Genomic DNA, 57,671 nt, shown 5'->3' with positions numbered 1-57,671 from the left:
CTTCTTCGAGGTTTCTGCAAAACTCCCGGATATCAGCGGCCTTCGATATTTTGACGGTGCCATTGGCCAGCTCCGCATCCATTTGGAGCCGAAAAGTGCTGCCTGGCAGTTACAACGCTATCTGCAGCAGCTCCTTCAGCAACGGTACCTGATCTGATGTCTTCATATGTCAGTGGCGGATTAAGCGGTCTGCATTACTGCGAACCGAGAACAGACGTGCGCCGTGAATATCGCTTGATCTCTCATATTCGAGTCGCTTCTCATCGACTGAGGGAATCTCGATTGATTCGTCAATACCGTGAGCAGGTGACATTGGTAAACGAGAGGGAGAGTTGGGCGTCTAATCTTGAAGATTCAGATATCAACGAAACTCTGGGTCGATTCCGGGCAAGCGCTCGGAACGACCGTCTGTTCCGTGAAGACAGAGAGCTTCTGTATCAGGCGCTGGCTGTTCTGCGAGAGTTGTGCACGCGCGAACTCGGACAACGTCCATACGATGTCCAACTACTCTGTGTGTTGGCCATGGTGGATTGCCAATTGGTTCAGCTGGCGCCGGGAGAGGGCAAGACACTAGGGCTGGGCCTCGTGGCTATTTTGTTCGCCTGGTGTGGCAAGCCTTGTCATGTAGTGACCGCAAACGAATATCTGGCAAAACGGGACGTTACAGAGCTGGAGCCTTTGTTCAAGCGATGTCAGTTGACTAGCCGTTACCTTGACTCCGAGACTCAGCAATCACAGACCGAAGAATACACCGCCAATATTGTTTATGGCACCTCTAATCAATTCCTTGCCGATTATCTGAAGGATACCCTTGCTGCTGGTGAAAGGACTGTTAACCGTCTTAGCCTGACGGTTGGTTACCTGCAAGGGAAGGCATCGACGACCCTTAAAATGCGAGGGCTGCACTCGGTCATCATTGATGAGGCCGACAGCATCCTGATCGACGATGCTTCCACACCGCTTATCATCTCTGGCCCGCAGCCAGACCCTGAATTGCAGCGTGGGATTACTGCCGCGAAAGAAATCGCTGATCATCTGGAATCCGGTCGTCACTATTGGATCGACCCCGTTCACCGCGAAGTCAAGTATACCTCCGAGGGTGAGCAACGCCTGGAATCACTTATCGATTTGTTACCTCCTCTTTGGCAGCATCCAGATCGCCGGCGCGAGATCCTCCAGCAAGCGATCCAGGCTCGTGACGTATTTTTGCGAGACCACCACTACATTATCGATGATGACAAGGTGGTGATCGTCGATGAGGGCACAGGACGGCTTATGCCTGGCCGCTCGTGGAGCAATGGGTTGCACCAGGCCGTGGAAGCACGAGCGGGCGTGCCCTTAACGGATCCGAATAAAATTCTGGCGAGAATGAGTTTCCAGAATTATTTCAAGCTATACCACCGAATGGCAGGAGCCAGCGGCACACTGCAGAACATCGAAACCGAAATCTATTTCAACTATCGAGTTCACACTCTCAGGATCCCTCCGAGACTGGAGCCCAAGCGGGTTGTTCGTCCTTATCGAGCGTTTCAGACCAATGAGGCCAAATGGCAGGCCGTCGTACAGGAAATTCTCCAGTTCCACGAGCGCCAGATACCGGTTCTCGTGGGTACCCGGAACATTGAAGACAGCGAACGGCTTGACCTTGCTCTTCGGGATTGCGGCGTCGCCTGCGAGATCCTTAATGCTAAGAATCATAAAAAAGAGGCGGAAGTGATAGCGAGAGCAGGGCGGCGCTCTTCTATAACCGTAGCGACGAACATGGCCGGCCGGGGCACGGACATCAAGGTCGATAAGGACGTACTGGACAATGGGGGACTGGTTGTCCTGATGCTTGAACCTCATGAGTCCACCCGTATTGACTGGCAACTGTTCGGACGGACTGGCCGGCAGGGAAATCCGGGCGAAGTTTTACCTCTCGCTGCTGCGGATGACGAGCTGCTCGCAAGGCACCTGCCGCGTTGGCTCAAACCTCTGAACTCGGCCATAAAACATGGCTTGCTTGCTAATGGGTTGATGACTTTTCTGATTCTTCAGGCGCAGAAGCGCGCAGAAAAACGTGCTTTTCAGCATCGGCAGCGTCTTAATGCGTTTGATCGAAAAACTCGGGAAATGATGAGTTTTATTCGGACAAATGCCTGATCAATAAATAATAGATAGGCTCGACCAGGTTTTCACGTATGAATATAGCAGTATTGTCCAGCAATAAAGGATGGAAAGATTTTTTGATGGATCTGATCGATCTTCCGAGTCACGACATAGACAGCCTGGAGTTCGATATTAACGATCAAACACCTATCACTAAGAACTACGACCTGATCCTCCTTGACGTTGAATCAGAAGAGCAGGATTTGAGTTCTTTATTGATTTTCAAGATTCGAATGAGTGTGGGCTGGAGCCCATACCTGATTGCCGTCTCAACGGACAAAAGCATTGGCCGAAATAGGCTCTTGCGTGCGGTCAGCAGTGGGGCAGACGACTTTCTTGATGATGTTTATGATATGAACGCACTTCTTACGAAAGTGTCGGCGGTGACAAGGCGTCGTTATTTTGAAATTACTCAATCGCGTAGTAGCGTCAATTATTCGATCAAGGTCCGCGAAAAGGTTGTTCTCGTCAATGGCGATCCAGTTAAGCTCAATGATAAAGAATTTGAGCTGTTCCTGTTCTTTTATGGAAACACCGATTCAGTCTTTTCTAGAGAAAGTATCTACAACTATTTATGGGGTGATGGTAAGACCAGACCTACCCGGACGCTGGACACGCATATTTCACGGATTCGTAAGCGATTAAAGCTCGATGGATCTTATGGCTTACGCCTTAAGCCAATCTACGGTGTGGGATATATCCTCGAGAGTGAGGTTCAATAACAAAAAGTCGGTAATGCGGTCATGGCAATTCGTTTTGTGTGCGAGGATGCGGTGTTTTGTGGTTGGCGGGTGGTGGTGTTTATCAGGGGAAAAAAGTTTCAAAAGAACTTCAGTGCCCGATGCCACTTCGAGGGGGTAGACCCTGATCTGTGGCGGCGCTACCAGCGCCTTAGGGCGCACTATTATCATGCAAAGTGGGGCGCGCGCGCTGCGGCTCTCAATTACATCGATTTTTTACGTTGTAACAGTCAGCAGACAAAACCGTATAGAGGTGTAGGATTCCAGGGGATTACGCTCGGTATTGGTCAATATCAGAAGAACAGGCGCTGGTACTGTTATTTTGTGGTTAATGACTCTCGCAATCCGAGAAGAATACCCATTACTGCAAAGCGAGGTTTGACTGAATCGTGGATTACAGCCGTCGAACTCTGGGGTAGACGCTTCGACATAAGGCCGAAAGATGTCCAGGAAAAAAAGAATCAGGTACCCTCTCGCAGGCAATTCAAGTTGCTTTGGAAGCGCATGAATGAGGAAGGTAAATCGATACCTGTTGAAGCTCTCTATCATGTCTTTCGCGAGAATCAGCGTGAAAATACGCATCATGCAAGGGTGACCCAATCGAACTAGTGTGGGCGGGACAAGAACGTTGGTTACCGTCTCATTCTATGCAGCTCTGCCAACTTCTGATGTAAAAGGTGGTTAATGTCTTCGAGCTCGGATATCTTCCGATCTCTTGTCTCTTTCTCCCAGGTAATCCGATCAGTAAGTCGATCGATTTCAGATGCCACCTCGGCCACTTCATCATACCGGTTGTCGGCGACTTTGGTCTGGTAATGCCCAAGATTCGCCTCTTCTAAAACATGTCGAATTTTATTAAGGCGGCGGACAAGATAATACCCGGCAGCGATGGAAAAGGCAGCCGCAGCAAGAACCTCCAAAGCGGCAATGAAAAGGCTCTGGCCTTTAATGGTCGCGATTTCCTGCTTTTGGTTCCGTAGGTCAAGTCCGACCTCAACGGAGCCGTAAGACTGGTCCGCTTTTATAATATCTGCTTTCGCCATATAGATATCAGGTAGAGCCGCGGCTTCATTTCCCGGCTGAAATGCTTGCATAAGGGCGTCAGGGTCGCCTGCCTCTGCCAGGAGGTGCCCATTGTAGTCAATTATTCTAGCGAACGCTGTCTCCGGTGTCTGGGCAGCCTGGTCAACAAATGACCTGAGAGAAGCCAGGTCCAGTGAAAGAACATCATCAGCGGTGGTTGCAGCGAAAATTTGTGCAATGGAATGGGCTCTTCGGTCTATTTCCTCGGCGCTAGATCGGTCGATAAAGTGGAAGACCGAATACAACAAAACAAGAAGCATAAAAACTTCAATTAACCCGATGCCCAATACGGCTTGCTCTCTGATCGAGAGTTTCATTGATCCGCCTCAATGTGTATGAAGTCAAGACCGAGGCCGCGTACATCATCCCAGTCAGCGTGTTCCGCGGAGGTAAGTGGCTGTAAATTTACCCCCTCAAGGATTTCCCGTCCCGATCCGGAGTCAGCTAAATTGACCAGTGCGCGTTGAAGCAGGTTGGCGGATTCCTGAGCCAACTGAGGGTTAACTGCAATAGCATGGGGGGTGAAACCTTCGGAACGCCAGAGTACTCTGACGCCTCGAAGACCTTCTTTTTGTGCTGAATCCAGGGTTCGTTCGATGCCACCGCCCGCAAGAGCAAATCCTTTTTGAACATTCAGGTAAACTGACTCATGTGAAGAGACAAATTTAGGAGTGTATGAGATTCCGAGCTTTTCGAGCTCAGCCCTCACGAGGATGGTTGCGGCGAATGCCGCTGGAGCTGGAAAGACTATTGTTGAACCCTCAAGGCCTGCTAAAGTTTTGATTTCGCTTGCCTGACGGACTACAACGATTCCGTGAATACGTTTGACAGCTTCTCGTGCAATCGCCTGATAGCCCGGATTATCACTGAATTCCACATAATGGTATGGATTCATATAGGCGATATCGTATTCCCCGTTTATGACGCGCTTTTCAAAAGTCGGAATATCGGGGGCCGTCGCAAACCTGACTGGCTTCCCTAGATGTTCCGTAAGGTAGTTCATGAGGGGAGTCCACTGCTCAGCCAGTTTGCTAGAGGATTCCTGAGGAACAACGCCGAAGGTCAAGACATTTTTGCCGTCAGCTGATCCTGCTTGGGTCGACGTTAGAAAGAGGATTAAAAGCCAGAATATCAAGTATGCCTGCAATTTCATCTTATTTGGCGTCCAACCCCGGTTACAGCGACATGAGAGCACTCTAAAATCCACTGTTAGTTTATCAGGTTCGCCGCTAATAAGAAGGCACAGGACAAGGCTATTGGACAAGCGAGTCAAAGGATTAGAAGGTTCGGTGAACGGGCGGTGAGTAGTGTGTTCAGTCGATTGCTACTGCTTTTCAAGTCGTATTGCATTGAGCTGCCAGACCATGAAACGGTGGTAGTTCTCATCGTCAAGCTCTGGTCTATCGGACAAGGGCAGGATAATCCAGAACGGACCACGCTCACGAATGGACATGAGGTTGGAGTTGATGCGAGTCGCGATGATCGCATCGAGACCCAGCACTTCTTCAAGGTTTCCGCTCACTTGATAGTCGTTCAGGGCGCGAAACGTTATTTGTGTTTCACCGGAGAGTCCAAAATTCTCAATGATGCGCTTTAAGGTCGGACCGGAAAAGGCGACTTCACCATCAAAATACGGGCTTCGGGTGATGACGGTGGTTTGCGGGAATGCTTCAAGCTCTTCGCGGTCCAGGATCAGCTTTTGGTCACCGCTGCTAATTTCCAGTGCGGGTGCCCCGATTGCGATGGCTGAGACAGATGACATAATCACAGTCATAAAAATGAGCAATGTTTTCATGATGCAGACTTTCCCGGAATTGGAGTGCGGAGCAAATTGGGGGCAATAATACCCCTCTGCGTCGGACCAAGACAAATTGCAGTTCATGGCCTGAAGATCCAGAACACCTGGTGCAGAGGGGATGGTTTAAGGGGCACAACTAGATTAAAAATAGTTCTGGACCTGCTACTGAGTCTTGTCTTGGGCGGAGGGAGGTCTTGGCGGTGGTCTGCTTCGCCCTAGCTCCTCCCAAAGGAGACATATTGCGTAAAAATAATCCAGTTGGGTTTTGGGTCTGTAGTTGGTTTCAGAAAAAAATCGTTTTACATGCTTGTTGCCAATTTGTGCACCCGGGCACCCGCAAAATTTTATAAAACGATAAACTTTTTTGACTTTCTCCTTGCGGTGAATCTTTCCACCCTTCTTCGCATATCGTTGGAGTCGGAAATGAAGCGATTCTGAACTGTTAGGTTTCTTTGCCATTATTTTTACCGAGATAAGAGTTGGTGACGTCAAGTCGGCTATGGCCAAGCTCTTCTCCAATAATTTTGCGCACTTGCTTGTCGAGTTGGCCTTTCAATTTTCCTCCAAATATCGGTGCCGGGATTCCGGTTAAACTTTGATATCGGAGACAGGCATAGACGGCTCTCAGATCTCTTATTGTCAATATTTCATACGGCTTAAGGGTCGCGCGTGTTTTTTCTATTTCGCCTATGCGAAAGGTTTTCCAAGTCATATCTTCTGGAATAATAGAGAAATGGCTTCCCTGGACAGCCGAGCCCATTTCCAGGACTCTCAACTGTTCCCTGGCATTTGTTATTGGCACATCCCGTGGCCGCCCGCCTTTGGTTCCGGAAATAACCGATATTTGATGTTTCGACAATGCAGAATCCAAAGCTTCCTGATAATTCATCAAACTGGCCTCCTTGGCCCGAAGACCAAAATACCTGGCGGCTTCTGCCACCACTCTCCCTCTCGCTAATCCCCTTCTATCCAGCGCAATCATGGCTTGCCTGAACTCCTGCTCGTCCATTCCGCCGGGTGGGACCACCCTTACATTGTCCCGACGAGGTATTCCACACTCCCGAGTTGCGCTAACAGTGTCCCAGGCACCGACATGAAAGGCTGTCATCACCGTATTCACTGCGGATACCAGGTTCTGGGCATACGCCGGCGTTGCGTCTGTCAGGCTTTTCCCGAAGGAGATGACAGTTTCCCGGTCTATGTCCTCGATTTTTAAAACGCTTTTCCTGTCCACGAGGAATTCAATAAATACAATCCACCGATCAATCAGTGTTCCGTACGATGAATACGAAAGGGTTTTCTGCCGAACTAAAGCTTTTAATTTGTCTCTCGCTATCGCGATCAACTTTTCTCTGCTCATAAAAATCCTCCAATAATGAATTAGAAAGTGATGCTGGCTCCCCGCTGAAACCTGATGGTCAGTGTTGGATGGTATGCGTTACCGATCACACGGCCGGCACCTGCCAGTTTCGATGTCAATTGTCAGGACGTTTCCGCGTTTGGCTGGGGTCATGCAACGCCGTCGTGGCTCTGGGCCGCGAAAGCACCCACGCCCTGCGACCTTGGATCGCAGGCACTTTACTGGCTGAAAGTGGGGCCCTTTGAGGTTGGATATGCGGGTTCCGTAGGTTTCCGTACGAAAAATCTCACGGATTTATCCGATATCTTATTGAAACCACGAAATTTTGTCTTTAAACCAAAATAACGTCTCTGATGGATTTCTTGAATAAGCGGTTTGTGGGTTTCGCCGGGGCAGTACCTTCGGTCGAAAGGGTGACAAGCCCGTTGTTTTGATGATGGCTTCGGAGCCGTGACTCCAAAGTTAAGTGGTAGGGCCTTGAACAAGGCTGGAAATGTTGCGATTGCTGTCTTGCCGAAGCGTGCCCAGCTAGCGTTTTAAGGCATCCGGTTTACGGTGCCGTTACTATATACGCTAGATTTGTTCCTCGGTCTTGTCAAGAGACTGATTTTAATGAATTTTGTGCGTCGGAAACGACATCGTAGCGACGTCTCTGTGCGCACTGGGAGCGTACAAGAACCACGCTAAAAGACAATTTTCCTTGTGGGCGCACAGCGGCGTCGCATTCGACACTCTGGTGAGTAATCAGTGTGAGCTGTAATGGGCGCGGGTTTATTTCTGGCGTGATTTACTGATTTTTCCCTTCACCCACGCTTCAAGCCTGTCAGATTGCCAGTAGCCGAGCAGGCCGATAGTCAGGAGTGAAAGGAAAAATGATGAAAAACCGATGAATCCTGAAATGAGATCCATAATCGTCCTCCGGTTTTTGCGTTTAGCTAATGAGAAATTAACCCGCATGCTATCGAGCTATGGTGAATTTGGAGGTTTCCGCATCTGTGTAAATATGGTGGAAACAAACACAGAAGGAAGCCCAACCATGAAAATTGAAATTCTCTTGAGAGTCATCAGAGCCACTTCTTCGTCAAAGGTTATCAAGATGGTGTCGGTCGGCGCTATAGCAACTGTCTCGCTGGTTATTCTTTCGTCGGCGTTCGCGGGTTTTGACACTGACACAGATTCATTGACTGCGTTTAGTGTTGTCTATCCGATAGTATCCGATTATTTTCGACGGAAAATATTCTTATCGGTAGTTTTAGCCGCGTTATTCTGCAATGTGATGCCGATGCTTGATGAATATTGGAGCCAAATTTTATCGGATATAGAAAACGGAATTGATGAGGAGTGATTCTCAGTTTTCTGCGCCAGGAATCCGATTTAAGACCAAGAAAACGCCAAGAGTCATCATCCCCAGCCCAGAGAGCCTCTTAATGCTCAAAGTAAATTTCTGTACGCCCATTAAACCAAAATGATCAATAAGGCTCATTGCGATGAGCTGTCCCAGCAATACAAAAGCAACCGCATTGGATATGCCAAAACGAGGTGCAACCCAAGTGATTGTCAATATATAAAATAGGACAAAGAAGCCTCCGAGATAAAAGTAAAAAGGAACATTTTCAACAAATATCCTATTAGGGAATCCTTCCGTGATGATCAAATAGGATGTTGCCAAAACTAATGCAACTGTAAAAAGAATGGTTGCGGCAAGGGCAGGACTCTGAAGTTTTATACCGAGTCCACCGTTAAGCGTTGCCATCACGGGTATTCCTATCCCCGCGACCAGCATGAGCAGGGCATAGGCGAATGAACTGTTCATTTTCTATCCTCGGGAGAGTTTCAAATTTCTTCTGCACTAACTTGGGCGGCCAAGATTTCATTAAGGCAGTGGCGAATTTGCGCAGGCATGGTTACAGAGCAATTTTGGTCACGGTCCACGAAAACGTGCACCACTTGACCATGGGCTGCGGCTTCTTCTTCCGATTCTCTGAAAATACCTAACTCATAAGTAACGGAACTGTTTCCAAGCTTCGAGACCCTGAGACCGACTGAAATTGAATCGGGATATGCAACGGGGCGTCGGAATTGGCAGGATGAGCTAACGACATAGCCCACTATTTTGGCCGAGTGAATATCGAGGCCACCCCGCTCTATTAGGTATCGATTAATCGTTGAGTCGAAATAGGAGTAATAGGTAACGTTGTTCACGTGTCCGTATACATCGTTGTCCATCCAGCGGGTGTAGACGGGGTAGAAAACCGAGAAATCCTGTCGATTCACCTTGGCCCTCCAGGAGTATGATTTTGGGCGCCTCGATTCCTGACATTGGGGCGCCCTGGTTTATTTGGGATTTATTTCATTCCGCCCAGGCACAGGTATTTAAGCTCCATGTATTCGTCCAGACCGTAGTGGGAGCCTTCCCGGCCAAGGCCGCTTTCCTTTACCCCGCCAAATGGAGCCACTTCTGTAGAGATAATGCCTTCGTTGACGCCAATCATTCCTGATTCCAGTTCTTCCGCCACGCGCCATACCCGATGGATATCGCGGCTGTAAAAATAGGCTGATAAGCCGAACTCGGAATCGTTTGCCATGGAGATTGCCTCGTCGTCGGTTTCAAACTTGAACAACGGCGCAACCGGCCCGAAGGTCTCCTCTCGGGCGATCAGCATTTCCTGAGTAGCGTGAGTGAGAATTGTTGGTTCAAAGAAGGTTCCGCCTAGGGAATGAGCTCGGCCACCCAAGGCAACCTTAGCCCCCTTCGATGTAGCGTCTTCAATGTGTCGCTTCACCTTCGCGAGCGCCGCATCGTTGATGAGGGGGCCCTGCTGGGTTTCGCCTTTGAGGCCGGGACCAACCACCATTTTGCTGACTGCAGTTTTCAGCTTTTCGGTAAAGGCGTCGTACACGCCTGCCTGAACGTAAACTCGGTTTGCGCAGACGCAGGTCTGTCCTGTGTTGCGGTATTTCGAGGCCATAAGGCCTGCAACAGCCGCATCCAAATCGGCATCATCGAAAACAATGAAGGGGGCATTGCCACCAAGTTCCAAGCTGACCTTTTTGACGGTGTCGCTCGCTTGTCGCATCAGGAGCTTTCCGACCGGCGTAGATCCGGTAAACGAAACCTTGCGCACAATAGGATTACCTGTCAGCTCGCTACCGACAGAGACTGCATTAGGTTTGGAACATGTGATGATGTTGATCAGACCGGCCGGTACACCGGCTTCTTCCGCCAGTGCGGTGATGGCCAGTGCGGAGAGAGGTGTATCCTCGGCGGGCTTCACCACTACAGGGCAGCCCGCAGCGAGAGCTGGCGCAACTTTACGAGTAATCATCGCTATCGGAAAGTTCCACGGAGTGATAGCCGCGACTACACCAACCGGTTGTTTGATGACAACAATGCGTTTGTCCTTTCCATGCCCTGGTATGACATCGCCGTAGGCCCGTTTCGCTTCCTCGGCGAACCATTCGATAAAGCTTGCACCGTAACCAACTTCGCCTCGGGATTCCGCCAGAGGCTTTCCTTGCTCAGCGGTCATCAGACGAGCAAGATCCTCTTGGTTGGCCATGAGTAGATTGAACCATTTGCGCAGTATGTTGGCTCGTTCTTTGGCCGGGGTGGAACGCCATGCCGGCCAGGCGGCTTCTGCCGCCTCAATCGCTACACGAGTGTCGGTATCATCCATGTCCGGCACCGTTGCCAACTGATCACCGTTGGCCGGATTGGTCACGGCAAAAGTCTTCCCCGATTTAGCCATTATCCATTGGCCATTGATATATGCCTGTTCGCGCAGAAGTTCGCGATTCTTTAATTCAAGAGACATGAGTAACCTCAATCAATTAAAAATTTGACCGAATCAGAAAGCGGCCTTGTAGATTGCCAAGGCATCAGTTTCAGACACTTCCCTGGGGTTGTTCACAAGCAGCCGAGTTTGCTTCATGGCATCTGAAGCCAAGGTGGCCAGATCTGACTCCCCAATCCCGACCTCACGCAGAGTTTGCTCTAGCCCCAGATCAGCACTTAGAGCCTCAAGACGGTCGATGAACTGATTAACCCTCTGATCGACAGGTGCAGTTGCCATATCCGGAAAGACATCGGTCGCCAGAATTGCATAGGCTTTGTCACAAGTCTCCGCGTTAAAACGCATGACGTGAGGCAGCACCAGTGCGTTGGAAAGGCCATGGGGTACATGGAAAATTCCGCCGATCGGGTAGGCCAGAGCATGCACTGCAGCTACGGGCGAGTTGGCAAAAGCTTGGCCGGCAAGCATCGCTCCGAGCAGCATGTCAGAGCGAGCCTTGACATTGCTGCCATCCTTCACGGCTGTCTCGATATTGGCTCCGAGCAAGCGGAGGGCTTCGCGAGCGAGCGCCTTGGAAACTGGATTGTTGTTTGCTGAAGCTGACGTATAGCTTTCGATTGCATGAACCATGGCATCGATTCCGGTAGCCGCGGTCACGTGAGCCGGAAGCCCGAGTGTCAACTCGGCATCCAGAAGAGCGATGTCAGGAAGCAGCTGAGGCGCAACAACGCCTTTTTTCTCAGTTTCACCAACAGTAATTATTGAGATCGGGGTGACCTCTGAGCCTGTTCCTGCTGTGGTTGGAATTTGAATCAGTGGTAAACGTTGGCCTTTAGCCTGTCCAACACCATACACGTCGTCAAGCTTTTCTCCGCCGCCAATAAGAAGCGCAATTAGTTTGGCAACATCCATGGATGAGCCGCCACCAAATCCAATAACACCATCTACCCCTGCTTCCAGCGCGTCAGCTAGCGCTGCCTCTACGACCGATACAGGCGGGTCGGCAACCACTCCATCGAATAGCTCATATCGCACGCCTGCCTCGTTGAGGGACGTTGTAGCCACGTCGAGCAGTCCCGCTTTGATCAGCCCGGGATCTGTAACTAGCAGTACCTTTTTGCCCATGTGCTCTTTGACGATTTGCCCGAGGCGCTTGATCGCGCCGGGTTCGCAAATAACGCTTTTGGTTGTGTTAAACGTAAATGCAGTCATTTGTTCCTCCTAAGTCAGCGACGCAATCGGTTCGACGCTTCCACGTTCGATCTGAAAGGCTTTGTCGACTAGATCTGCGGAATGTGATTGATCCGATTCAGACAGCAACACGGTTAGGCCTTCATCTTTGAGAGTGCTCAAGACACTGGCGAGTCGTCTGGACAGTGCCGGTGCGACGCCCTCGAATGGTTCGTCCAGTAGCAGCAAGTTGGTTCCAGTCATCATTGCTCGGGCCAGGGCAACGAGCTTTTGCTGACCGCCGGATAACTGGAGCGCTCGTCGATCGGAGAAGGACTCTACCTCTGGCATCATTTCGTAGATCCAGGCAAGTCTGGCTTCTGCGTTAACGAGTTGGCAGGCCCATGCTGGCGCCATGATGTTTTCTTCGACCGTCAGATCAGGTACGAGACGTCGATCTTCTGGCATATAGCCAATGGACATGCCTGCGCGCTCATAAGAACCCTGATTGGTCATGTCCTCGCCATTGATCAGTACCTGGCCCGCTTTCGGCTTGATGAGGCCCATAATGGATCGGAGTGAGGTCGTCTTTCCGGCGCCGTTGCGCCCAATCAGCCCGACCATAGAACCCTTACTGACGGAAAAGTTGACGTCACGGAGAATAGTGGTACCGGCAATCTCCGTAGTGACATTTTTAAGTTCTAACATGGGCAGACTCCTTGCTGGTGCTGGCCTCGTTTTCGCTAAGATCGAGGTGATGCCCAACCACCAATTCCTGGACTTTGGCGTCAGACAAAACGGTTTGGGTCGGACCATCCGCGAGAACCCGGCCGTCGTAAAACGCGAGAACTCGGTCGGCGTAACGCAGAACGACTTCCATATCGTGCTCGACGAACATTGTTGCAGCATCACTTTTCCGGACAGCCGCCATGACGGTATCCATCAGTAAGAATTTATCCTCGATGGCAACGCCTGAGGTTGGCTCATCCAGCAGCATCAACCCTGGCTCAGCGAGCATTGCCATGGCAATGTCCAACAGTTTGCGAACTCCTTGGGGCAGAGTAGAGACAACCTCCTCCGCGTACTGCTCGATTTCATATTCGCGGAGTACAGCACGGGCCTTTTCGACTTTTTCCCTGGATCTGAGAGGCTTAAGAAAGCTCAATTTGCGGTCGACGGAGAAACCGAACGCAATCAGCATATTCTCCAAAACCGTCAGTTCCTGGAATAGTTGAGGCACCTGAAAGGAGCGACCAACGCCCGCCAACGAGACGTCCCTGGGTGACTTCCCGATGATGGATTTACCGCGCACGAGAATGTCGCCACCGGACGGCTGGATATAGCCCGTCACCATATTGATGAAGGTGGTTTTGCCAGCCCCGTTGGAGCCGATAACTCCAACTACCTCGCCTGTATTCAGTTCAACATTGATGTCGGTGGCAGCAGTGACTGCGCCAAACGTTCGCTCCAGATTGACCGTTTTCAACAAAGCGCTCATGACGTTTTCCTCGCTTTCTTGTTTTGGAATCGTTCAACCAGAGACCACAGACCGGATGGCATGAACAGGATGATTGCCAGCAGGGCAAAGCCCAGAATCATTTGCCAGGTGTAAGGCGACACGGCGAACGCATAAGTGCGCAGGGCCTCAAACAGAACGGCTGCAACGATCGGGGCTGCAACATGAGCGGTCCCACCCATCAGCGCTATAAATACAAACTCGCCTGAAGTGGTCCAATACGCCATCTCTGGATCTACGTGACCGCTTACCAGAGCGGTAATAGTGCCGCCAATAGCAGCCAGGGCCGCCGCGATTATGTACTTTACATACACCACACGGAACACAGAGCCGCCCAGATACTCCAACCGAATTTCGTTTTCTCGAACGGCCTCACCGGCGTAACCCGATAGAGATTTCAGGTACCGCCATGCGACAGCTCCAAGAACGATTACGAGGATTACTGCGACAATCAGAACCAGGTCTGATGAAGCTTCAGCACCCGGAGTCCAACCCAATAGGCTGGGATTGGCAACGTTAAAACCATCAGTAGACCCAAGGAACTGATTGCGCACCAGCAAGCCATACAGAATCATCGAGAACGCCATCGAAAACATTGCGAAGAATATCTCTCGATAGCGACACAGTAGCAGGCCGATGATGGCTGCTATGGCAACGCTGACGGCAACAGACGCAAGCATGATGACCAGAATGTCAGTGACTCCCACGAACTGGGTCAGCATGCCGGCAACGTATGCGCCTACGCAGTAGTACAGGCCTTGGCCAAAGGAAACCAGGCCAGCGCGCATGAGAAGCACCAGGCCGAGTACTACGAGGCCTTTGCCCATCGCGATGGTAAAAAGGTAGGACATCCACTGCGGTAGCAGGAGGCCGCCTGCAATGACTACCAACCCGAGTACGAATAAAAGCGCTAGGGATCTTGTTTTCATCAGATTTTCCTCGCGTTGGCAACGGCAAACAGGCCTTGTGGGCGAAATGCCAACACGAGCCCCATGACCGCGTAGATAACGAACAGCTCAACCTCTGGATACAGATGCACGGCCGCAGCTCGCGCCATGCCAACGATCAGGGCACCGACCAGAGCACCGGTAATGCTTCCAAGGCCTCCAATCACGACCACAGCGAACGCAAGTACAATGACCTCTATGCCCATGCCTGGCACTACGGAGAGCCCAGGGGCAGTCAGAGCTCCAGCGAGTGATCCGATACCAGCTCCAATCAGAAAGGTAATGGTGAAGATTCGGGCAACGTTGATGCCGAGTGCGCTGGCGATTTCACGATCGTGAATGACTACTCGAAGCAGTTTTCCGTTGCGGGTACGGTTCAGGCCATACCAGAGTGCGAGACCGATCAGTATACTCACGCCGATAAGCATGAAATCGTAATTGGCGAAGGATAATCCGGCGAACTTGGTTCGGCCCAGCAGGGTGTAGGGTTGGTAAGCAAAGTAGGGTTCAACCCCCCAGATTAGCTTGATGGCATCTTCCATGATGAGCAGGACGCCATAGGTGACCAGGATCATGACGACCTCGTCCCTGCCGTACATGAATCGCAGAAGGCCTCGTTCAACCAAGAGCCCCACGGAAATGCCGGCGACAAGGGCGGCGGCGATCAGTGCGACGAAGCTGAACCAGGGAACAGAGCCGGTAGAAAAATACCAGCCAACCATGGCAGCACCCGAGTACGCACCGAGGGCGTAAAAGCTGCCATGGGACATATTGAGTATGCGCATGACCCCGTAAATCAGGGTTAGACCGGCAGAAATGATGAACAGCCATGAGGCGTAGACCGAGCCATCCACCAGTATTGCAAGAAGTTGTTTCATTGTAAGACTCCCGATGCTTTGCACAGACCTCGCCTGCCGTCCGGGCCATCTACCGGTCGGGGAGGTGCGAAAGATCGTTGGAAAGTCTCATCGGGACCGGACGGTCCCGATGAGCATGTTGCTAGGTCAGTGGGCTCAGTTGCACTCGGCACCTGGCATGCCGGCTTTGATCCACTCTACAGTCTCTGCGCCTTCCGGCGGGTTGACGCAATCTGCAGGGTAGCGGGTAATGTCGGTAAAGGTGATTTCACCGTCTACTCGTTTTAGGCGACCGTAGACCATCTCTGTTGCAGCCTGATGGCCCTTACCACGGCTCATCTCAACCCGGCCGCCTGGGCCGTCAAATTCGAGACCTTCAAAGGCAGTGATCACCTCTTCGGTAGAGGCACCAACTCCAGCCTTATCTTGAGCCAGCTTGAGGCCAATCAGCGCATGGGCCATGTGGTAGGCAGGGAAAGTCGGCGGTGTGCCGAAACGCTCAGTGAACTCGGTTTGGAACCAAGTGTTAAGTTCGCTCTCTGGTGCGAAGGGGCCGAAGGGACCGCGGGCACCAATGATCGCACCGTCTGGCAGATGATCGCCCAGACTGTTCAGAGCAGTTTCACCTGCGGTGAAGATAACCTGATTGTCTGCCAGCAGACCACGAGCGGCCGCCTGGAGGACGAATGCGTCAGTGTCTCCACCCCAAAAAGAGGTGTGGATCACATCTGCGGAGTTAACCTGAAGAGCAGAAATTTCGGCGCCGTACTGACCGGCAAACAGTTTGGGGAACTGTTCTGTCGTGATCTCAAGATCGCCGCCACGCAGAACCTTTAGAGTCTCGGTGAAATCGCGCCAGCTGTCGTGACCCCAGGAGTAGTTCTGGTTGATGCCTGCGACAGATTCCAGGTCGGGAACGTTTTCGTGCACGTAGCGAGCCGCCCCGATGTTGTCCATGCTGGCGGTAGAGTGGGTGCGGAAAACATACTCGTAGTCAGCTTCCTCGAAAACTCGGGGCGTGCCGCAGTCGAACAATACGGTCAGCATCTTGAGTTCTTCAGCGACCGCTGGGATGGCGAGACAGTCGCCGGAAGAGATGTAGCCTACGACTGCATCGACGCCATCGCGTTCAACGAGGTTTCGAAACTCTGAGGTTTGTTTCGTTGCACCGCCAGCCTCGTCAACATAGACAGGTGTAATCATTCGACCATCAATTCCCTTACCCTCAATAGGTGCGGGCAGGGTGCCGTCGTTGATGGCATCGATTACCAGGTCAGCAGCGTTCTTGGCGGGAATTCCGAAAGGCCCGGAAGCGGCGCCTGAGAGAAAGGTTACAAGGCCCAGTTTGTATTCTTCATTAGCGTAAACGTTGAGGCTCATGGCACCTGTAGTCATGGCACAGGCGACCGTCGCTGCGGTAAGCAGGGGACGTTTCATATCAGATCTCCAGACTGTTGTTCTTGTGTCGTTTGGTTGGACAACCAGTATTGTTTTTTTCCGGTGTCCTGCCCGACGTTTTTCAAGCCGGCCTGTGTATGTCTGCACGCCCTATGCCAGAATTTCTACCTTCTTAAGATGCTGTTTTTTAAAAAAAATATCTCTGCGTGAGATTTTCTGAATTGGATGAGCGAAATCCGCTCATGTTGGGCGAGCGTAAATGAGCGGTTTTCGCTCATTCTCTTGCCGAGTGAACTTGCTCGTAATCAGACGGGTAATAGATTTGCCAATTACCGAGCATTACGTTCGCTGGAGGATAGCGAGGATCCTCTACCGTCTCACCAATCGCCATTACTTGGCGGATCTGATGAGTAACCGGATCCATCGAGGATTGGAAACCGGGCGGGTCCTCTGGCGTAGTCAGGCTCAAATTTTCGAAAGCTCGCTCAATGCCTTCGAGATTTCCGTAGTCGCCGCTTACCTGGCGAGCGGCCTCGGCAATTGCAAGTATGCCGGTGAACGCGCCTTGCGCCCCGGAGGAGGGATAGTAACCGGCCTGCCGCTGAAACTCCTGGACAAACCACCGATTAAAATCAGTTTCTGGCCAGTTGTTGTGATGCCGGGATGCGAGTAACAAACCAAGAGGCATGCGATCGCCTAAGTGAGCAAAAATCTCGTAATCGCCACCTTTTTCAAAGTTCGCGAAGCGGGAAACATCAAACAGCCGGGTGTCAGTAGCCTGGGTGACGAAAGCGACGAAATCCCCTCCCCACAGGCTATTCACGACCAAGTCTGGTTTCTGTCGGATCAGCTCATTGATGTAGTGGCTGTAGTCTGGCTCACTTAACCGAGGCCAGAGCGTGCCGGCAATCTCATAATCCACACCCAATTTATTCAGAGCCTCGCGAAAATCGGCCCACACCTGATAACCATACTCGTAGTCTGGACCCAGGTACGAGATTCGAAGCGGTTTTTTCTTCAAGTGGTCATCAAAGTAGTCTCTGACAAAGAGCGCCCCCGCAGTCATCGATTGCCGGGTGTCGTTCGTTACACGGAAATAGCGATCGTGGAAAAATTCATCGGTGAGCCTGGACGAAGCGTGATCTGTACCAATGAAAAATGCATTTGCAGAAGCCGCTATTTCGGTGACCTGAATGGCGACCGACGAGTTAACTACTCCGCATAGAAACGTGGCTCCCTCCTCGTGGACGAAACGTTCCGCGATCGTAACGGCGGTAGAACGTTTTGATTTTGTGTCACCCAGTAAAACCCTGAGGCGCGGCAGGTCGGGGGCCCCTCTCTGTTCAAGGAATTTGAGCGCCAGTCTTATGCCGACCACCGAATCCCGACCAAGGACGCCTGCACGGCCGGACATAGGATATAGGCAACCTACGGTTATATCGGCCGTATCCTCGGGTGCTCCCAGGGCCTCAAGCGAGTTGGCTTGCGCGGACCAGATGAGAAACAACAGTAGAAAAAGCACGGCCCGACAACGGCTAAAGTGATCGGGATTGATGCGAATCAAAGCTCGTCTCCTATAAGTCCCAGCTTTTGCATCCTTCGCTTTAGAGCGTGGCGGGATATTCCAAGGGAGTTTGCGGCATCGCCTTTACGTCCGTTGGATTGGGCTAGTGCTTCCAAAATACACTGAGCCTCCCGTTTTGCCATTTCGCTGGCTAATGAACTGCTGCTATTTATGGGGTCCCTGTAATCGGCCTCAGCCGAACTCTTCGCTTGAGAAGTTGATCCAATAATCTCTGGAGGTAGCCGGTCGATGCCAATGCTTTCACCGGCGTATAAGATGGTCAGTCTCTCAATAGTGTTGCGCAGTTCTCTAATATTTCCGGGCCAACTGTAATTACACAGCCTGGTGAGAGTTTCGGAAGTTAGATTGATCGGCTGGCAGGATTCCTGTGTGGCGAGTTCCCAGGCAAAGTTTGATGCCAGCATGGGGATGTCGTCCTTGCGGTCAGCAAGTGATGGAATTGTAAGGGGCATGACATTCAGTCGGTAGAACAAGTCCTCGCGAAATTTTCCTGCCTGGGCTTCAGTCTGTAGGTTCCTGTTACTTGCCGCGATGACGCGTAGATCGGCATCAATTTCTTTCTGGCCGCCGACCGGGCGAAAGCGGTGAGTTTCCAGGAAGGTTAATAGCTTGGCCTGTAGAGGCAGGGGCAGCTCTCCGATCTCGTCCAAGAACAGAGTGCCACCATTGGCTAGCTCAACTAGTCCGGTTCGACGTTTGTCGGCACCGGTGTAGGCTCCTTTCTCAGCACCAAACAGTTCCGCTTCTAGCAGGTTCTCTGGCAGGGATGCGCAGTTCACCGCAACGAAGGGGGCGGTTTTGTCTCTGGTAGAATGCAAAGCCTTTGCTATGAGGGTTTTGCCGCTGCCTGATGGTCCTTGTAGAAGGATTGTGCGAGCTGAGCTGTTGCCAATCCGCTCGACTGTCTCAAGTAGCTTACGCATGGCCGCGGAGCGACCAATAAGCCCGTGGGTATCAGCTTCGCGTTCTCGCCGATAGGCCACCTCCTCAGTAAGTTGACGATGTTTATGATTGCGCTGAATTAAAAGAATCAGCTCATCAAGGTCAAAAGGCTTGGTGATGTAATCCTGTGCGCCCTTTTTTACGGCTTCGACAGCAGCGCGAGTATCGCCATGGGCAGAAATCATAATGGTGATTGGAGGGGCCGATAGGGTTTGGATTCGATCCAGAACGTCAAAACCTGATTGGTCTGGCAGTTTAAGATCGAGAAGCACAACATCCGGACTTCGGTTTTCGATCTCGGCAAGTCCGTCTTTGCCCTCGTAGGCGGCGAAAACCGTCATACCTTCCTCTTCGAGAGAAAACATCAAACTGCTGACAAGATTTTTCTCGTCATCAATGATAAGGACGGTTGGCTTTCGCATTAAATCGATTCCTGGTTTTCGTTGTTCAGATAAAGTGGCAGCTTGAGAGTTACCTTCAGGCCCTCGCCAGAAATACTTTGGAAACGCAGGTTGCCCTGATTGGCTTGGGCGAGCTGTCTGCAGATGGCCAGACCGAGACCAGTGCCGTTAGTTTTCGTTGTGAAGAAAGGCTCTGTCAGATGACTTAGGTGGTCCGCACTCACGCCGGGGCCGTTGTCGCTTACCGAAACATAAACAGCCAAGCCTTGCTGTTTGGTCCGAATAGTGATCCGGCCGCCAATGCCTTCCATTGCCTGAATCGCGTTCATTACCAGATTCATCACTATTTGACGGACCTGTGAAGAATCGGCCCAAGCATGAACTTGGTCGTGTTCGATTTGAACCAATTCTATTCCATGGCGATGGGCCACCGCGTCGGCGAGGATTTTCACTGTTTCCACAACTTCGATAATGTCGACCTTGCCAGCCTTGGCTTCTCTAGGGCGAGCATAATCCAAGAGCAACTGGACAACGTCGTTGACTCGATCTATCTCATGATCAACTGATTCCATGAGCTTTTGGCGCTTTGGATCTGATTCCTTACGAGACAGGGCCTGGATAGTGGTCTTGATTGTTGCGAGAGGGTTTCTGATTTCATGGGCAACGCCAGCCGAAAATTGCCCCAATATGGCTCGACGTTCAACGTCGACCATACTCTTTACCAAGCGCCGAAGACGTAGGCGCATACGTTCAAGCGCGAAAGCAAGATAGCCAATTTCCGCTGTGCCCTCAGTGTGTAAGGGGGTATCAAAATCCCCGCCTGCGACCCGATCAGCCCCTTCAATCAAAGGTGTAACCTGCTTTTCCAATCGCCTGGAAAGATGGCGGGACAATAGAATGACTGCTAACGCCGCACCGGAAGCTAGAAGAATTAGTCCGAATCTGGCGGACTCCAAGGGGCCCAGAAGCGGGTCCCCCAGCCATTGAAGTCTTATGTGCCAGCCCTCGATGAACTCGTTTGAGTTGATGTCTTTGGCTGACGGGGCAGGTCGCATAGGAATGTTTCCTACCGCAGTTATTGGCACGTTTTGAGGAGTGACGATAAGGGGACTTTGTAAACCGGGAAGGCTCAGGTCCTTCACTTGATCGGTCAGGCTTGCAAGTCGGACGACCAGGCCAACCCAAGCTCCAGGTGCAGGGATCAGGCCCGTGGGGCTGAGTCTGAGAATGAACCAACCGGGCCTTTCATCAGTGGGGAGGGCCGGGCCGATGACTTTTCCGTTGGCAAATGGAGTAACGGGCAGGGTTTCTAAGGCTACTCCGTTCAGGAGAGGTTGGGTTAAATACCAAAGAGGCTCTTCAAACGTGGCTGGTTTGACAACGACTCCATAAACATGGGGGCTGTCAAGCTGTTGGCGAAGCAGAGTCGTGACTTCTGCTCCTGGTTTGTCTCCAGGTCTGGCCGCCGTTAACCATTCGAAAATCTCAGGGATATCAGCAAGAGCTTCAAGTTCGTAAATTCTCTCCTGGAGAAATGTCCTGAGAAGGTTCTCAGCTCCAGCGAGACGAGCATTTGTCCGACTCTCAGTTACCTTATCGAGTGCTTTTACATACTGAGTGTCATATAGGAATGCCAGCACAGCAAGAGGTATCAACGCAATCAAAAGTGCGCTGAACAGGTATTGTCTCGCCAAGCCATTTCGACGAAGAACGCGCAAGCGAACAGGGGTGGATGAGTCGTGTTTTATTATGCTTTTCATCAGGGGATCATATCGGGAGTTAAGCTATCTGGGAATATCCCCTTTTGGTGGAGCTTTGCTTTGCCGTAACAACAGATCTGTCCTATCGAGCAGGAAGATTGCCATTTTTTCCGTGCTGTACTTTTCGGGCTATATCACCGAGTGCTCTTGGATTCAGGTAGGTGCCAGAAGTTTGGAAATCATTGTTTCGGCAATTACTTAGCATTTCTTAAGGATTCTTGGGTAATTTAGATAACTGATTTTAAAAGCTTATTTAAACACCGTTCAGAATTTTTGCGGAGTTTGACAATGTTTTTTCGCAAAGTAACAAATCCTTGCTAGCGATTAAAAATCAATCACATTACCTTGGCCGAAATTTTGATTTCTCCAGACAAGAGGGTGCCTGAATTGCGTCGTTTACCACTGATTTTTATGCTGATTATCTTCGCCGTTTCTGCCCAGGTGATTGCCGCCCCCAAGCTGACGATCACCAGTAATGCAGATACTCTCGTTCTGGACCGGAATGAGCTGGAAAGCTTTCCCCAAACCACCTTTTCGACAATCAGCCCCTACTTTGACGGCGAGGTTCAGTTCTCCGGTCCGACCCTGGCCCGCATTCTGGAGACATTTGGAGTGTCGGGCGAAACACAGATCACCCTGACCGCTCTGAACGATTACAAGGTCACCGGTTCTCTGGAAGAGCTCCTGTCGCTGGATGCGATCATTGCCACCCGTCGGGATGCCAAAACGATGTCGGTTCGCGACCGGGGCCCTTTCTGGATCACTCTGCCGCTGTCCCAGCGTCCCGAACTGGATGAGGAAGATTTTCATCGTTATATGGTCTGGCAGCTCAGCGGCATTGAGCTGAACTAACTGTGAACAAGGGCACTCTCCTTTCCGGACTGTTTTCGCGGACCACAGTCGTCTTTCTGTTCCTTATCGTGCTCTTGCTATTGGGTGGGAGCTTCTATACCTATTTCCAGGATAGAAAACTGCAGTCGGTGTCTCTCAGCACAATACGAATGGCATCCTGGAACCTGGCCCAGTTGGGCAATGAGGCAAGTGCGTTTGACAGGGAGCTCTCGCTTTCGGCGAATGGTGTAGGCGATCCGGACGAGTTGACCCTTCGCTACGATGTTTTGTGGAGTCGGTATGATTACCTGCTGAATGGCGCCGAGTCGAGGGCAACGCGGGATCATGAGGATAACGAGGAGCGTCTGGAAAATCTGTTCAGTGATTTGAGGGCACTTGAGGGGCCAATTCTGGCCGGGAACGAAAATGGTTCGGACAGCCTTGCTTCTGTGTCGGAGCAATGGAACCGTCAGAAAACCGGAATTCAGCAGCTGGTCATCGATAACTTCGTCGGTGATGAAGCCAGTCGGTTGGTGACTGCCGTGGAGGAATCCCGCGATCGCCTGGCGAATCTCCGAATACTCACCTTGGCGGCCCTGGTCGCGGTTTTCCTCTATCTGGCTCTGGCCATCGCCTTTGTGCGCAGGCAGTCCAAAGAGGATCCTGTCACCGGTCTTCCGAACAGCCAGTACCTCCACAGTATTCGAGGCGTGGCTCCCGACAAAGCCATCATTACTTGCGAAATTCGAGGTTTTCAGCTTGTTCTGAGTGATTTTGGTACCGAAGGTGGCAATGATCTGCTTCGGGTGTTCGCCAGCAAACTGAAGAAAGAGCTGAAAGCGGGTGACGAGCTGATTCAGGCCTCCCAGAGCGGATTTGTGATGTTTCTGGCCGTGAGGCCGTCCGAGGACATCGAGGCGATTATCGAGCGGCTGGTTGAGGCGACAACCTTTGACTGGCGCACCGGTGATTCAGTGCTGCACGTTTCGGCAGCAATGGGGGTAGATCCCCAGTGCCAGGATAATTGCCCTGGCTGGAGTGTTCGCTACCAGCGGGCGCACCGGGCACTGACCCAGGCCCGACTGGAAGGACGCGATTACTATATCAACCGCGAAGATCTTCGCCGCCGGATCGAAGAGGACCGGCTTGTCCACACCGGCCTGATTCGGTTTTTCAACAACGAACCGGGAACGCTCCATCTCAGCCTGGTGTATCAGCCCATCGTGAGTTCCGAAAACATCAACCTGGTTACCGGTGCCGAGGTGCTTCTGCGCTGCCGGGATGAGCGTGTCGGCTTTGTGCCGCCGAATCGTGTGGTAGATCTGTGTGAGCGTTACGGCCTGGGCGTTGAGCTGGGAAGGTGGCTATTCAGGCAGATTGCCCGTGAGACCCAAACCCTTTATCGGAACCTCGGTTTTGATGGCAATCTCTCCATCAACCTCAACCCGTCCATGTTGGCCGATCACCTGGTGCAGGATGTTCAGAGTCTGCTGATTGATGCCGGTATTCCGGCTACCGCGCTGTGCATGGAGATTACTGAAGACAATGCCGCCCTTGAATTCCAGCGCATCAATCAGCTGATCGGTAGCCTGCACGATCTGGGCGTAACCTTTGCCCTCGATGATTTTGGTACCGGCCATTCGTCGCTGGAGTATGTCCGGGAACTGAAGGTAGACCGGCTAAAGATCGACCGCTGCTTTGTCGATGGCATTGAGCATGATGAAGACAAAGCCCGATTCTTGGGTTCTGTGATCGCAATGGCCGAGCAGGCGTATATGAAAAGCGTCATTGAAGGGGTCGAGAACGAAGCGCAGTGGCAGTTGATCGAGGGCATTGGCGGTGTTCTCATCCAGGGTTACTATGCGCACAGACCGATGCCACTGAATGATTACCTCGCTCTGCTCCTTGATTCGAGCACTTGTTACCCCGCCGCGCAAACCAGGTGTTTGGTGTCGGTTGGTCATTAAAGAGTGGCCTGCATGAAGTTGATCATCAGGTTTACATATTCAGGTGGCGTTGATGGATCTTGGCAATAGCGAGGAACGGGTGGCATTACTCAAGCGGGCGAATTTGAAGAACTTGATTCCGGCCGGTGATCGGGATTGGAATCATGTCCGTGGCCTCGGCCTCGGCCTCGACCTCGACTTTATCCAGACACAGGCTGACACGTGAAGCTGTCCATCCGGGCCCAGGCCGTGATTGGCATCGGCATGATCGAAGTTGTCATGCTGATTGTGCTGTTGTACTCGGTATTTCACTTCATCGACTCGTCAACGACCGATGAGGTGGAACGCCGTGCCCAATCCATTGCCCGGATTTTTGCAGCTACCGCTGCGGATGACGTGTTATCTCTGGACCTCGGTTCCCTGCAGTCTTTTGTTGATGCTGCGGCCAGAACCCCCGGAACCGCATTTGCCCGCGTAACCGATTACAATGGCCATCTTCTGGCCGAGGCAGGTAACTCGGATTCTCTGCGTCGATCGTTCCAGCGCTCACGAGAAACCGGTGGCTTGCCTGGCCTTTACATGGCGCAGGCCACAATAGTGAAGGCGGGGCTGAATTACGGTACGGTGGAGATTGGCCTGGACCTGAGGGAACAGCTGCAGGGTATTGAGCAGGTCAAGCGCAGAAGCCTGATTATTGCCGCTCTGGAAGTATTGGCCGCAGCCCTCTTCTCAATTGCTGCCGGTTACTACCTGGTCCGGCGACTGAAACACATCCGGCGTGTGCTGGGGCGAGTCAATAACGGTGAGTACAGCCAGCGGGTGAACGATTCTCAGCTGGATGAGGTCTCGGAAGTCGCTTCGGAAATTGATCGCCTGGCTGAGCGGATTGCCTGGGAGAAGGGCACCAGCGAACGGCGGATTGCCGAGCTTGAAGAGCTGAACGGGGTGCTCCAGAAAAGGCTTGCGGAGTATCGGCGTCACAGATGATTCCATGCGGGTGGCCTTTGGAGGCCGCCCGGTTTTCACTTTGAGGAGACAGACCAGGCTCTGGCCTCGGCTTCCGGAAGTGCCGGGCTGAACAGATAGCCCTGTATCATGTCGCATCCCAGGCGTGTCAACACCTCCTCCTGCTCTGGTGCTTCAACTCCTTCTGCAGTAACAATCAGCCCATAAGCCCTGGCCAAGCCAATCAATGATTGCACTAGTAATTCCCCCTTCGGGTCTGCCAGATCATCGATAAAAGACTTGTCGATTTTCAGTTCATCCACATCCAGCTTTTTCAGATAGCTCAGCGATGAATAACCGGTGCCGAAGTCGTCGATACTGATCCGGATTCCAAGTTCCCGAAGCTTCCGGAAGTTGTCAGAAATGGCGGCCGCCATACCAATCAGCACCCCCTCGGTGATCTCCAGTTCAATGGCGTTCGAGGGTAAATCATGTTCAGCCAGAATCGTTTCCAGCCAGTCTGCGAATGCCGGATCAGAAAAGTGATTGGCGGTAATGTTGACCGCGATCGGAAGAGGGTGGTTCTGATTGGCTCGCATCATAGCTGCTATCTGTGAAACGCGTCGAATCACGTATCGGTCCATCTGCGGGCCGAGGCCACCAGCTTCCGCGATGGGAATGAACTCGCCCGGGGAAACCTGGCCCCACTCCTCGTGGCGCCACCGGGCAAGTGCCTCGTACCCACATTTGGATCGGGTGGCCAGCGACACTTTGGGTTGCAGATAAATATCGATGGTTCCGGAGGCGAGCGCAGTTTTCAGGGCCTGTTCGACGGATATCCGTCGCAGGAGATCGCGATGGGACGCTGCTGTGAAAATCGTCAACTGGCGATTCTGCCATTTTGCTTCGCGCATGGCGGCCTCTGCCAGTTCCGGCATCCGGGCCAGCTCGGTGCTGTGGTCGGGATACAGGGCTATGCCCCCACGCCACTCAAGAGCATGGGATTCGCCGTTAAGATTATAGGGTTCCGTCAGTACTTCGAGGATACGCTTCCCCATTTCTGAAGCTTCGGTTTGGTCCGTGACTGGAAAAACTACCAGCAGTTCGTCGCCGCCCGGTCGGGCCATTAATGCGGACGAGGGAAGTACAGACGCGGCGCGGCGAGCCATCTCGACGATGATACTGTCTCCGGATTCGTATCCGTAGCGTTGATTAACCTGTCCGAACCGGTCCGGATCGATACAGAGAAACGCATAGATTTTGCCCGGAACCAGAGAATTCTTGAGACTTGTGATCAGAGAGCGGCCATGCAGTAGCCCCGTGAGATGATCGTGTTCCTTCAGGAACTTTGCCCGGGATAGGGCGCTTTCTCTGTCCGAAACATCCACGCCCAGGCCCTGGATCTCTTCCTTCCCGTTAAGGGAATTCTCAACCCGCCTGAAAGACCACTCTGCGTGGCTGGGTTGATTGACGGTTCTCATACGGAACTGGACGTTGACTTCGTCTTGCTGATTGTCGGTGATAAGAGTCTTTAGTTCTTCGGCACCGGGACTCGAATCTTCCGAAAGCAGGCTAGCGAGGTGGGTGCCAATAAGTTCGTCATAGGATTTGCCTAGAACTGAGGCAAAGGAGCTGTTGGCAAAGGTCACACGCAGCTGGTTGTCCAGTCGGCAGATAAAATGTTTCTGGCTCTCAACGATATCCTTATATCGCTTCTCGGCACGTTCCAATTCGATCAGTGTGTTGGTGTAGTCGGTGAGATCATGGCAGATACCAACATAATATGAGCGTCTGGAGGCTTGGAATTGTCCCACTGATAAATGCAGAGGGAAAATTTTGCCATTTTTCTTCTGGCCAGTGGTGCTTCTCCCAATGCCGATTATCTTTGCTTCGCCACCCGCTTGATAGTTTGACAGGTAGCGATCATGTGCGCTGCGGTCAGGCTCGGGCATGAGCATACTGACGTTCTGGCCGATGCATTCTGAGGGGGTGTAGCCGAATACCCGTTGAACTGAGTCAGAAACCTGCTGGATGGTTCCGGTATCGTCAATCAGGACCACCGCATCAGCGGCAGCTTTCAATACGGCCGATAGGGGGCCGTCCGTGCTTCTGAACATACTGCTTCATTTGTCCGATCTGTGTCTCAAAAGTACGACTCGGCCTCTATGTTGGTTGTCTTTCCCATGCTGAACCTTGCCGCAGCACTTTGCAATTGTCACGCTGTGGTGGTCCGGAATGATACGCGATCCTATTTGTGTGACATTTTGTATCCTCTCCGTAAAACATTTAAATAACCTGCGTGATACACAGGCGAGTACGTAGTGCCCCTGATGCCCTTACGGTCTTGGCTATTTACACTTCGCGCCCTCTTAAAGGCTGCACCACGGATATGGGTGGGCTTCCTGAAGGCCAGTCCGATTTTCTTAGTGAAATATGAATAAACTTGATACCTCTTATGACGAAACGCTCAGAGTCCATACCCTTAGAGAGTTAAACATACTCGATACCGCCCCCGAGGATCGCTTTGACCGCCTGACCCGGCTGGCGAAGCGCATGTTCAACGTGCCGATTGCCCTGGTTTCACTGATTGACAGTGACCGCCAGTGGTTCAAGTCGAGTATCGGTTTACCGGTGTCGCAAACAGCCAGATCAGTCTCGTTCTGCGGCCATGCAATTCTCCAGAACGAGGCGTTTGTGGTTCCGGATGCCTCGCTCGACCCGCGTTTTGCAACTAATCCCCTGGTTCTGGGGGAGCCACATATCCGGTTTTACGCCGGACAACCCCTTAAGCTCGGTAACGGCATTGTTTTGGGTACTTTATGCATCATTGATTCCGTGCCCAGATCGTTCAGTGATGAAGATCGTGAGGCGCTGAGAGACCTCGCCAAAATCGTCGAGAACGAACTGATCGCCATTCATATGGCCGTCGAGGACGAGCTGACCGGCCTGCCTAACCGGCGAGGATTTCTGCACCAGGCACAGAAAACCATCAGTCTTTGTTATCGGTTAGGTAAACCCGCTGCCCTGATCTTTTTCGACCTCACCCGGTTCAAACAGATCAATGACCAGTATGGTCATGACGAAGGCGATCGTGCGTTGAAAACGTTTGGACGACTGCTGGATAACCTTACCCGCGAATCCGATACCAGTGCCCGCCTGGCCGGTGATGAATTTGTTCTGCTAATGAATGATGCGTCGGCAGAAGCAGCGAAAGAGTGCGTGGCCAGATTGGAAAAAGGTGTCCGGGACTACAACGAACACTCTGGTAAACCTTACGACATTCGTTTCAATGAGGGCATCGTGGAGCTGGATTTGCAAACTGACCATTCGGTACAGCTCTTGCTGAAACTTGCCGACGCCATGATGTATCAGCAGAAACGAAAGCGGATGGACTGATCGGTCGCCGAGGCGGACTTTTCATTAACTGGGCTCCAATGTTGATTGATAACTTTTTACATTTCTGAGGTCGACGGCCTGGGCAATCTCAATCAGACTCGCAAAATAAAGCACCCAAATCTTGACTCCCAGGCTTTCAGAATTCCTGTACAGGCAAGCACATGACTATGTCAGACGCATTTTCGGTTGAACACTTCCCTGTGGGTTGCCTGGTGTCCGATTCCAAGCGACAGATCCTATACTGTAACCGCTTTGTGGAGGAGCATTACGGCTATGGCGTCAGTGAACTTGTTGGGGCGGATCTTTTCACCCTGCTCAGCCGGGCTTCACAGATCATGTATGACAGCTATCTGCTGCCACTGGTGATGCGCGAGGGGCGGTGTGATGAAATCCGGCTTAGTCTTGTTACCCGGCACGGCGAGCCCAAACCTGTTGTGGTCAGTCTGTGTCGCGATCACCCTCATTCCGAACGGATTTTCTGGAGCATCGGTAACGCTAACCGTTCCGAACAAATGTTTTCAGAGCTGACAGAGGCCCGGAAACTGCTCCAGCAGAAGATTTCTCTGCTCCATAACCTGTCCGATACCGACCAGCTGACCGGCCTACCGAATCGTGCAGCGCTCACTCGCCATCTCAACCAGAAGATCGGACATCCGGAATCGGCGCAGCTGGCCTTCGCTCTGGCCTTTCTCGATCTGGACGGTTTCAAGGAAGTCAACGACCGCTATGGTCATCCTGTTGGCGATAAACTGCTTCGTCTGGTTGCCAAACGAATGGCTGCAAATCTGAGGAACAACGATCTGATTGCCCGGTTTGGTGGTGATGAATTTGTCATCCTGTTAACCGGTGAGTTTGGCAGTAGCGAGGCAGAGGAGTCTCTCAACCGTCTGATCCGGCAGGTCTCGGAGCCTTTCGAGGTGGAGTCTCTGAAATTGCATATATCGGCCAGTGCCGGGGTGACACTGTATCCGCAGTCTGAGGCGGTGGACGCAGACCAGTTGGTGCGCCAGGCTGACCAGGCCATGTATCAGGCCAAGCTCGCCGGAAAACGTCAGCTGTGTCTATTCAACGTCGACAAGGAACGTTCCGAGAAGGGCAAGAACAAGGAAGCTGCCGCGGTCAGGAATGCCATAGCATCAGGCGAATTCGAGCTGTTCTATCAGCCCAAGGTAAATATGCGTACCGGCGAGGTTCTTGGGGCAGAAGCGTTACTTCGCTGGAATCACTCGGACAGAGGTTTGCTGGCGCCCGCTGCTTTTCTGCCCGCGCTCAGTCAAACAAGTGCTGGTGTGGAACTGGGTCACTGGGTTATCGCCAGCGGGTTAACACAGTTGCGCCACTGGCATGAGCGTGGGATAGATCTGCATGTCAGCGTCAATATCGACGGATACCACCTTCAGCATCCGGATTTTCTGCGTCAACTAAAAGACCTTTTGATGGATTGTCCCGCTCTTCCCAAACATAGACTTGAACTGGAAGTGCTTGAAACAAGCGCTATCGAAGACATCGACCACGTATCTTCCGTATTGACAGCCTGCAAAAAGCTCGGCATCCGGATTTCCCTGGATGACTTTGGCACAGGCTACTCAAGCCTGGCTCACTTACGGGATCTGTCAGCGGACATTCTCAAAATAGACCGCAGTTTTGTCCGTGACATGCTGACCAGCCCCGGGGATCTGGCCATTCTGAAGGGAGTGATCGGTTTTGCCGGCACCTTTCAGTGTGATGTGGTCGCCGAGGGTGTGGAGACCATACAACATGTTCAGAGCCTGACTGAACTGGGTTGTGACTTGGGGCAGGGCTACTACATCGCAAAGCCAATGCCCCCACAGGTCTTTGAGGCCTGGTTGAGGGACTGGCCACAGCGGGGATTGCTTTAACGGGGCAGCCTTTTGGCAGGGCGCCCGCGTCACACAAACGGAGCACCAGTTAACATGTTGACCAGAGAACAGATCCTTACACGCAATAATGTGGCAATCGTCGGCTCCGGCCCGAAAACATTGATGCTCGCTCACGGGTTCGGGTGCGACCAGAACATGTGGCAGTACCTCGCGCCGGGACTCAGGGAGCGCTATACGCTGGTTCTCTTTGACTATGTGGGGTCTGGAAAATCGCAGATTTCAGCGTTCAGTGAGTCACGATATGCCCGGCTGGAAGGCTATGCCCGCGACGTCTATGAAATCTGCCGGGCACTGGGCTTGCAGCAGGTCCATTTCATTGGCCATTCGGTAAGCTGCACCATCGGTATGATTGCGGCGCTTGAGGATCCTGGGCGTTTTGCAAGCCAGGTCATGATTTGTCCCTCCCCCTGTTTCCTAAATATGCCCCCGGATTACAACGGCGGATTCGAGCAATCGGATCTGGAGGAACTCATCGATTTGATGGACCGCAACTACATGGGCTGGGCAAGCTATCTGGCCCCGCTTGCGTTGGGGAACCAAAGTTCCGAGATGCTGATAGGTGAGCTGTCCGACAGCTTCTGCTCCACCGATCCAGTTGTGGCGAAGACTTTTGCCAGGGCAACCTTCTTCTCGGATTACCGGCATCTGCTGCCAAGGATCCAGCACCCCACACTCATTCTTCAGAGCCAGGTGGACTCTCTTGCCAATGAGGATGTTGGCAAATACATGCATTCCCATATGCCCGAAAGCACTCTGCATGTATTACCAAGTGAGGGGCACTGTATCCACATGACCCATCCGGATCTTGTTCGGGACGAAATCATCCGGTGGCTGCGTGAGCAGTGATCTGGCAATGATATGAAAACCGTCAATCAGGTATAGCCTTTGGCCCGCAAGTCACCCGCTGCCAAGACAATAATGTGGCGAAAACTGGCATAACCCGCACCAGCACCGTCGACGACTACTGTGGACGGTCCTTGGCCATGACCTCCTCAGGCAGCTTCTGGTTGATCGTCGGCATCTTCGAATTCCCGGATTTCTTCCGGCTTTCCTCAGGGCATAGTGCCAAAAGTGCAAGGATGTTTCTTGCCTTATATCAAGTACAACCCGGTTTTTTTGTTAGGCATTTCGGGTAACCCGTATATATTTGAAATATAACATTTATTTCAGATTTTCATTCCACATAAATTTGCATTCCATACAAAAAAAGACACAGGAATGTGTTTCTTATTGTCCAAATAACCTAATTAAACTGCCCCGGAAAGTGTGACGTGGTTCACATTAAAGATTGGTGTCGAATAGCGGGGTTCGCATGGGTAACAAATACGATATTTACCCGGAAACAGGTTCAGATCAGAGCCAGATCTCCCGGCTGTTGTTTCCGTTGTTGCTGTTTCTGACCTTCGCCAGCACCGGCGCTGCATCGGCATTCTTCCTGTTTGCCGGCGGTTATTTGTTAACCGGTGCTTTGGTTGCCCTAGTGGCGCCGTTCCTGGGTTTTCTTGCCTGGCGTCGATACCGGGACCTGCAGGCAAGGTACGCTCGGGTCTGCAATGAAATGATCGCCTGCCAGGAGCGGCTTGACGGCCTGGCCCGTCGAGATCAGGCCAACCAGCAGCTCATAGAGTCCGTTACCGAACTTCTGCCGCTCTGGAACAAGCTTCTCAATGGGGGGCGGGAAATCATGGAGCAGGCGGTTACCGACCTGTCCGGTAAATTTGAAACCATCTGCGACCAGTTATCGGTCGCCACCGGTGAAGGAACCCGGGGTACCGATACGGTCCTGGGCGAGGTCACACGATCCGCTGAGCACACGTTTCGCCAACTGTTGGCGTCGCTCGAAGCCGGCGGCAGCCGGGACCAGCAGACGTTTGAACGGGTAGAAGCCCTTTCCGCGAACACTGCGCAGCTCGACAGCTTTGCGGCCGAAGTCCGGCAGATTGCCGAGCAGATCAACCTGCTGGCTTTGAATGCAGCCATTGAGGCAGCGAGAGCGGGCGAAGCCGGGCGCGGGTTTGCCGTTGTTGCCAGCGAAGTCCGATCCCTGGCCGGCCGGTCATCGGAAGCCGGCGACCGTATCAGTGAAGTGGTGGGCCGGGTCAGCCATCAGATTGGCGAAACGGTGGCTCTGGTCCAGAGCAACATTGCCGATTCGGCTGCCTCACGTCGTCAGCTCCAGAGCGCGATTGATGACACCCTGGCGGACATCAGCACCAAGGTGGATGGTCTGGCCGAAGCCAATTATTCCCTCATGCGCAGTGGCGTGTCCGTTCAGGATGATATCCGCGACGTGATTATCCAGCTGCAGTTCCAGGACCATTTCAGTCAGATTCTGTCCCACGTTACCGGGTCAGTTGATGATGTCTACAGCCTGGCGTGCAACCAGAACACCGAAGTGCCTGGCAACTTTGAGAACAGCGTCAAGAGGCTGGCGGACCAGCTGCGCTCGCGCACCACGACGGCGTTTGAGCGCGAGTCGCTGGCCGGTGGAACACCCGGACGCCCCTGCCAGGCCGCGGCCTCCAGTGAACTTACTTTTTTCTGAGATTTAAGCCCATGTCAAAAAACATACTCGTAGTCGACGATTCCGCCTCCATTCGCCAGGTTGTAAGCATGGCCTTGAAAGACGCCGGTCATCAGGTGGTAACGGCTGAACACGGTGCCGATGCCCTGGGTAAGCTGGATGGTCAGCGCTTCCACCTGATTGTCAGCGACGTGAACATGCCGGTGATGGATGGCATCGCCTTCGTCAAGGAAGTGAAAAAGCGCGCGGACCACAAATTCACCCCCATCCTGATGCTGACCACAGAATCCGAAGAAGGCAAAAAGATGGAAGGTAAAGCCGCCGGTGCCAAGGCATGGCTGGTGAAACCGTTCAAGCCCGAACTGCTGTTGGCAGCGGTTTCCAAGCTGGCGTGAGGTAACCGACCGTGACTCTCCCTGATACTGCCAAAGGCGTGTGGAGTGCCCCCGAGGCCCTGACCATTTACCAGGTCCGCAAGCTTGAGGCATCGTTTTCCAGTTCCGGCCTGCCCCGCCGGGACTGGCTTTTTGATCTTTCCGGTGTCACCGAGATCGATTCTGCCGGCCTGCAATGGCTGTTAGCCGTGCGCAACCGCCTGTTCTCGGCTGGTTACCGGCTGGTGTTTGTTAATGTGCCGTCGGCGATTGCCGGCATCATTGAGCTGATCAGTCTCGAGATCCGCCAGAACGAGCCGTTCCCGGAGCTTGTCACTGATGTCTGATTCGGAAACGGTTTTTCGCGAAGAGGCTGCGGAGCATCTTGAAAACCTTGAGCAGGCGCTGTTGTGCCTGGACGCTGCCCCGAATGATGCCGACCAGATCAACATCGCGTTTCGCGCCATGCACACCATAAAGGGCTCGTCCGGCATGGTGGGGTTCGACCATCTCTCGGAATTTACCCACCACCTTGAGACGCTGTTCGAGCGGGTTCGCTCCGGGCGGCTGGGGTTGACCGCAGAGATCATCAACCTGGTACTGGAATGCAAGGATCAGATCGATGGCCTGCTCCGGTCACCGGTGCCGGAGAGCGGCCAGATCGAAGCCAGTCTGGCGCTGGTCGGCCGGTTGCAGCAATTTACCGAGGGGCCGAACCCGGTAGCGGCCCAACAGGCAAACACAGATTCGGGTGATCAGTCTGCCGGGTCGAGCTGTTATTCGATCCTTGTCCGTCCTTCAGAAAGCGCCTTTACCGATGGCATGGATGTGCTGCCCCTGATTCGGGAGCTGCAGGGGCTGGGAGCCTGCGGGCTGAGCCTGCGACTGGCCGGGGCGCCGGAAGATCCGGAACTCTGCGCCCTGGAGCTGCAGGTTCTGATTATCACCGACGCCGGAGAAAACGCTCTCCGGGATGTCTTTCTGTTTGTCCGTGAAGACTGGCAGATTGATTTGCACCCGCTCAGCCCCGACGCCTTCCGGCACAATCTCGACCGTTTGAGCGCCGCCGGCTGGCTGACAGACGACAATGCCCGGGCCTTAAACGCCCTGGTGCCGGCAGCAGCGCCTGACCAGCCCCAGGCTTCGGATCAGCAGGCGCTACGGCCAACGTCGGCGGAGCAAACCTCCAACGCTTCCCGGGTGGTCGAGTCCGAATTAAGCATCAAGGTGCCCCAGCGCAAGCTGGATGCCCTGATGGATCAGGTTGGTGAGCTGGTTATTCTTCAGGCCCGCCTTGATCAGTTGGCCATTTCCCGGGAAGACGAATCCATTGGCGAGCTGGCGGAAGAACTGGACCGGTTGTCCAATAACCTCCGTGAAACCACCTTTGATATCCGGATGTTGCCGATAGGTTCCACCTTCGGACGTTTCCGTCGCCTGGTTCGTGATCTCTCCCGCGAGTTAGGCAAGAACGTGGCTCTGGAGACGGCCGGTGCCGGTACCGAACTGGACAAGGTGGTACTGGACAAGCTGGCGGACCCGTTGGTGCACCTGTTACGCAACAGCCTGGATCACGGCATTGAAATGCCGGAAACCCGGTTGGCGGCGGGTAAGCCCGAGAAAGGCACTATCCGCCTGGAAGCCGCCCATGAGCAGGGCCGGATCATTATCCGGATATCCGATGACGGGGCCGGTCTCGATGCCGCGCGCATCCTGGAGAAGGCCCGAAAAAACGGGTTGGTGCCGGAAGACGTCACGCCCGATACCGACGCCATCTACAACCTGATTTTCGAACCTGGCTTCTCGACCGCTGCCAGGGTCTCGGATGTGTCCGGTCGCGGTGTTGGTATGGATGTGGTCAGAACCTCCATTGAGAGTCTTCAGGGCCGGGTTCAGCTGCAGTCCGAACCCGGTGAGGGCACGGTGATTACCATCAGCCTGCCGATGACCCTGGCCATTATTGACGGCCTGATGGTGGCGGTGTCCGGCGAACGTTTTGTGATTCCTCTGGGTGTGGTGGACGAGTGCATCGAAACCCGGGCTTCAGAGTCCAGCCGGGAAGACGGGTCCCGGCTGGTCAAACACCGTGACGGTCTGGTGCCGTCCCTGCGTTTGCGGGAATGGTTCGCGGTTGCGGGCCAGCAGCCGGACATTGAGCAAACAGTGATCGTCCATGTGGACAAAGAACGGTTCGGCATCACGGTAGACGAAGTGATTGGCCACTCCCAGACCGTTATCAAAAGCCTGGGGCGTCTCTATCGCGACGCCGAAGGTGTTATGGGTGCAACCATCCTGGGCAATGGCGGCATCGCCATGATCCTGGATGTTGCGGAACTGATTGACGATATCAACAGCACGGCCGTGTAAGTAAGGAGCCGAAAAACCATGAAACGCATTACCATCAAGACCCTTCTGTACACAGGATTCACCGTGCTGATCCTGCTGATTGGCGTGAACAGCTACGTGAGTCTGCAGGCGCTGGACCGTGCCCGGGAGCGCCTGAACGAGACCATCGCAGGCCCTGCCGAGCGTGTAAAACTGGCTGAACAGATCCGTGCGGATGTTCTGAATACCGATCGACTCAACAAAAACGTTGTTCTGGCCGCAACCGGGGTCAACAAGGACCGGTACGAGGCGTCTGTCATGGAAGCCAGAGCGGTGATTGAGGGGTACGTTGAGTCGCTGAAAGGTTTGACCGTTTCCGAGCGCGGTGAACGGGCCTTGGCGCAGTTCTCCACGGCGCTGGAGAACTTCCAGACCGTAACCGCCGAGGTACGCAAGATCGCCAGCCTGACGGAAGACCGTGGCGCATCGGCCAGCCAGGTGCTTGCTGCCAATCGCGAGGCTTATCTATTGCTGGTCAATTCCGGTGAGCCTGCTCTGGCCAATCTTGAAAAGGCCCTGGCCAGTGTCTCCGAAGTCGGGGAGGGCGACATGCAGGAAGCCACCGCGCTGGCAGAGCAGCGTTACAGCGAGGCCCGTAACCAACTGCTGACCATGCTGGTGGTGTCCTTGATTGTCGGACTTCTGGCCGCAGTGATTATTATCCGGCGTATTAACGAAGTGGGTCAGATTGCCAAGCGCATTGGCGAAGGCGACCTGAACACGCGGTTTGATCCGAAAGCCAGTGATGCGGATCTATACGGCATTCTCCGCAATATGAACGCCAAGCTCCGTGACATTGTCGCCGAGATCAAGGAAGCCTCGGACAACGTCTCCGCCGGCAGCATTGAGCTGAGCAGCACCGGCCAGCAGATTGCCGAAGGGGCAACCGAGCAGGCAGCGTCCCTGGAGGAAGTGTCTTCCTCTATGGAAGAGATGTCGGCCAACATTGCCCAGACCGCGGACAACGCCCGCCAGACCGAGCAGATTGCCCGCAAGTCGGCAACCGATGCCCAGGCCAGCGGTGAAGCGGTCCACGAATCCGTCGCTGCGATGCAGGAAATTGCCGAGAAGATCGGCATCATCGAGGAAATTGCCCGCCAGACCAACCTGCTGGCCCTGAATGCCGCCATCGAAGCGGCCCGGGCCGGAGAACATGGTAAAGGCTTTACCGTGGTGGCCGCAGAAGTCCGCAAACTGGCCGAACGCAGCCAGCGCGCTGCCGGTGAGATTGTTGAGCGTTCCCGCAGCAGCCTGGAAGTGTCTGAGCGCGCCGGTGAAATGCTGAAGGAGCTGGTACCCGGCATTCAGCGCACTTCTGAACTGATTCAGGAAATCAGCGCCGCGGCAGTCGAGCAGGACAAGGGTTCGAACGAAATCAACAAGGCCCTGCAGCAGCTGGATCAGGTGGTACAGCAGTCCGCTGCCTCTGCCGAGGAAATGGCCGCGACATCGGAAGAGCTGTCGGCCCAGGCTGAGCAGATGAATTCCACGGTCGACTTCTTTCGCATAGACGACCAGGGTGCGGTAAAGGGCAGGAGCCAGAAGGAAAGCGCCATTATTGTCCCGAAAAAGCCCGGGTCAGGGGCTGCTACCAACAGCCAGAAAGCGTCGAAGAAGCCAGCGACCAACGGTGTTGATATCGACCTTCATGCGGACGACAAAGAGTTTGTCCATTACTGAGGAGCAGAGCCGTGACAACAGTCGAAGCAGCGGCGACCGCTGAACACCTTCAGGTGCTGTCTTTTGTGCTGGATGACGAGTGGTTTGGGGTGGAAATCAGCGGTATCCAGGAAGTGCTGGAATACCGCAGGATCACCCAGGTGCCCAGAACACCGGATTTCATGCTCGGCGTCATTAACCTTCGGGGCAAGGTGATCCCGGTAGTGGACTTGCGGCAGCATTTCCGGATGCAGGTAACGGAACCGACCATTGATACCTGCATTGTGATCGTCAATGTTGAGGTGGACGGTGAGGATACTCCGCTGGGCATTCTGACGGATCGGGTGCAGGAAGTGGTTGAGCTGGACGGCGCCGATATCAGCCCGGCGCCACGCATTGGCAATCGGATTGACAGCCAGTTCATTGAAGGCATGGCCAGGTACGACGAGCACTTCATCATATTGCTGCGCCTGTCCGAGATTTTCTCATCGGATGAGCTGCAATCGGTGATCTCTGGCTCTGAGCGCCAGCCCGAGGCCCAAACGGAGCATGCGATGGAATGAGCGCCGGAGACGGTCTTTCCACGGCTGACCACCGGCGGGTTTCGGATTACATCGGGCGTGTTGCCGGCATCCAGTTGCCGGACTACAAACGCAAGCTGGTGGAGGCGCGTCTGCGTAAGCGCATGCGCGCCACTGGCCATGGTGATTTCTCGGATTACCTGAATTTTGCGCTTTCACCAGCGGGTGAATCGGTTGAGCAGATCATGCTCGTGGATGCGCTGACCACCAACAAGACGGATTTTTTTCGCGAACCGGGGCATTTCCAGTTTCTGGAGCGGTATCTCCGTGCCCGCCTGGAAAAAGCACCGCCGGACCGGCCTTTACGTGTCTGGAGCGCCGCCTGCTCCAGCGGCGAGGAAGCTTACTCCCTGGCGATCCTGCTGTCCGAGCTTGCGCTGGAATTCCAGCGCCTCGAATTCCGCATCGAGGCGACCGACATAGCCCCTTCGATGCTGGATAAGACCCGGCAGGGCATCTACCCGGAAGATCGCGTAACACCCGTGCCTCTTGAGCTGCGCAAACGCTACTTCCTGCGCAGCCGGGATCCGGTAAAGCGGCTGGTTCGCATGGGGCCGGCGTTGCGTTCCCACCTGAATGTCCGGCCGGTGAATCTGATATCCGATGATTACGGCCCAGACGGGCATTACGACATCATTTTCTGCCGCAACGTGATGATTTATTTCAATCAGACGGATCGGGCTTCTATCGTCCAGCGGATGAATCGGGCGTTGGTACCGGGTGGGCTGTTGTTTGTTGGTCACTCGGAAAGCATCCGTTCCTATCAGGCGGGCTTTATCAGCGAAGAGCCTGCGGTCTACAGGAAACGTGACTGATGGACGAGGTAAACGGAATCATCCGTGTCCTGATCATTGACGACTCTGCCGTGGTGCGCCAGACACTGAGCGAGATCCTGGAATCGGATACCCTGATCGAGGTGGTGGGTACAGCGTCCGACCCCTACCGTGCGGTTGAGAAACTGCGCACGGTGAAGCCGGATGTGATCACCCTGGATGTGGAAATGCCGCGGATGGACGGTCTCACATTTCTGCGCAAGCTGATGGCCCAGGCGCCCATCCCGGTTGTGATTTGCTCCTCGCTCACCGGGGCAGGCACGGATACCCAGATCCGCGCCCTGGAATACGGGGCAGTGGATATCATCACCAAGCCGGTTCTTGGCACCCGGCAGTTTCTGGAGGAGTCCCGGGTACGGATACTGGATGCCGTCAAGGGCGCCGCACGCGCGCGGATTGGTCGGCAACAGGCGATCCCAGCCCCCGCGGTTGTCCAGCGTAAATTGCCGGCCGCACAATCGCTGTCCGAAACCACTGAAAAAGTGATCGCCGTAGGCGCCTCCACCGGTGGAACCGAAGCCATCCGTATACTGCTGTCTTCGCTTCCAGAGGACTGCCCCGGAATACTGATCGTCCAGCACATGCCGGAGGGTTTTACCCGATCGTTTGCCGAACGGTTGAATAGCCTGTGTCGGATCAATGTGAAGGAGGCCGAGGACGGTGACTCTCTGCTGCGGGGGCATGCGTTGATTGCGCCGGGGAACCGGCACATGCGCCTTCGCCGCAGCGGCGCCCGTTATGTGGTTGGTCTGGAAGACGGACCGCTGGTGAGTCGCCATCGGCCGTCGGTTAACGTGTTGTTCCGGTCCGTTGCCCGTTACGCCGGCGCCAATGCCATTGGTGTGATCCTGACCGGTATGGGCAGCGACGGTACCGAAGGGCTTCTGGAGATGCGCGAGGCCGGGGCGTACACCATCGGGCAGGATGAAGACAGCAGTGTGGTCTACGGTATGCCCCGGGAAGCGTGGCATAGAGGGGCGGTTGAGAAACAGGCTGGATTAGTGGAGATTTCCGGATTCATCACGAGGCATGTGAGTAACAATTGATCATGGCATAGCGTTTCGTTCAGGCAGAGTTGACATAATCTGGTGGGTGACGCGCTTCCCAGATTGAATATCCAGTGCTTCAGCAGCTTTTTAACATTTACTATGCCGGGCGGCCGAGCCTGGGGCCTTTGATTTTGCTCTCGACAGTATGCTTCTTTTTCTTGAAGGTCTTGAGGCCAGGTCGCATTTTCCTCCTTTGTCGGAGTTATCGATACGATTGTATTGAATTTGGGGAGTTCAGGCGTCCTGCAATTCCTTTCGTGGGCTTGGAGAAATGCAAATTTGTGAAATGATTGATCGATAGGCACTTGAGAAGGGGCTACCCAGATATTGCTCGAAGCTTCGATGCGATTGGGAGGTTAGTATGAGCGCAGGGTTAGCATTAATAAGCGGACATTGGTTGCTCGGTGCGACAATAGTCCTTCAGAAAGTGATCTCGACTCAAAAAGAGCTGGGATTCTCAATGCTTACGAAACCATCGCTCCAATCCATCATCGGGGCCACGCAGAAGCGGCGGGAGGGGCCGGAGTTGTGCAGCAGGGTGTCCTCAGATGGTATTCCAGACATTGCGATACCTGTTGTCGACGAAAAACGGGTGACGAAAAGAACTACGTTGAAACCAAGAGTCGTAGTTTAACAGGCATTGGTTTCCGATTTCCGTAAGGCTTTGGCGAAATCCATAACAGGCTTCAGGCTGCTCGTTTCAAATAGTTGCGGAGAAAATTGAAGTAGATTAGAGCGTCTCGAGTGGAGAACAGCTGGGGCTTGAATCCACCATAGAGTTTGTTGATGTAATTGCCCGGAACCTCGGGAAGCTTCGCCAGAGCCATTGCCCAATCGTCAAACTGGCGATGATCGATTTGCTCGTACTGAATCAGGCGAACATCCTGGTGGCGAGGATCGGCAGTGATGCCAAGGTAAAGTCTGTTGACAGCCTCTTCCTCACCTTCCAAAACCTGCATGAAATTGAACTGATCATAAGCCAGCAGGCCGGTGATGCCGTCCCGCTCGTTTCTTTTGATGGATTCCGCGAGGATGTCGTCTAAATCGGATTCCTGCAGATGCGAAGAAACGCTGCTGAAATAGATAAGCCTGCAAAGTCTGGGCTTCGATGCGTCGATAGCAAAAAACCTCCCTGAAGGAGAAGCACTCCTTCTGCTATGATCTCATGCTTGTTTAACTGTACTCCCATAAAACCCAAGTAAACAACCTTGCCCTGGAGTTTGAACGTATGCCCCTGATGGTGCAGGCTCTGCTGCCGGTATTTGTCCTGATCATGCTGGGGCATGTGTTCCGCCGCATTGACTTTCCGGGCGGCGATTTCTGGCCCCAGGCGGAGCGGTTTACCTACTACGTGCTGTTTCCGGCCATGTTGGTCTTCAAGCTGGGGCAGGCCAGGTTGCCGGCTTCCGCTTATGGTGACATTGCATTGCTCATTGGCGCCATGCTGATCGCGATGACGCTGATCCTGGCGATTGCCCAATGGTTCTGGCGCTGGTCCGGCCCGGTTTTTTCTTCGGTTTACCAGGGGGCTATCCGGTTCAATTCCTACGTGGGCCTGGCGGCTGGCGGCATGCTGCTCGGCGATCAGGGCCTGTCCCTCTCGGCGATCGCAGTTGCCATCATGGTGCCGTTGCTGAATCTGCTGTGCATACTGATGTTTTCACTGGTGGCCACGGAAGGGCCGGTGAGGCTGGTGCCAGTATTCAAGGCGATTGTGACCAATCCTCTTATAGTGGGCTCGGTGATTGGCGTGGTCTGGAGTTTCTTCGAAATCGGATTTCATCCGCTGATCGGCGGCATTCTCGAGCCGCTAAGCAATCTGGCGTTGCCGATGGGTTTGATGACGGTTGGCGCCGGGCTTCAGCTCAAGGCCCTCAGAGGCGCTTCACTGCCGTTTATTGTGTCATCGGCGCTGAAGTTGGTCGGATTTCCGCTGATGACTGCGGGGCTGGCCTCGTTGCTGGGTCTTGAGGGAATGATGGTTCAGGTGGTCGTGCTGTTGTCGGCGCTCCCCACGGCCACCTCTGCCTACATTCTGGCTCGACAGCTTGGTGGCGATGCCCCCCTGATGGCGGGCATCATCAGTGGTCAGACCTTGCTGGCCATCGTCACCATACCTTTAATGCTCAGTATTCTCTGGTAGGCACTTGAGCACCGCGTCGACAATGCTGTGCTGGAAGTTGTTGTAACCTTCTGGCGTTGCCGCGATGTCAGTGGCCAGAGGGTCCCAGGTGCTGAAGGTCACGTCCAGGCTCTCGGTGATCGAGCGCCACCACTGCCGGTTGAACTGCGGTTCGGTCAGGAGGCAGGGATGGTTTGCGTTGCGCAGTTTTTCCTGCACTTCCGCGATATGCCGGGCCCCTGGCGACAGCTCCGGGTTCAGTGTCAGAACGCCCTCGAGTTTCAGTTCATAGTGTTCGGCAAATCGGGTAAAGGCGTCGTGATAGGCGAACAGGCTGATTTCGTGCGCCGGTGCAAGGCGGTCCCGGATAGTGGCATCGGTTTCTCGAACGCTGGCTTTGAACTGCTCGAAATTCTCGTTTAACGCGCCAGCGTCAACACCTTTCAGTCCTGAGAGAGCATCCCGGATCGTCCCGGCCATTTCGATGGCCAGTTCGGGATCCAGCCAGATGTGCGGGTCTTCGCCGTCTCCGTGATCATGGCCGTGTCCGTGCCCCTCGTTGTGGTGTTCTTCCTCCTTGGCCTCCTCTTCGTGGGCATGGCCATGGTGATCGTCCGCGTGGTCGTCGTGCGCGTGTTCATCGTGGTTAACTTCCCCGGGTTCGTGCTCGGCATCCACGAGCGCGACCGTTCGACCGCTGAATTCCTGCCCTGCCAGAAGGCGATTAAGGAAGGTTTCCATGTCGGGCCCGACCCAGAAAATCACGTCGGCGTTTTCCAGGGCCCGGCGCTGGGATGGCTTCATGGTGTAATTGTGGGGGCTGGAGCCGGGCGGGACGAGACTCGTTGTCTGCATGTCTTCCGTGGCGATCGCACTGACGATCAGCTCAACCGGTTTGATGGAAGTAACAATGCGGGTCTCGGCCTGCAGGGCACTGTGAAACAAAAGGGTGCCGGCTCCGAGTGCAATAGAAAGTGCTTTTCCGGTAACGCGCATGATAAAAGAGATCCTGCGATGCTGATGTGTAATGTTATAATATAACAAACTCGGCCGGGGCCGGCAAAAGAAACTTCTTACTTAGTATTTCTGGTGTGCTCGTTAACTTCCTGATCATGCGAAACCTGCCGTTGGCCGGTATAATGCCCGCTTTATCAAACGGCCACCGATTTTTCAGGAAGGTTTCATGACTGTACGTACCCGAATTGCTCCGTCACCCACGGGAGACCCTCACGTTGGTACCGCCTACGTGGCCCTGTTCAACCTGTGCTTTGCCCGTCAGCACGGCGGCCAGTTTATCCTGCGTATCGAAGACACCGACCAGGCCCGCAGTACCGCAGAATCCGAGCAGGACATTCTCAAGGCGCTGCGCTGGCTCGGTCTGAACTGGGACGAAGGCCCCGACGTGGGTGGTCCTCACGGCCCCTATCGCCAGTCCGAGCGCAAGCACTCGTACCGGCAGTATGCCGAGGATCTGGTGACGGCCGGCCACGCATTTTATTGCTTCCGCACACCGGATGAGCTGGAAGCCATTCGGGAAGAACGCAAGGCCCAGGGCCTGAACCCGGGTATCAAGGGCGATCTGGAGCTGCCCGAGGACGAAGTGAAGCGCCGCCTCGATGCAGGTGAACCATACGTGATTCGTATGAAAGTGCCCGATGAGGGCGTCTGCGAGATCGACGACATGCTTCGGGGCACCATTGAGATCGACTGGGCTCAGGTGGACTGCCAGATTCTGCTCAAGTCCGATGGCATGCCCACTTATCACCTGGCGAATGTGGTTGATGATCACCTTATGGAAATCACCCACGTTCTGCGTGGTGAGGAGTGGATCAACTCGGCGCCCAAGCACAAGCTGCTGTATCAGTATTTTGGCTGGGATATGCCGGTGCTGTGTCACCTTCCGCTGCTGCGCAACCCGGACAAGAGCAAACTGTCCAAGCGCAAGAACCCGACCAGCATCAATTTCTATGAGCGCATGGGCTTTCTGCCGGAGGCCGTCACCAACTATCTGGGGCGCATGGGCTGGTCCATGCCGGACGAGCGGGAAAAGTTCACCCTGGATGAGATGATCGAGAACTTCGACATCCAGCGAGTTTCCCTTGGTGGTCCGGTGTTTGACGTGGAGAAGCTCCGATGGCTGAACGGCCAGTGGCTGCGCGAAGAGCTGACTGAAGAGCAGTTCATGGAGCGCATGCGCCAGTGGTGGTTCAATGAGGATGCCCTGCGTGCTCTGGTGCCCCACATCAAGGGCAGGGCAGAGGTGTTTTCGGATGTGGCGCCCATGGCCCAGTTCATGTTCTCCGGCATGCTCAACCTGAGGCCGGAAGACTTTGCCCACAACAAGCTGGAGGAAGCCCAGATCAAGCGGGTTCTTCAGTTCACGCTCTGGAAGCTTGAAGCGCAGCGACACTGGAGCAAGGAGACCATCTTCGCGGATATCAAGGCGTTGGCCAAAGCCATGGACCTGAAGATGGGTGACTTCATGTTCTCCATTTTTGTGGCGGTTGCTGGCACCCCGAATTCCTGGTCTGTCATGGATTCCATGGCGCTGCTGGGCCCGGACATGACCCGTTCAAGGCTTCGGCATGCCCTGGAAGTGATGGGTGGATTCTCCAAGAAGGAAACCAAGAAGGTGGAAAAGGAATACGCGGCTCTGGGTATTCATTAACCGCTTTGGTGAATTAATAAACGGCTTGAACAGGGATGTTCAGAAAACTGAAAAAAAGTGTGTTTCAGAGGTTGACGCCCATAGGGCGGATCCTTAATATACGCAGCCGTTGAGGGGCCATAGCTCAGCTGGGAGAGCGCCTGCCTTGCACGCAGGAGGTCGGCGGTTCGATCCCGCCTGGCTCCACCAATTTCTAGTCCCCTTCGTCTAGTGGCCTAGGACTCCGCCCTTTCACGGCGGCAACAGGGGTTCGAACCCCCTAGGGGACGCCAATACGGCTTGACGGTTTAGTCCACCGGGAAGCCATCAAAAAAACCGCCTTCTGGCGGTTTTTTTGTGTCTGAATGTCGGGTCAGACAACAATGGGGTCAAATGAAATTTCCATCTGACCCCGGATTTATTCAGCGCTCGGCAATGGCACCCTTCCCAACACCCTCATAAGCCTTCACCCGGATGGTGTCTGTCGCGAACTCCACCTTGAGCTTGTCGGCCATGTGGGCGGCAATCAGCTCCACCGTGGTGTCGGTATCCAGCATGTACACGCGATCCTCTGGCAGGGTCAGTGCAAACTCGCCCTGGTTGGCCTCGTATTCGAAGGTCACATAGCGAACGCCGTCTTCGCCAACATGGCGACGCACCACATCCTCCTCGGACCCCACGTAGATATCCCGCCAGAGCTTGGCCCAGCGGCGCTCCAGATCGTAATCGCGGTGGCCGTTCCGGTCGATACGAATCGGTGATCGATGGCCGTGGGCGATGCGCTGGCAGTTGCCCAGGTGTTTCTTAAGGCCGTGGACATAGTGGTAGTAAGCACCATCGATTTCCTCTTCCCGGAGATTGATCTCCACGGAAATCACGTTGGCCGGAAGCACGGCCTTTATTTCCTGTTCCAGCAAAGAGGCCACGGCCGAGGGCACAACCCGGTCGGCGGACAACCAGACAATGGCCTCGTCCGGTGAGCGGTGAATGATCTGGCTGCCGTCCGTGAGAGCCCAGGTAAAAGTGTCTGGCTGCTCCTCACTCCAGGACAGCCCCTGGTAGCCGCGGGGAATCACCAGACGATGGTCAACACGCTCATCGATCACCCGCTTGATGGTGCGTTTTACGTTACTGAAGTCGAACACCATGCCCTGTTCGTCCAGCTCCCCGCCAAGCACCACATCCGCAATCCAGCTTTCACCCACCAGCCCACGGGTCGGGTCCAGGTAGGCAAAATCGATAACGGTCAGGTTGTCTACAAACAGATGGTTCATCAAATTTCCAGGCGGGTGTGGTTGATTGATGGCCGAATTCTAGCAAAAATCACCGAATACAGCAGTCTGGCGGTTGGCCACTGCTTCATTTCTTTTTGCTATCGGACTCATCATTTTAAACCTCGACTCGCACATTGATCAGCAATTTCCGGTACTGATACTGGCGGCCGGTGCCTCGAGCCGCCTCGGTCGGCCGAAAGCCCTCCTGCCGCTGGCTTCTGGTGACGGGACAGACACGGACTGCCGTAACCGCACATTGTTGGACGCCGCCATTGCCCAAGGCCGAATCCTCAGCCCGGAAGTTCGAGTGGTGTGTGGGGCCTGGTACCCGCTCATACGCTTTCGTTGTCGGAGGCAACCTTCTTCCTGGTTGCGGGCGCCGGATTGGCAGGAGGGCATCTCGGCATCTCTGTCAGCGGGACTTCGCAGCCTGGGGCCAGCGGTAAAGGGCGTATTTGTTCTGGTGGCGGACCAGCCGTTACTGGATCTGAACGCCCTCGAGGCCTTTGGCAAGGCGGCCCGCTGTGTACCGGAACAGCCCATCGCTGCAGATTACGGTGGCCGGCCGGGTGTGCCCGCCTATTTACCCAGATGGCTCTGGCCGCTGGTGTTGGATCTGGAGGGGGATAGGGGCGCCGGGCGACTGCTCGCAGAGGTGCGTGCAACCCGGGTAGATATTCCGGGGATCCACGATGATGTGGACACCCCGGCAGACTGGCACAGGATCAGGACCCTGCTCAACCGAACAGGCCAGACAGCCAGGCAATCCCGACGCTGAAGATGCCGAGACTTATGGCAAGACCAATGGTGTAGACCCGGGACGATGCCGAGCGCTGCTGCGCAACAAAAAGGTCGATTGTGCGCTGGGCTATGTCTTCAGCGGTTTCCCTCGAGATCTCGTGGGCTTGCTGAATAGCCTCGGACTGAAGGGTTTGCCAGAACTCGGTATCAATCGTCTGCACACTCGTGATGTGATCTTTCAGCTCGGCCATATGCTCGCTCGTGAAGCCGGAATTCTTTTTCAGCTCCTTCTTGAGCACGGCAAGTTCGCTGCCAAGGTTCAGGTTGACCTCCGCGGCAACTTCGTCCCGCAGATTTTTGGTCCGTTCGTCGACCATTTCGGTGACGGCGTTCAGGCGTTCCTCAATCACCGCGTCCTGTTTGCTTCGGGATTCATCCAGAGCCCGCTTCAGGTGATCGAACTGCTCGTCAAAGAGGGAACTGAGCAGTTCGTGGAGGCGGTTGTTGATGTGAGTTTTGACTGCGGAACGGGCGATCTGCTCAATCAACTCGCTGGTCAAGGGCACCACATTGGCTTGCGGGTTGCTCCGGCTGGCTGAATCGCCCGTCTTGGGCGACAGTTCCACCGACGCATCTGCAGGTACGTTCAGCAGTTCGTCCTCTTCCGCGGCAGCCGGCTCAGATTGCAGCGGTGGCTCCGGCAAGTTTCCGCCTGTGACGTCACTGGCCAGCTGGTCCAAAACCTCTTTGAGGCCCTCCGTTTGCGGCGGTTTAGTGAGGATGTTGTAAACACCGAAGTTCCTGGCCTCCTCCATGAATGATGACGATTTTTTGGATGTGCACATGATGATGGGGATGCCGGCGGTCTCCGGGTTGCCCTTGATGGCTTTGGTCGCCTCTACGCCATTCATCCCCGGCATTAGATGGTCCATGAAGATGACATCCGGACGCCCCTGGCTGTTCAGGAAATCGAGGGCCTCCTCGGCCGAGCCAGCCATATTGACTTCCATATCGCGACTTTCCAGCAGTTTGCTCAGGGCAAATCGGGCCACCTTGGAGTCATCTACCAGCAGAGCGTTCTTGATCGCCATGTCACTACCTCAATCGTTTACTGCAAACGCGTTTGTTATCGGACCGTTATGATTACCAGCCTTCCAGTTTCGGGCACTCTGTGGCCCGGTAGCTCTTGTCCCGATAACAGACACCGGGTTCAGTGGTTCGGGCAGTGAAAATTTCCCCTGCCGCTGTGGTCAGGCGTACCTGTCCGTAGGGCTCGCCATGACGGAATGTCGCTTCGATCGAGCTGCCGTTGGGATTCTTCAGCAAGCCCTTACCGTGGAACTTTCCTTCAATGTATTCGCCCTCGTATTTCTTGCCGCTGGCGAAGACCTCTGCCCCGGTGCCATGGAAGGCGCCGTTGGAAAATTCGCCTTCGTAATGGCGACCGTCGGGGTAGGTGAGTGTGCCGGTGCCATGAAATTCGTCGTTCCGGAAGCCGCCGACGTAGAGCATGCCATCCGCGGTGGTCAGGGAACCGTGGCCATTAAGCTGTCCGTCCTTCCAGTGGCCGGTCAGTATGTCGCCGTTTGCCAGTGTAAGCGTGCCTTTGCCGTTAAACTGGTTGTCCCGGAATTCGCCGGAATAGCGCGAGCCGTCGGCACTGCGCCATTCACCGTCGCCCTCGCGGTTGCCTGCAGACCAGCCTCCCTCGTAACGGCCACCGTCGGGATACCACGCGGTGCCCTGGCCGTGGAATTCACCATCCACGAAATGCCCCTCGTAGCGCAGTCCATCGTTGTCCTGGTAGGTGCCATCACCGGTCTTCACGCCACCGATCCAGATCCCGTCACGGAAATTCACCGTGGTCAGAGCCTCCAGTTCGCCCACCAGAGTCACCTCATTGCCGGCTTTCAGGGCAATGGAGCGGTTCCAGGGTTTGAAACCTGGCTTGGTGATGGTGACCTCGTAGCGGCCCGGGTCCAGCTCAAGATCCAGGCGGGTCGCGCCATATTCCTTGCCGTTGATGGTGACCTGATCGCCGACAACGTTTGAGCGTAGTACCAGCAGCGCCTGCGTCGGTGGCTGGGGTTCCTGCTGTTTTTCCGGTTGTTGCGGATTTGCCGGGGCGGTGTCTGTTCTCGTTGCCAATACCGATGGCGGTTCAGCTACCGCCAGAACCTCCGGGTTCTCCGGCATGGATGGCACGGTAAACGGAGTGGCTTCCACCACGGGTGGGCGCGACTCCCGGGCAGCCTGTTTGGTTCTGGCGGATGCCTCCGGAACAGGCTCTGGGGCCGGCTCGGGCTCGGTAGTAATAGAGGCAACAGCTTGATCCGTCGAGGGTGGTTCGAAGGCTTCTGTTATCTGAAGGTCATCCCGAACCGAGGCAAACCCGGCGGTTACCAGCAGCATGAGCGCCAGGGCATTGACGAACAGAAGCGGTCTGAAATCGACCATGACGGAACCTCTTGATCCTGCATTCTTGGAATTCTGTCTACCGGTTCATCTTACCCAGTGAGTGCAACGCTATGTAACAGAAAGTGACGGGGAGTTACCGAGAATGCAGGCCAAATCACACTTTATCCGGAAGCTGATCATGGTTGAGCTGCTCCCATGATCTCATGTACACGTCGGCTTCGTATTGATAAGGCGATTTGAAAGGGGTTAGCACGAAATCGAAGACGAGAAAGAAAAACCCGATAGAAGCCCACGCGATGGCCAGGGTGCTAATGGTCGTTGCCTGTACCTCCGGGTTCGAGTCGACGAAATTCTGTAACACCGGAATCAGATCCGATGCCATCGCAACCGGGTTGAAGCTGGCCATCACCAGTGGCACCCAGAAGGCGATGAAGATCGGGAAGAATCCGAATGACCAGAGCAATCGGCGGAGCAGATAAAGGGCAACTTCCCGCCAGAAGCGCTGTCTGACTTCCGGTACTTTCCGGATCCGCTCGAGGTACCGCCGACGTTCTGCCCAGTAGGCGGCTACTTCCGGGGCCTCAACGGCCTTTGATTGAGGTGCAGGTGTTGTCATGTACGGCGCGGTACCCTATAGCTTCTGGAGTGATGCATGATAAGCGATACTACGTGTTACCCTACAATTCTCCAATTGTTTAAAGACAGGATAGTTTGAATGGCTGCAGTGATCGACAACGCAACTCATCCGGCCTTTGAGAAACTTCGCAGTCACCGGATCGATACACTCAATCTCGAGGTCGAGGAGTATCGTCACAAGAAGACTGGCGCCCGCCATCTGCATCTGGCAGCCGACAACGACGAAAACGTGTTTTTCGTTGCCCTGCGTACCTTCCCGATGGATTCCACCGGGGTGGCGCATATTCTGGAACACACGGCATTGTGTGGCAGCGAGCGTTTCCCGGTTCGTGATCCGTTCTTCATGATGATTCGGCGGTCACTGAACACGTTCATGAACGCTTTCACCAGCAGCGACTGGACGGCCTATCCCTTCGCCAGCATAAACCGAAAGGATTTCGACAACCTTCTGTCGGTTTACCTGGATTGTGTATTTTTCTCCAAGCTCGATCCGCTGGATTTTGCGCAGGAAGGTCATCGCCTTGAGTTCGATAAGCCGGAAGATCCGTCCACCGACCTGGTTTATCGGGGTGTTGTCTACAACGAGATGAAAGGCGCCATGAGTTCGCCCACGTCCCAGCTGTGGCAGAACCTCAGCAGCCACCTTTTCCCGACCACGACCTATCACTACAACAGCGGTGGCGAGCCCGACCACATCGTGGATCTGAGCTACGACGACCTGCTGCAGTTCTACCGCCACCACTATCACCCCAGCAACGCGATATTTGCCACCTACGGCGATATCCCGGCTCATGAGCATCATGAGAAGTTTGAAGAGCTGGCGCTGAAACGGTTCGACCGGCTGGACATCGATCTTCCGGTTCGCGACGAGAAGCGCATGTTCGCCCCGGTCAGGGTAGAGCAGGGCTATGCGGTCAACGAAGGCGAGGGGACCGACAACAAGACTCACATCGTTGTGGGCTGGTTGCTGGGCCACAGTTTTGATTTGCAGGAGAACCTGGAGGGTCAACTGCTCTCTGCGGTACTGCTGGAAAACAGTGCCTCACCACTGATGCGAGCCCTGGAAACCACGGATCTTGGTCATGCACCTTCGCCCATGTGTGGTCTGGAAGACTCCAACCGTGAAATGACCTTTGTTTGCGGCATCGAAGGCAGCGAGCCGGACAAGCACAAGGATCTGGAAGCCCTGCTCGAGTCCACGCTGCTCAAGGTCGTGGAGGAGGGCGTCAGCCAGGGACGTCTGGAAGCCATCCTGCATCAGCTCGAACTGCACCAGCGGGAAATTGCTGGTGACCAGTTCCCGTACGGCCTGCAGCTGATCATGAGTGCCATTGCACCCATGGTGCACGGCGGTGATCCGGTTGAATTGCTGGATCTGGAGCCGGTCCTGGCAACGCTCCGGGAGAAAATCCGGGACCCGCAATACGTGCCGGATCTGATCCGCCGCAAGCTTCTTGAGAACCCGCACCGGGTCACCCTGACCCTGCGGCCGGATGAAAAGCTCGAGTCCCGCCGGCAGGAAGCCATCCGTGAAGCGCTGGCCCGTCGCAAGGCCGAGCTTACCGATGACGAGGTCCGGATGATTGTCGACCGGGCCAGGGCGCTGGAAGAACGCCAGATGCAGAAGGACGATGACTCCATTCTGCCAAAGGTGGATCTGTCAGACGTGCCTCTGCAGATGCCAGAGCCGGAAGGGCGTTATGACGGCGACATTTCGGCAACCGTTTATGCCCGTGGTACCAACGGTCTGGTTTACGAGCAGATTGTTGTCCCGGTGCCGGCGCTGACCGAAGAGGAGCTGCTTCTGGTGCCTTACTACACCACGCTGATTTCCGAAGTGGGTTGTGGTGATCTGGACTACCTGCAAATGCAGGATCGTATCTCTGCGGAGTCTGGTGGTATCGGCGCAGCGTTCAGCGCCAAAGGCCGGATTGATGACGTTCAGGCGCTGTCCGGTTACATCATCTTCAACGGCAAGGCTCTGGCCCGTAATCGCAGTGAGTTGACCCGTCTTCTACGGGATGTCTACACCAGTGCCCGCTTCGATGAGAAAGAGCGAATCCGGGAGATCATTGCGCAGATCCGGGCCCGTCGCGAGCAGGCCGTAACCGGCAGTGGCCATGCACTGGCCATGGGCGCGGCTTCACAGGGTATGAGTCCGGGTGCCTGGCTTTCTTTCCGGCTGGGTGGTCTTGCCGGTATTCGCGGCACCAAGCAGCTCGATCAGGCCCTGAAGGATCCAGAGGAATTGACGGCGCTCTGTGACAAGCTTTCTGCATTGCACGAGAAAATCGGCAAGCAGGGTCGGGAGTTCCTGGTGATTGGTGAAGAGGATCAGCTCCCGGCGATGGTTGATGATCTGAAATCCTGCTGGCGTGATGCCTCTGGAGCGGGCATTGCAGGCTGGAAAATGGAACCGGTCAATTACACTACCCGTGAGGCGTGGCTGACTTCTACCCAGGTTAACTTCTGCTCCAAGGCCTACAGCACTGTCGCTGTGGATCATCCCGATGCGGCGGCACTGACCGTGCTGGGTGGTTTCTTGCGTAACGGTTATCTGCACCGAGCCATTCGGGAGAAGGGTGGCGCTTACGGTGGCGGCGCCGGGCAGGACAGCGTGAATGGCACGTTCCGGTTCTTCTCCTACCGTGATCCGCGCCTGGAGGAAACGCTGGACGATTTCGACGCGGCCCTTGCGTGGCTTCAGGACAATGACCACGACTATCAGGAGCTTGAAGAGTCGATTCTTGGTGTAATTGGTCAACTCGACAGGCCCAGATCGCCTGCGGGCGCTGCTCGCCATGCTTTTCACAACAAGCTGTTTGGGCGAAGTCCGGAGCAGCGTGCCAGGTTCCGGGAGCGGGTGCTGTCCGTCACCCTGGACGACCTGAAGCGTGTGGCCAGAACCTGGCTGGTGCCGGAGAAAGCCAGTACGGCCGTGGTAACCAGTCCGGAAAACCGGGCCAGGGCCGAGAAGCTTGGCCTGAACATTCAGGAACTGTAAAGCCAAAACAAAAGAGGCCAGATGAAGTGTTCATCTGGCCTCTTTTTGGTCTGGCCCCTTTCTTATTCTGCCCCGATGACGCCCTCCAGCCGTCTGTACCCCTAGCGTTGGCGCTTCAGACCGGTTGTCACCATGATTCGGGTGGAGATCTCCTCAACCGAATAGGCGGTGGTATTCAGGTACGGAATCCGCTCACGCCGATACATCAACTCGATTTCCTCGATCTCGTGCATGCACTGCTTGATGGATGAGTAGCGAGAGTTTGGCTTGCGTTCGTTGCGGATGGTTGCCAGCCGCTCCGGCTCGATAGTCAGCCCGAAAATTTTCTCTTTATAGGGTTTCAGGGCTTTCGGGATCTGCTGGTCTGCCAGGTCTTCTTCGGTAATCGGATAGTTTGCCGCTTTCACGCCATACTGCAGCGCCAGATAGAGACAGGTGGGGGTTTTCCCGCTTCGGGAGGCGCCAACGAGGATCAGGTCTGCTTCGTCGTAATGCCGGGTGCGTGCGCCATCGTCATTATCCAGCGCGAAATTGACGGCATTGATCCGGCGTTCATAGCTGCCTTCATTGTTGATGGCATGGGATTTACCGACGGTATAGGAAGAGGAAGACTGGAGTTCCTGTTCCAGGGGGCTGAGAAACGTACCGAAGATGTCCACCATGAAACCCTCGGCGGTGGCGATGATTTCCCGGATATCGCTGTTTACAATGGTGTCGAACACCAGCGGCCGTGCGCCGTCTGTCTCGGCCGCCTTGTTGATCCGTTTGACCATTTCCCGGGCTTTTTCTTCGTCCGCAATGTAGGGAACAGTAACCCGTTCAAACTCGATCTTTTCGAACTGGGCCAGAAGGCTGTGCCCGAGAGCCTCGGCTGTCAGGCCGGTGCCATCAGAAATGAAAAAAGCAGTGCGTTTCATGCTGTATTGTCCGGTTCCTTGGTTCTTGATTCCTGGCTCGGTGGCCTAGGTAATTTCCGCAGGTTACAGTATCATACACGCCAAGTTCGAGACTCCGCAGTGGATATTGTCTGCTTTTACCGCTTGATACCGCTGGCCCGATTTTGCTCTTAGCTTCACAGACTCAAGGGAGACATGCTTTGGAAGATTACATTATCTGGTTTGATCACCTGGGAATGTCCGATGTCGATCGGGTAGGCGGCAAGAACGCCTCACTCGGCGAAATGATCAGTAATCTCGCCAACGCAGGTGTTACCGTTCCAGGTGGCTTTGCCACAACAGCGCACGCCTATCGCGAATTCCTCGCTACTGACGGACTGAAAGAGCGTATCGACAACGCTCTCGATGCTCTGGACATCAACGACGTCAACGAACTGGCCCGGGTTGGTGCCCAGATCCGTCAATGGATCATTGAAACGCCATTTCCGGATGTCCTGGAGAACGCCTTGAAGGAATCGTTCGCCACCCTGCAGGATGGCAACGAACACATGGCGGTTGCGGTACGTTCCTCTGCAACGGCGGAAGATCTCCCGGATGCCTCCTTTGCAGGCCAGCAGGAAACCTTCCTGAACGTGGTGGGGCTGCAACAGGTGCGCACCTCGGTCAAGGAAGTGTTTGCGTCGCTGTTCAATGACCGCGCTATTTCCTACCGCGTCCACCACGGCTTTGACCACAAGATGGTCGCGCTCTCAGCTGGTATCCAGAAAATGGTGCGCAGTGAGACGGCGGCCAGTGGCGTTATGTTCACCCTCGACACAGAATCCGGCTTCCGTGACGTGGTATTTGTAACTGCCTCTTACGGTCTGGGTGAGACCGTCGTTCAGGGTGCTGTAAACCCTGATGAATTCTACGTACACAAGCCTACTCTCGAAGCCAGTCGGCCGGCCGTCCTGCGTCGCAATCTGGGCAGCAAGGCCATCAAGATGGTCTACCACACCAAGCCCGGTGAAGGTGAATTCGTTGAAACAGTGAAGGTGGAGCAGGAAGACCGCAACCGCTTCTGCATCACTGACGCCGAGGTGGAAGACCTGGCACGTCAGGCGATGATTATCGAGAAGCACTACCAGCGACCGATGGACATCGAGTGGGCGAAGGACGGCGACGACGGCAAGATCTACATCGTTCAGGCGCGCCCTGAGACGGTGAAAAGCCGTGCGTCTGCCAATGTGATGGAGCGCTACCTGCTTAAAGAAACCGGCAAGGTGCTGGTGGAAGGCCGGAGCATCGGCCACAAGATCGGCAGTGGCCCGGTGAAGATCATCACCAGCATCAAGGAAATGGACCGGGTGCAGGCCGGCGATGTGTTGGTTACCGACATGACCGACCCGGATTGGGAGCCGGTGATGAAAAGGGCTTCCGCCATTGTTACCGACCGCGGTGGTCGTACCTGCCACGCGGCCATTATTGCCCGCGAGCTGGGCATTCCGGCCGTGGTCGGATGCGGCGATGCCACGGAGTTGCTGACCGACGCACAGGAAGTGACCGTCTCCTGCGCCGAGGGCGATACCGGCATGATCTACGAGGGCTCCCTGGATTTCGAGCTGCGGGAAAATACCGTGGACTCCATGCCGAACATCCCGTTCAAGATCATGATGAACGTCGGCAACCCAGACCGGGCTTTTGATTTCCAGGCGTTGCCGAATGAAGGTGTTGGTTTGGCACGGCTTGAGTTCATTATTAACCGGATGATCGGTGTTCATCCCAAGGCACTGCTGAACTTTGATGGACTGCCCCGGGATATCAAGCAGACCGTTGAGAAACGAATCTCCGGTTACAGCTCGCCGGTGGATTTCTATGTCGACAAGCTGGTTGAGGGCATCTCTACCCTGGCAGCGGCGTTCGCGCCCAAGAAAGTGATCGTGCGGTTGTCGGACTTCAAATCCAACGAATACGCCAACCTGATCGGCGGCACTCTGTACGAGCCGGATGAAGAAAACCCGATGCTCGGTTTCCGGGGTGCATCGCGCTATATCTCCGATACCTTCCGGGACTGCTTTGAGCTGGAATGCCGTGCCCTGAAAAAGGTGCGTAACGAGATGGGGCTGACCAATGTGGAAGTGATGGTCCCGTTCGTGCGTACCGTGGGTGAAGCGGAACAGGTAGTGAACCTGCTGGCGGAGAACGGGCTCAAGCGTGGTGACAACGGTCTTCGGGTCATCATGATGTGTGAGTTGCCGGCCAATGCCCTGCTGGCGGATCAGTTCCTGGAGCACTTTGACGGCTTCTCCATCGGCTCCAACGATCTGACTCAGCTGACCCTGGGTCTGGACCGGGATTCGGGCATCATCGCGCACCTCTTCGATGAGCGGAACGATGCGGTCAAGGCGCTGCTTTCCAACGCCATTCAGGCGTGCAAGAAGGCCGGCAAATACATCGGTATCTGTGGGCAGGGGCCATCGGATCATCCGGATCTCGCCAAGTGGCTGATGGATCAGGGCATTGATACGGTGTCACTGAACCCCGATTCGGTACTGGACACCTGGTTCTTCCTGGCCGACGAAAAAATCGACTGAGTTTATTTCCAGGATAAGGAGAGCGACAACGTGACGACGATAATTACCCCGGACCTGTGTGACGAATTTCCGGAAGTGCTGGTTGTAGAGCCCGGCTTCAATAACTACGGTGGCAACAAGGCATTTGGCGGTGAGATTGTGACCGTGAAGTGTTTTGAAGATAACTCTGTGGTGAAAGAGCAGGTTGGCCAGCCCGGGAACGGTCGCGTGATGGTCGTGGATGGTGGCGCTTCAAAGCGCCATGCGCTATTGGGCGACATGCTCGCGGAGAAGGCTGCGAGCAACGGCTGGGCGGGCCTGATCATCTATGGTTGCGTGCGCGACGTGGATGAGATTGGCAACACCGCCCTGGGTGTGCAGGCCCTTGGCACCCATCCGAGAAAGAGTGAAAAGCGTGGCCTGGGCGACCTGAATGTGCCGGTCACCTTCCACGGCGTTACCTTCCATCCCGGACACTACGTCTACGCCGACAACAACGGCATCATTGTTTCTGAGAAGCCTCTGGTTTGAGGCTTTTCGAGGCAGAGACAAAAACGGCGGCCAATGGCCGCCGTTTTTCGTTGTGCGCCAGGCATGGCGCGTAGCGCCTTGACGGCGCTGTTCCGGTCCAGGTGGTGCTGACCGGATGACTTGGGGGTGTAAGTCCCCTGTGGACCCGGCAAGGGGAACCACTAGCCGGACGGCAAGGGTGTCCACCGCGAGGTGGAATCTGAAGGAAGCCGCAGGCAAAGCACTGGCCTGACGAACAGGAATCGCATAGGAGGCGGTCACACCGGGTGAGACGGCAACGATCGTCAAAGCCCCATACTTGCACGGACGGTGTGGACGTAAATGCGGCAGGCATAAGTGTGAAGGTCACGCGTCTTACCCTGGGAAGTCTGGCTCTCTGCCACTGTGCTACCTGCCCCGTGAGGGGTGGGGATGGGGCGCCAGAACTCAGCAGAGGCCATAGTAGGTGCGTTACCGCGTACTGAAGGGCCGAACATGGTTGGCCGCTATTAGGCGATGAGTTCTCGTGATGTGCTTATGAAGACAGAAGCGACCCGGATGGGTCAGGGCATTCCGGGAGGCGTCGGACGGTATCCGGCAGAGACTGGAGCCCGTGTCGAGGCAGACGCGGGGGCTCATTTGTGGACGAACGCGGAGCCGAACACGCTGATGGAACAGGTGCTTGAGCGCCCGAACCTGATGCGTGCGTATCAGCGGGTGATGTCCAACAGGGGCGCCGCCGGCGTCGATCAGATGCCGGTCACTGCCCTGAAGGGCCACCTGCAACAGCATTGGCCAACGCTGCGCGAGCGGCTGTTGGCCGGAGACTACTACCCTCAGCCGGTACGCAGGGTCAGTATTCCCAAGCCGCAAGGCGGCGAACGGGTGCTGGGTATTCCGACGGTACAGGATCGCTTGATTCAACAGGCACTACACCAAACGCTGAGC

The 57,671-nt window shown here is 54.6% G+C and carries 52 protein-coding genes and 2 tRNA genes (2 of these 54 cut by a window edge); 29 read left to right on the top strand and 25 right to left on the bottom strand.

Annotated features, from left to right (window positions below):
- The 4 genes from BM035_RS01655 to BM035_RS01640 form a co-directional block, all read left to right on the top strand.
- Window positions 1-157 carry the 3' end of a hypothetical protein gene (locus tag BM035_RS01655; RefSeq protein ID WP_092029972.1) on the top strand. 1,991 nt of this gene lie to the left of the window's left edge, so only the last 157 of its 2,148 coding nucleotides appear in the window; the start codon falls outside the window, past its left edge; it ends in the stop codon at window positions 155-157.
- A gap of 125 nt (window positions 158-282) precedes the next feature.
- Window positions 283-2,142, top strand: coding sequence for a preprotein translocase subunit SecA (locus BM035_RS01650; protein ID WP_175497319.1), 1,860 nt, complete (start codon window positions 283-285; stop codon window positions 2,140-2,142).
- 38 nt (window positions 2,143-2,180) lie between these two features.
- Complete coding sequence (locus BM035_RS01645) at window positions 2,181-2,870, top strand: response regulator transcription factor (RefSeq protein WP_092029969.1); 690 nt, start codon at window positions 2,181-2,183, stop codon at window positions 2,868-2,870.
- 21 nt (window positions 2,871-2,891) lie between these two features.
- The gene (locus BM035_RS01640) at window positions 2,892-3,497 is read left to right on the top strand and encodes a hypothetical protein (protein ID WP_092029968.1); all 606 of its coding nucleotides are present in this window, start codon (window positions 2,892-2,894) and stop codon (window positions 3,495-3,497) included.
- A gap of 23 nt (window positions 3,498-3,520) precedes the next feature.
- Here the strand turns inward: BM035_RS01640 and BM035_RS01635 are convergent, their stop codons facing one another.
- The 5 genes from BM035_RS01635 to BM035_RS22580 all read right to left on the bottom strand — a co-directional run bounded on the left by BM035_RS01635 (window position 3,521) and on the right by BM035_RS22580 (window position 8,038).
- Window positions 3,521-4,288: a HAMP domain-containing protein gene (locus tag BM035_RS01635; RefSeq protein ID WP_092029966.1), complete on the bottom strand. Its 768-nt coding sequence runs from the start codon at window positions 4,286-4,288 to the stop codon at window positions 3,521-3,523.
- A complete protein-coding gene (locus BM035_RS01630) occupies window positions 4,285-5,124 on the bottom strand; it encodes a phosphate/phosphite/phosphonate ABC transporter substrate-binding protein (RefSeq protein WP_092029965.1) in 840 nt (279 codons plus the stop codon). The genes BM035_RS01635 and BM035_RS01630 overlap by 4 nt, the downstream gene beginning before the upstream one ends.
- Window positions 5,125-5,295: 171 nt before the next feature.
- Entirely contained in the window at window positions 5,296-5,766 is a 471-nt protein-coding gene (locus tag BM035_RS01625) for a hypothetical protein (RefSeq protein WP_254775337.1), read from the bottom strand.
- A gap of 445 nt (window positions 5,767-6,211) precedes the next feature.
- Window positions 6,212-7,129, bottom strand: a complete 918-nt coding sequence (locus BM035_RS01620; RefSeq protein WP_092029963.1) for an integrase domain-containing protein — start codon at window positions 7,127-7,129, stop codon at window positions 6,212-6,214.
- 771 nt (window positions 7,130-7,900) lie between these two features.
- A complete protein-coding gene (locus BM035_RS22580) occupies window positions 7,901-8,038 on the bottom strand; it encodes a hypothetical protein (protein ID WP_175497318.1) in 138 nt (45 codons plus the stop codon).
- A gap of 127 nt (window positions 8,039-8,165) precedes the next feature.
- Here BM035_RS22580 and BM035_RS01615 point away from each other — a divergent pair, with 127 nt between their 5' ends.
- On the top strand, window positions 8,166-8,474 hold the full coding sequence (locus BM035_RS01615; RefSeq protein ID WP_092029962.1) for a hypothetical protein: 309 nt from the start codon (window positions 8,166-8,168) through the stop codon (window positions 8,472-8,474).
- Window positions 8,475-8,477: 3 nt separating this feature from the next.
- Here the strand turns inward: BM035_RS01615 and BM035_RS01610 are convergent, their stop codons facing one another.
- From BM035_RS01610 to BM035_RS01555, 12 genes are all read right to left on the bottom strand, one after another.
- The gene (locus BM035_RS01610; RefSeq protein ID WP_092029960.1) at window positions 8,478-8,942 is read right to left on the bottom strand and encodes a DMT family transporter; all 465 of its coding nucleotides are present in this window, start codon (window positions 8,940-8,942) and stop codon (window positions 8,478-8,480) included.
- A gap of 20 nt (window positions 8,943-8,962) precedes the next feature.
- Window positions 8,963-9,403 (bottom strand): acyl-CoA thioesterase, encoded by a 441-nt coding sequence (locus BM035_RS01605; RefSeq protein ID WP_139216004.1) that lies wholly within the window; start codon window positions 9,401-9,403, stop codon window positions 8,963-8,965.
- A gap of 71 nt (window positions 9,404-9,474) precedes the next feature.
- Window positions 9,475-10,944 carry an NAD-dependent succinate-semialdehyde dehydrogenase gene (locus BM035_RS01600; protein WP_092029959.1) on the bottom strand — a complete coding sequence of 490 codons (1,470 nt, stop codon included), beginning with the start codon at window positions 10,942-10,944 and terminating at the stop codon, window positions 9,475-9,477.
- Between the two features lie 33 nt (window positions 10,945-10,977).
- Window positions 10,978-12,135: an iron-containing alcohol dehydrogenase gene (locus BM035_RS01595; RefSeq protein WP_092029957.1), complete on the bottom strand. Its 1,158-nt coding sequence runs from the start codon at window positions 12,133-12,135 to the stop codon at window positions 10,978-10,980.
- A 9-nt stretch (window positions 12,136-12,144) separates the two neighbouring features.
- A complete protein-coding gene (locus BM035_RS01590; protein ID WP_092029956.1) occupies window positions 12,145-12,801 on the bottom strand; it encodes an ATP-binding cassette domain-containing protein in 657 nt (218 codons plus the stop codon).
- Entirely contained in the window at window positions 12,788-13,591 is an 804-nt protein-coding gene (locus BM035_RS01585) for an ABC transporter ATP-binding protein (RefSeq protein ID WP_092029954.1), read from the bottom strand. Before BM035_RS01585 ends, BM035_RS01590 begins: the two co-directional genes overlap by 14 nt.
- On the bottom strand, window positions 13,588-14,538 hold the full coding sequence (locus BM035_RS01580; protein WP_092029953.1) for a branched-chain amino acid ABC transporter permease: 951 nt from the start codon (window positions 14,536-14,538) through the stop codon (window positions 13,588-13,590). Before BM035_RS01580 ends, BM035_RS01585 begins: the two co-directional genes overlap by 4 nt.
- A complete protein-coding gene (locus tag BM035_RS01575; protein ID WP_092029951.1) occupies window positions 14,538-15,434 on the bottom strand; it encodes a branched-chain amino acid ABC transporter permease in 897 nt (298 codons plus the stop codon). Before BM035_RS01575 ends, BM035_RS01580 begins: the two co-directional genes overlap by 1 nt.
- Window positions 15,435-15,569: 135 nt before the next feature.
- Complete coding sequence (locus BM035_RS01570; protein ID WP_092029950.1) at window positions 15,570-16,850, bottom strand: ABC transporter substrate-binding protein; 1,281 nt, start codon at window positions 16,848-16,850, stop codon at window positions 15,570-15,572.
- 235 nt (window positions 16,851-17,085) lie between these two features.
- Window positions 17,086-18,375, bottom strand: coding sequence for an ABC transporter substrate-binding protein (locus tag BM035_RS01565; protein WP_254775335.1), 1,290 nt, complete (start codon window positions 18,373-18,375; stop codon window positions 17,086-17,088).
- Window positions 18,372-19,760, bottom strand: a complete 1,389-nt coding sequence (locus BM035_RS01560) for a sigma-54-dependent transcriptional regulator (RefSeq protein ID WP_092029948.1) — start codon at window positions 19,758-19,760, stop codon at window positions 18,372-18,374. Before BM035_RS01560 ends, BM035_RS01565 begins: the two co-directional genes overlap by 4 nt.
- Window positions 19,760-21,499 (bottom strand): sensor histidine kinase, encoded by a 1,740-nt coding sequence (locus BM035_RS01555; RefSeq protein WP_092029947.1) that lies wholly within the window; start codon window positions 21,497-21,499, stop codon window positions 19,760-19,762. Before BM035_RS01555 ends, BM035_RS01560 begins: the two co-directional genes overlap by 1 nt.
- A 387-nt stretch (window positions 21,500-21,886) precedes the next feature.
- On the opposite strand from BM035_RS01555, the gene BM035_RS01550 reads away from it, so the two are divergent.
- The 4 genes from BM035_RS01550 to BM035_RS01540 all read left to right on the top strand — a co-directional run bounded on the left by BM035_RS01550 (window position 21,887) and on the right by BM035_RS01540 (window position 25,263).
- Window positions 21,887-22,351: a hypothetical protein gene (locus tag BM035_RS01550; protein ID WP_217646292.1), complete on the top strand. Its 465-nt coding sequence runs from the start codon at window positions 21,887-21,889 to the stop codon at window positions 22,349-22,351.
- A gap of 149 nt (window positions 22,352-22,500) precedes the next feature.
- Window positions 22,501-24,297, top strand: coding sequence for a GGDEF domain-containing phosphodiesterase (locus BM035_RS01545; RefSeq protein WP_254775333.1), 1,797 nt, complete (start codon window positions 22,501-22,503; stop codon window positions 24,295-24,297).
- Between the two features lie 52 nt (window positions 24,298-24,349).
- Window positions 24,350-24,502: a hypothetical protein gene (locus BM035_RS22575; protein WP_175497317.1), complete on the top strand. Its 153-nt coding sequence runs from the start codon at window positions 24,350-24,352 to the stop codon at window positions 24,500-24,502.
- Complete coding sequence (locus tag BM035_RS01540; RefSeq protein WP_092029942.1) at window positions 24,499-25,263, top strand: HAMP domain-containing protein; 765 nt, start codon at window positions 24,499-24,501, stop codon at window positions 25,261-25,263. Before BM035_RS22575 ends, BM035_RS01540 begins: the two co-directional genes overlap by 4 nt.
- Window positions 25,264-25,298: 35 nt before the next feature.
- Here the strand turns inward: BM035_RS01540 and BM035_RS01535 are convergent, their stop codons facing one another.
- Window positions 25,299-27,338: a sensor domain-containing protein gene (locus tag BM035_RS01535; RefSeq protein ID WP_092029941.1), complete on the bottom strand. Its 2,040-nt coding sequence runs from the start codon at window positions 27,336-27,338 to the stop codon at window positions 25,299-25,301.
- Window positions 27,339-27,654: 316 nt separating this feature from the next.
- Between BM035_RS01535 and BM035_RS01530 the strand changes: the two genes are divergently transcribed.
- The 11 genes from BM035_RS01530 (at window position 27,655) to BM035_RS01480 (ending at window position 39,920) form a co-directional block, all read left to right on the top strand.
- Window positions 27,655-28,617, top strand: coding sequence for a sensor domain-containing diguanylate cyclase (locus BM035_RS01530; RefSeq protein WP_092029939.1), 963 nt, complete (start codon window positions 27,655-27,657; stop codon window positions 28,615-28,617).
- Between the two features lie 161 nt (window positions 28,618-28,778).
- The gene (locus BM035_RS01525) at window positions 28,779-30,497 is read left to right on the top strand and encodes a sensor domain-containing protein (protein ID WP_092029938.1); all 1,719 of its coding nucleotides are present in this window, start codon (window positions 28,779-28,781) and stop codon (window positions 30,495-30,497) included.
- Between the two features lie 54 nt (window positions 30,498-30,551).
- Window positions 30,552-31,364 (top strand): alpha/beta fold hydrolase, encoded by an 813-nt coding sequence (locus tag BM035_RS01520; RefSeq protein ID WP_092029936.1) that lies wholly within the window; start codon window positions 30,552-30,554, stop codon window positions 31,362-31,364.
- 466 nt (window positions 31,365-31,830) lie between these two features.
- Complete coding sequence (locus BM035_RS01515; RefSeq protein WP_092029934.1) at window positions 31,831-33,063, top strand: methyl-accepting chemotaxis protein; 1,233 nt, start codon at window positions 31,831-31,833, stop codon at window positions 33,061-33,063.
- Window positions 33,064-33,074: 11 nt separating this feature from the next.
- A complete protein-coding gene (locus BM035_RS01510) occupies window positions 33,075-33,437 on the top strand; it encodes a response regulator (protein ID WP_092029932.1) in 363 nt (120 codons plus the stop codon).
- A gap of 11 nt (window positions 33,438-33,448) precedes the next feature.
- Window positions 33,449-33,763, top strand: a complete 315-nt coding sequence (locus BM035_RS01505) for an STAS domain-containing protein (RefSeq protein ID WP_092029930.1) — start codon at window positions 33,449-33,451, stop codon at window positions 33,761-33,763.
- The gene (locus BM035_RS01500; protein WP_092029929.1) at window positions 33,756-35,783 is read left to right on the top strand and encodes a chemotaxis protein CheA; all 2,028 of its coding nucleotides are present in this window, start codon (window positions 33,756-33,758) and stop codon (window positions 35,781-35,783) included. Before BM035_RS01505 ends, BM035_RS01500 begins: the two co-directional genes overlap by 8 nt.
- Window positions 35,784-35,801: 18 nt before the next feature.
- On the top strand, window positions 35,802-37,481 hold the full coding sequence (locus BM035_RS01495; RefSeq protein ID WP_092029927.1) for a methyl-accepting chemotaxis protein: 1,680 nt from the start codon (window positions 35,802-35,804) through the stop codon (window positions 37,479-37,481).
- 11 nt (window positions 37,482-37,492) lie between these two features.
- A complete protein-coding gene (locus BM035_RS01490; protein ID WP_092029925.1) occupies window positions 37,493-38,023 on the top strand; it encodes a chemotaxis protein CheW in 531 nt (176 codons plus the stop codon).
- Entirely contained in the window at window positions 38,020-38,856 is an 837-nt protein-coding gene (locus BM035_RS01485) for a CheR family methyltransferase (protein WP_092029924.1), read from the top strand. The genes BM035_RS01490 and BM035_RS01485 overlap by 4 nt, the downstream gene beginning before the upstream one ends.
- A complete protein-coding gene (locus BM035_RS01480) occupies window positions 38,856-39,920 on the top strand; it encodes a protein-glutamate methylesterase/protein-glutamine glutaminase (protein ID WP_092029922.1) in 1,065 nt (354 codons plus the stop codon). Before BM035_RS01485 ends, BM035_RS01480 begins: the two co-directional genes overlap by 1 nt.
- Window positions 39,921-40,609: 689 nt before the next feature.
- Here BM035_RS01480 and BM035_RS01470 read toward each other — a convergent pair.
- Window positions 40,610-40,981: a BLUF domain-containing protein gene (locus tag BM035_RS01470; RefSeq protein WP_241956169.1), complete on the bottom strand. Its 372-nt coding sequence runs from the start codon at window positions 40,979-40,981 to the stop codon at window positions 40,610-40,612.
- 170 nt (window positions 40,982-41,151) lie between these two features.
- On the opposite strand from BM035_RS01470, the gene BM035_RS01465 reads away from it, so the two are divergent.
- Window positions 41,152-42,066, top strand: coding sequence for an AEC family transporter (locus BM035_RS01465; protein WP_008175044.1), 915 nt, complete (start codon window positions 41,152-41,154; stop codon window positions 42,064-42,066).
- On the opposite strand, the gene BM035_RS01460 is transcribed toward BM035_RS01465, so the two are convergent.
- The gene (locus BM035_RS01460) at window positions 42,043-43,041 is read right to left on the bottom strand and encodes a zinc ABC transporter substrate-binding protein (RefSeq protein ID WP_092029918.1); all 999 of its coding nucleotides are present in this window, start codon (window positions 43,039-43,041) and stop codon (window positions 42,043-42,045) included. The genes BM035_RS01465 and BM035_RS01460 overlap by 24 nt on opposite strands.
- A 187-nt stretch (window positions 43,042-43,228) precedes the next feature.
- On the opposite strand from BM035_RS01460, the gene gltX reads away from it, so the two are divergent.
- From gltX to BM035_RS01445, 3 genes are all read left to right on the top strand, one after another.
- On the top strand, window positions 43,229-44,713 hold the full coding sequence (gene gltX, locus BM035_RS01455) for a glutamate--tRNA ligase (RefSeq protein ID WP_008175038.1): 1,485 nt from the start codon (window positions 43,229-43,231) through the stop codon (window positions 44,711-44,713).
- A 113-nt stretch (window positions 44,714-44,826) separates the two neighbouring features.
- Window positions 44,827-44,902: transfer RNA gene (locus BM035_RS01450), tRNA-Ala, on the top strand.
- Window positions 44,903-44,909: 7 nt separating this feature from the next.
- Window positions 44,910-44,985: transfer RNA gene (locus BM035_RS01445), tRNA-Glu, on the top strand.
- A 129-nt stretch (window positions 44,986-45,114) separates the two neighbouring features.
- Here BM035_RS01445 and BM035_RS01440 read toward each other — a convergent pair.
- The gene (locus tag BM035_RS01440; RefSeq protein WP_092029916.1) at window positions 45,115-45,966 is read right to left on the bottom strand and encodes a 6-carboxytetrahydropterin synthase; all 852 of its coding nucleotides are present in this window, start codon (window positions 45,964-45,966) and stop codon (window positions 45,115-45,117) included.
- A gap of 73 nt (window positions 45,967-46,039) precedes the next feature.
- On the opposite strand from BM035_RS01440, the gene BM035_RS01435 reads away from it, so the two are divergent.
- Window positions 46,040-46,744 carry a nucleotidyltransferase family protein gene (locus BM035_RS01435; RefSeq protein ID WP_008175034.1) on the top strand — a complete coding sequence of 235 codons (705 nt, stop codon included), beginning with the start codon at window positions 46,040-46,042 and terminating at the stop codon, window positions 46,742-46,744.
- On the opposite strand, the gene BM035_RS01430 is transcribed toward BM035_RS01435, so the two are convergent.
- The 3 genes from BM035_RS01430 to BM035_RS01420 all read right to left on the bottom strand — a co-directional run bounded on the left by BM035_RS01430 (window position 46,704) and on the right by BM035_RS01420 (window position 49,741).
- Complete coding sequence (locus BM035_RS01430) at window positions 46,704-47,798, bottom strand: response regulator (protein ID WP_008175032.1); 1,095 nt, start codon at window positions 47,796-47,798, stop codon at window positions 46,704-46,706. The genes BM035_RS01435 and BM035_RS01430 overlap by 41 nt on opposite strands.
- Before the next feature lie 52 nt (window positions 47,799-47,850).
- Window positions 47,851-49,164 carry an MORN repeat-containing protein gene (locus tag BM035_RS01425; protein WP_008175029.1) on the bottom strand — a complete coding sequence of 438 codons (1,314 nt, stop codon included), beginning with the start codon at window positions 49,162-49,164 and terminating at the stop codon, window positions 47,851-47,853.
- Window positions 49,165-49,279: 115 nt separating this feature from the next.
- Window positions 49,280-49,741 carry a hypothetical protein gene (locus BM035_RS01420; protein WP_008175027.1) on the bottom strand — a complete coding sequence of 154 codons (462 nt, stop codon included), beginning with the start codon at window positions 49,739-49,741 and terminating at the stop codon, window positions 49,280-49,282.
- 99 nt (window positions 49,742-49,840) lie between these two features.
- Between BM035_RS01420 and BM035_RS01415 the strand changes: the two genes are divergently transcribed.
- The gene (locus tag BM035_RS01415; RefSeq protein ID WP_092029915.1) at window positions 49,841-52,765 is read left to right on the top strand and encodes an insulinase family protein; all 2,925 of its coding nucleotides are present in this window, start codon (window positions 49,841-49,843) and stop codon (window positions 52,763-52,765) included.
- Between the two features lie 101 nt (window positions 52,766-52,866).
- Here the strand turns inward: BM035_RS01415 and ppsR are convergent, their stop codons facing one another.
- Window positions 52,867-53,682, bottom strand: a complete 816-nt coding sequence (gene ppsR / locus BM035_RS01410; RefSeq protein ID WP_008174940.1) for a posphoenolpyruvate synthetase regulatory kinase/phosphorylase PpsR — start codon at window positions 53,680-53,682, stop codon at window positions 52,867-52,869.
- 215 nt (window positions 53,683-53,897) lie between these two features.
- Between ppsR and ppsA the strand changes: the two genes are divergently transcribed.
- From ppsA to ltrA, 3 genes are all read left to right on the top strand, one after another.
- Window positions 53,898-56,234 carry a phosphoenolpyruvate synthase gene (gene ppsA / locus BM035_RS01405; RefSeq protein ID WP_410796000.1) on the top strand — a complete coding sequence of 779 codons (2,337 nt, stop codon included), beginning with the start codon at window positions 53,898-53,900 and terminating at the stop codon, window positions 56,232-56,234.
- Between the two features lie 30 nt (window positions 56,235-56,264).
- The gene (gene rraA, locus BM035_RS01400; RefSeq protein WP_008174943.1) at window positions 56,265-56,744 is read left to right on the top strand and encodes a ribonuclease E activity regulator RraA; all 480 of its coding nucleotides are present in this window, start codon (window positions 56,265-56,267) and stop codon (window positions 56,742-56,744) included.
- Window positions 56,745-57,260: 516 nt separating this feature from the next.
- A protein-coding gene (ltrA, locus tag BM035_RS01395) for a group II intron reverse transcriptase/maturase (protein ID WP_092029913.1) crosses the window boundary here: on the top strand, window positions 57,261-57,671 show its start. Its footprint extends 981 nt past the window's final position; 411 of the gene's 1,392 nt are visible here — the first part of the coding sequence; it begins with the start codon at window positions 57,261-57,263; the stop codon falls past the right edge of the window.

It is taken from the genome of Marinobacter sp. DSM 26671, assembly GCF_900112835.1.
In the GTDB taxonomy this organism is placed as follows: domain Bacteria; phylum Pseudomonadota; class Gammaproteobacteria; order Pseudomonadales; family Oleiphilaceae; genus Marinobacter; species Marinobacter flavimaris.
The sequence above is the reverse complement of the archived record's forward strand: the minus strand, read 5'-3'. Positions and strand labels throughout refer to the sequence as shown.

Coding starts and splice junctions, on each gene's coding strand:
- BM035_RS01645 (WP_092029969.1), top strand. CDS start 2,181: ATGAATATAGCAGTATTGTCCAGCAATAAAGGATGGAAAGATTTTTTG.
- BM035_RS01640 (WP_092029968.1), top strand. CDS start 2,892: ATGGCAATTCGTTTTGTGTGCGAGGATGCGGTGTTTTGTGGTTGGCGG.
- BM035_RS01635 (WP_092029966.1), bottom strand. CDS start 4,288: ATGAAACTCTCGATCAGAGAGCAAGCCGTATTGGGCATCGGGTTAATT.
- BM035_RS01630 (WP_092029965.1), bottom strand. CDS start 5,124: ATGAAATTGCAGGCATACTTGATATTCTGGCTTTTAATCCTCTTTCTA.
- BM035_RS01625 (WP_254775337.1), bottom strand. CDS start 5,766: ATGAAAACATTGCTCATTTTTATGACTGTGATTATGTCATCTGTCTCA.
- BM035_RS01620 (WP_092029963.1), bottom strand. CDS start 7,129: ATGAGCAGAGAAAAGTTGATCGCGATAGCGAGAGACAAATTAAAAGCT.
- BM035_RS22580 (WP_175497318.1), bottom strand. CDS start 8,038: ATGGATCTCATTTCAGGATTCATCGGTTTTTCATCATTTTTCCTTTCA.
- BM035_RS01615 (WP_092029962.1), top strand. CDS start 8,166: ATGAAAATTGAAATTCTCTTGAGAGTCATCAGAGCCACTTCTTCGTCA.
- BM035_RS01610 (WP_092029960.1), bottom strand. CDS start 8,942: ATGAACAGTTCATTCGCCTATGCCCTGCTCATGCTGGTCGCGGGGATA.
- BM035_RS01600 (WP_092029959.1), bottom strand. CDS start 10,944: ATGTCTCTTGAATTAAAGAATCGCGAACTTCTGCGCGAACAGGCATAT.
- BM035_RS01595 (WP_092029957.1), bottom strand. CDS start 12,135: ATGACTGCATTTACGTTTAACACAACCAAAAGCGTTATTTGCGAACCC.
- BM035_RS01590 (WP_092029956.1), bottom strand. CDS start 12,801: ATGTTAGAACTTAAAAATGTCACTACGGAGATTGCCGGTACCACTATT.
- BM035_RS01585 (WP_092029954.1), bottom strand. CDS start 13,591: ATGAGCGCTTTGTTGAAAACGGTCAATCTGGAGCGAACGTTTGGCGCA.
- BM035_RS01580 (WP_092029953.1), bottom strand. CDS start 14,538: ATGAAAACAAGATCCCTAGCGCTTTTATTCGTACTCGGGTTGGTAGTC.
- BM035_RS01575 (WP_092029951.1), bottom strand. CDS start 15,434: ATGAAACAACTTCTTGCAATACTGGTGGATGGCTCGGTCTACGCCTCA.
- BM035_RS01570 (WP_092029950.1), bottom strand. CDS start 16,850: ATGAAACGTCCCCTGCTTACCGCAGCGACGGTCGCCTGTGCCATGACT.
- BM035_RS01560 (WP_092029948.1), bottom strand. CDS start 19,760: ATGCGAAAGCCAACCGTCCTTATCATTGATGACGAGAAAAATCTTGTC.
- BM035_RS01555 (WP_092029947.1), bottom strand. CDS start 21,499: ATGAAAAGCATAATAAAACACGACTCATCCACCCCTGTTCGCTTGCGC.
- BM035_RS01545 (WP_254775333.1), top strand. CDS start 22,501: ATGGCATCCTGGAACCTGGCCCAGTTGGGCAATGAGGCAAGTGCGTTT.
- BM035_RS22575 (WP_175497317.1), top strand. CDS start 24,350: ATGGATCTTGGCAATAGCGAGGAACGGGTGGCATTACTCAAGCGGGCG.
- BM035_RS01535 (WP_092029941.1), bottom strand. CDS start 27,338: ATGTTCAGAAGCACGGACGGCCCCCTATCGGCCGTATTGAAAGCTGCC.
- BM035_RS01530 (WP_092029939.1), top strand. CDS start 27,655: ATGAATAAACTTGATACCTCTTATGACGAAACGCTCAGAGTCCATACC.
- BM035_RS01525 (WP_092029938.1), top strand. CDS start 28,779: ATGACTATGTCAGACGCATTTTCGGTTGAACACTTCCCTGTGGGTTGC.
- BM035_RS01520 (WP_092029936.1), top strand. CDS start 30,552: ATGTTGACCAGAGAACAGATCCTTACACGCAATAATGTGGCAATCGTC.
- BM035_RS01515 (WP_092029934.1), top strand. CDS start 31,831: ATGGGTAACAAATACGATATTTACCCGGAAACAGGTTCAGATCAGAGC.
- BM035_RS01510 (WP_092029932.1), top strand. CDS start 33,075: ATGTCAAAAAACATACTCGTAGTCGACGATTCCGCCTCCATTCGCCAG.
- BM035_RS01500 (WP_092029929.1), top strand. CDS start 33,756: ATGTCTGATTCGGAAACGGTTTTTCGCGAAGAGGCTGCGGAGCATCTT.
- BM035_RS01495 (WP_092029927.1), top strand. CDS start 35,802: ATGAAACGCATTACCATCAAGACCCTTCTGTACACAGGATTCACCGTG.
- BM035_RS01485 (WP_092029924.1), top strand. CDS start 38,020: ATGAGCGCCGGAGACGGTCTTTCCACGGCTGACCACCGGCGGGTTTCG.
- BM035_RS01480 (WP_092029922.1), top strand. CDS start 38,856: ATGGACGAGGTAAACGGAATCATCCGTGTCCTGATCATTGACGACTCT.
- BM035_RS01465 (WP_008175044.1), top strand. CDS start 41,152: ATGCCCCTGATGGTGCAGGCTCTGCTGCCGGTATTTGTCCTGATCATG.
- BM035_RS01460 (WP_092029918.1), bottom strand. CDS start 43,041: ATGCGCGTTACCGGAAAAGCACTTTCTATTGCACTCGGAGCCGGCACC.
- gltX (WP_008175038.1), top strand. CDS start 43,229: ATGACTGTACGTACCCGAATTGCTCCGTCACCCACGGGAGACCCTCAC.
- BM035_RS01440 (WP_092029916.1), bottom strand. CDS start 45,966: ATGAACCATCTGTTTGTAGACAACCTGACCGTTATCGATTTTGCCTAC.
- BM035_RS01430 (WP_008175032.1), bottom strand. CDS start 47,798: ATGGCGATCAAGAACGCTCTGCTGGTAGATGACTCCAAGGTGGCCCGA.
- BM035_RS01425 (WP_008175029.1), bottom strand. CDS start 49,164: ATGGTCGATTTCAGACCGCTTCTGTTCGTCAATGCCCTGGCGCTCATG.
- BM035_RS01420 (WP_008175027.1), bottom strand. CDS start 49,741: ATGACAACACCTGCACCTCAATCAAAGGCCGTTGAGGCCCCGGAAGTA.
- BM035_RS01415 (WP_092029915.1), top strand. CDS start 49,841: ATGGCTGCAGTGATCGACAACGCAACTCATCCGGCCTTTGAGAAACTT.
- ppsR (WP_008174940.1), bottom strand. CDS start 53,682: ATGAAACGCACTGCTTTTTTCATTTCTGATGGCACCGGCCTGACAGCC.
- ppsA (WP_410796000.1), top strand. CDS start 53,898: ATGTCCGATGTCGATCGGGTAGGCGGCAAGAACGCCTCACTCGGCGAA.